Here is a 57,671-nt window from a genome sequence, read left to right as displayed (position 1 = left end):
CTCAACTTATTCTGCTGATTAAAAGCCACGATGATACAAGCTTGTTTCAGTCCCAACTGACAGCTTTTTTCCATTTGCTGTATCGACCCTGCCATGTCATGTAAATTTTTTAACACGACGCTTTTACCATAATAGGCACTGGCATTTTTCGGGTTGCCAGCAATCACTTTATCAAATTCTGCAAGCGCTTCCGGATACCGTCCTGAGTTTGAATATGCAGAGGCCAACGCAACATTCACCTCAGGATAGGTTGAGTTAATTGCCAGTGATTTTTGATAATCCGCAATGGCCGCATCCCAATTTTTAACCGCAGCCGAAGCTTGTGCGCGATTGAAATAGGTACGATGGGCACCGAGGCGATCTTCGCCATGTAGCAAGCGCACCGCGTCATCCCATAGACGGTACTTATCCGCAAACACCCATAATCGATTCCATGCCAGCGGCACTAATAGCAAAACCGCTAATGCACCAACCAACATGATTTTTCGACTGGGAAGTGAACTAAGCAGTAAAGGCAATAACAACATATAGCCGGGCAACCATAAATAACTGCGATACAGCACAAAAATTTCCTGAACGCGTATGCTTGAAAATTCTGCCATGAAGTAACACCACGGATACAGCATTGCCAACCCCAACAAAGCGACGCGACCACCGCGCAGCAAAAAAACCAACGCAAATGCGCCATAAGCAACAAAAGCAGCCAAGCCGATCCAACTTGTCCACTCTTTCCAAGTAAGGATAAAGGGCTCGCGCATATCCAGCGACATCCACGCGGGGTTGGGCACAAGCATTAACAAGCAGTACTTGAAAAAAAGACCCGCCTGCGTCAACACGCTCAGCAAGTGCAGCGATGAAGTTCCCAGGAGCAGCGCTTGTTCCCCAAACAATGCCGCCGCATCCTTCTCATAAGGCACACCAAATATACCTTTTATGCGAAGCACCACCAACAGCCCAACCAATGCAAACCCTAGCCAAGTCGCAAGCAAAGCACGGGACGAAAGTTTATTCTGGCCACGAATCGCCCAAGTCAAAGGTAACAATATGACGGGAGCCATCAAGCTATGTTCCTTGCTAAAAAGTGCCAGAAAATACGCCATGACGGCTAGCGCCATATAGCGTTTGTCGCCCTCCAGCAGGCCACGCAAATAGGCCAATTGCATTACTAATGTGAACATTGTCGCCATCAGAATGCTGCGTTGTATCAAATAGCCTACGCCATAAACCGCGAGAGGGTGGCATGCGAATACCAGCGCTCCCAACCACGCCCCCCAGTTCGCGATCTTTTCTTTGCTCAAATCAGTGATGAATAGCTCGATCCAGACCCGTAAGACCAGCAACAGCAACAGCACATTCACACCATGCAACAATAAATTCTGTATGCGGAAAACAGGCGGGTCCTCTCCAAAAAATACCCAGGTAACGCCAAACGTCGTATAGGGAAACCAGCGTAAATCAAAACGAAACAGTGTATTTGCGTAATGATCTATCGCTGCACCAAAAAATGGAACATCATCAAATATCAGGGGATTATTCAAAAAAGGGGCATACACCACAATAACCAGCAGCACCAAAATCAGCGCTTTGATTCGATCAATCGGGTAAACAAATTTAGAAAAGAAATTCATCGAGCACACCAATGTAATATCAGTCACATACGAAAAAACCCGCGATCCATTACAGAACGCGGGTCCTCAGAAAATCATCAATTCTACAATTTAAAAATATTGGTTCGAGTAAAGGCTTTTATTTCACACTATATCCACTTGGAAATGGCGTTTGTCAGAACTGTGTCTGAACTATTTGAAGTGACTCCCCAAGTGATAGCCGTGGCTCCCGGTGTTGGAGTCCACGTGATAGTTTTGCCATCGATTCCACTCTTCATACAAGCAGTGCAGAGAGTGGCTGTGATAGCGCCATTTGTAGCCGCCACGCTATAACTTGCAACCTCTGTGGTTGGTGTTGGAGCGGCGCTAAGTCCCAAAGAAGTCCAGTTATCAAGAGTAAGAGCCGTGGCAGTACCATTTTCCTGAATAAACATAGCAACCGCCATCTTAATTGGATCCACAGCGGTCGCGACTTTTGAAAGCTTGGCTTTAACTACATAGTCTTGATAAGCCGGAATCGCTACCGCAGCCAGAATACCGATAATTGCGACCACGATCATTAATTCGATCAGGGTAAAACCTTTTTGCATTTGTTTCATGATTGAGACTCCTTTAAGAGTTAAAAATTCTGTACACGAGGTGTGCGCTTTATTATAAGCATGATTCATGCCAACTCATCCTCACTTACAACTATCCGCGTCTGGATTGGGTTTACGGAGTAGTCTCAGGAGTAACTTTGATACTTTGCATTAAACGGGAAGCCGATTTATGTCAGGTAAGTGACAATTTTCGTCACTTTGATTTCCGCATAAGGACACAATGCAAGAAAAATAATGCCAATCGGCTCTATGTGATTCGTAGTGGGTAAACCTTCGTTAAGTGCACGATGAACAACAAGAAATAATCAGCTAAAAATCCGCTCATCCTTCGGCAGGCTCAGGACGTACGGATTTATTTTTTCTGCTTGTGCCGCAGTTACTTCATGCAAACGATACGCACCTGATGCATGTCGGTGATGCCGGATAAAACCTTTTCAATGCCATCTTGCTTCAGGGTGCGCATGCCTTCGTTGAGTGCGTTGGCAAACATTTCCGCGACACGGGCGTGCTCTTGAATATTCTTTTTTATCAGGTCGGTGCCCACCATCAATTCGTGCAAACCCACCCGTCCGCGATAGCCTGTGCCGGAGCAATCTTCACAGCCAACCGGTTCATATAACGTGAATCTCCCCATTTCATCGGCGAACAGCTTGACCCATTCGGCGTACAGAGCTTTGTAAGCAGCGTTGGCATCCTGCTTCCAGAGCGCGCAGTTCATAAGCTCTGTCGAGTATTCGGCAAGCAATGATTTGAGTTCATCTTGAGTGGCGGTATGTGGTTTCTTACATTTCTTGCACAAACGCTTGGCTAAACGTTGCGCTAGAACACCTAACAAGGCATCGGAAAAATTAAACGGATCCATACCCATATCCAATAATCGTACAACGGATTCAGGCGCACTGTTGGTATGCAGGGTGGCGAACACCAAATGGCCGGTAAGCGAGGCTTCTATGCCGATGGAAACTGTCTCTTTGTCGCGCATTTCACCCACCATGATCACGTCCGGGTCGGCGCGCAAAAAGGCTCTCATGATGGTGGCGAAATCCATGCCTGCCTTCTTGTTGATCTGTACCTGGCGCAAACCCTTCTGTGTAATTTCTACCGGGTCTTCTGCCGTCCAGATTTTTGTTTCAGGCTTGTTGATGTAGCCAAGCACGGAATGTAAAGTAGTGGTTTTACCAGACCCAGTAGGACCGCATACAAAAAACAGACCATAAGGTTTGCTGATTACCGTTTTCAGGGTTTCAAGATTACGCGCCGACAGGCCCAACTCATTGAGCTTTATCGGCTCGCCGGTGGCCAAAATACGCATCACGATGTCTTCCATGCCGCCCTGAGAGGGAATGGTGGCAACACGCAGTTCAATATCCAGAGGGCCATATTTATTGAACTTGATTTTGCCGTCCTGCGGTTTGCGCTTCTCCGAAATATCAAGATCGCACATAATTTTGATACGCGTAACCAGAGAGTTGCGGAATGATGATGGCACTTCGATGTAAGGTAGCAGCGAACCATCCTTGCGCAAACGAATCACGGTCTTGCCCTTGCCCGGTGCGGGTTCGACATGAATGTCGGAGGCGCCCATTTTGTGGGCATCCATGATGATCTTGTTAACCAGCTTGACTAGTTCATTGTCTGCCGCCGCACTTGCTTCCTCCTGGTTAATTTCATCGAACTCTTCTTCATCCCCTCCCATGGCGGTAAGCATCTCATCCATTGAGGTGCCGTCCATTTCCGAACCACCGGACATGCCACTGGCTCCACCTCCGCCAAAGAACAAGTTGAGGGTTGCATTGAATTCGCGTTGCGAACACACTCTGTAAACCAGTCGGTTCTTCGAAAAAACGTTGTTCACCACGCGTGAGGTTTGTATCCACTCTGGATCAGTGGTAAGTATTACCAAGCCTTCCTTAATCTCATCTATCGGCACCCATTGGCTGCTTTCCACATATTCCCGTTTTAGATTTTTGAGTAAATCGGACGGTTTGGTGCGATCAGGCTTGAACGGTTCATAGGGGACACCGAAGAAGAGCGCAAGCGCTTTACCAAGCGCGGCCGGTTTAACCTGAAATTCGTCGAGCAATACATCCTCAATGTCAGCATTTTTGCGCCGCGCTGTGGACACGGCCAGATCCAATTCGTCGGCAGATAATACCGCGTCATAAACCAAATGATCGTACTTGGTTTTAGCAGCAGGCTGCTGCTGACTCTGGCGCAGCGCCACGGCCAAGTTCTGCGCTAGCTCCAATATCCCATCTACTATCATCGCCGAAAAAGGTTGGTCGGACTTATTATTGAGAACCTGGATGACACCTGCCAAATCCTTGCTATCTGAATCGAGTATGGGCACCACAAGGGCTTGCTTGGTACGATAGCCAGTGCGTTGATCCACGTCTTGCAGGAAGCGTAGATTGATACTATGCGAAGCTAGCTCGTTCGCGTCGTATACATCCGTGATGTTAAGTATTTTTTTATTTAGCGCCACATACCCGGCGAGACTCTGCTCAGTAATGCGTAGTTTGAGATCCTTGAATGAGTTTGCCCCGGTCTTTATTTTTGAAATCAGCGTAACCTTGTCTTTATCCAGTGAATAAATAGTGAGGCGATCAGCATTGAATATCGTGCAGATATCCTTGCTAACTTCCAGCATAATTTCGTCGAAATTGTATGCAGTATTAATCTTGCTTATGACGTGATCATGAATATTGCTTATGACATGATTAAGATTCTTCGTGAATACCAGCTGCGCCTCAATCTGGCTAACATTGGCCCGTCGTTCAAGCCGTATTGTTGGTGCATTATCCATCTACTTCTCCCTGATAACTCCAAATGTGGCTTGCCGCATGGTGAGATTACGGAACATTGTTGCTTGCTATCAAGATAGCGGCATTTAGCGAAAATTCTCCATGCGATTTTGAAACAAAGACAGGACAAATGCGATATTCCGGATGGAAAACTGTGCAACTTTATTTATTATTTCTGCAGAGATAAAACTTGAACACTAGACCGTTGTGCAACATCACCGGTTTGAATCCATGCAGGCATTCGCTGATTTCCTGCGTGGTCATGTTTACCTCTCCCGATTGATGGGTGATGTAGAATTCTGGCCCATATCTCACTTGAATTTGAGCAATTCTCCCGCCAGCAGTCTGTAATACAAATGCTTGGCCAGTAGTGCCAATTCTTTTTTCTGAATTAGAGAAGGCGGTTTCGATGATGTGATAGCGCAGGTTAGCGGCTTGCGCCGCATAAAGCCCACACTGAAACATGCCCTCAGCTTTTGAGATAGAACTCCATTTTGATCCCCGCCAACTCAATAATGTCGTGCTCATTAAGCTGGCACGGTTGATCGTCCAGCGGCTTGCCATTAAGATTGGGGTAGCTTGCTCCTTCCACATAGGTGATGAAATAACCACGCGGACGACGTGTAAATACTACGACTTGCAAGCCAGCTTTTCCTACGGTAGTCAGATTCTTCACGAGTTCAAGCTCTTTACCGGCATTAGGTCCGTTAAGTATCTGTATTACACCCATTGCTTGCTGCGAGTCAGGCGCTTTCTCAGCGGAGGTTACAGGAGCAGGCTGTGATGGTGTGACAGCCTCAATCTGTCGCAACTCAGGTACTTTCTCGGCGGGTGCTAATAATTGTGGCTGCTCCGTAGGTTTTAACTTCCCTGTCATTTCATACGGATCAGCTTTCACAGGGGCGGCGGATGCGATACGGGCAGACGCACGAAATACCATTGTTTTCTCAAAATCTGCCGCAGTAGATTGATTTTTCTGATCGTTCAGATACTTGAGTTTATATTTGCCGATTTCAATTACGTCATTATTTTGCAAGAAATGCTTCTTAATTGTCGCGCCATTTACCATGGTTCCATTGGTGCTATCCAAATCTTCCAGAAAGGAATCGTTAAGTATGGTCACTACCGCAGCGTGCTCACCGCTAACAGCAAGATTATCAATAACAATCTCATTGTGCGGCTTGCGTCCTATCGTCATATGTTCCTTGTCCAGAACATATTCCTGCAACACCACACCATCCATGCTTAGTATCAGTTTCGCCGCCATATCATCAATCCCCGTATTTAATTCTTGAACCAGGACAGCATTTTTGCGAGCCAGCCCCGCGTTACGGCAAACTCACCGTTAATTTTAATAAGTATCACGGATACATTATCACGCCCGCCATTATCGTTTGCCATTTCAATCAACCGTCTCGCCACCAGCTGTAGATTGGCACGCAGCATTTGCATCGTGGTAGCGATCTCATCGTCTTCGACCATATCGTTCAAACCGTCCGAGCATAGTAGATAAATATCGCCCACTTGCACCGCATGAACTTGAATCTCCGCCTCGACCGCTGGATCAACTCCGACCGCGCGCGTAATCAGATTCTTGTTCTTGGATAGTCGCGCATCTTTTTGACTTAGCATGCCTCTGTCGATTTGCTCCTGCAACAGCGAATGATCACGAGTGATTGGCTCAAATATTTCACCGCGCAGTCGGTACATACGTGAATCGCCGACGTGGGCGACTGCTAAACGGTTATCGTAAAACAGCCCGGCCACCACCGTGGTACCCATTCCAGCATATTGCGGCTGGCTCTGCGACGCATGGTAGATAGAGGCATTCGCTTTTTGCACTTTTTCGCGTAACAGTATCACTCCAACATCTTCACCGCTTTCACTTCGATCTTCGGGGCGCATGCTTTCCAAGCTATGCTTTATTTCGGTCGTTATCAGTGAAACTGTAATGCCGCTAGCAATTTCACCCGCATTGTGCCCACCCATACCATCAGCCAGCACCACTAACCCACACGACGCGTCATAAGCCACGCTATCTTCGTTATGCGATCGCACAACACCCGGGTGAGTCTGACTAACGATTTCTAGCGCCTGTTCAATATCCATATTAGGGCATCTCTATACATTAAAAATTCTAAGCGTGACAGTATGTCAATACTTGAGTCGATTTAAGCGGGTAAGCTGATATTGCTATATGGATACCCGTAAAATAGTATTGCAACGAGGTCTGGTTTATAGGGGCAACACGTTTTATCCATGCAAACTTGCCGCATACAGGCGATTATCCCAGTCATTCTAGCGCCAGCATGATAACGCTCTCCCACTTGCTTAGCCAATGACTTATCGATGAGTACCGATGCAAAAATTTCTTAGTCAGCAAGCGAGGCCAACGACATACATCTTAATTTTTTAGATTACCACTTTTTTAGCGTAATATTTTTTATAGCTCTCCACGCGTACCAACGGTGAATTGGAATATGGACGAACACATCTGCGTAGAGTAAAAGTGGCACCATATTACTGCACACCAAACAAAAAAAACGGCTCTATGTGAAATAGAGTGGGTCATTGACTTTCAACCTCCTGCAGCAGAAACAAATCCGTATATCCTTCGACAAGCTTAGGATGGACGGATTTTTAGCTGACTATTTCTTCTTGTTCATCTTGCACTTATCGAAGGGTATTCCACTACAAGTCACAGAAAGCCTAAAAAACACAAAGTCGAGCTAAAGTTTTCCAAAATCCATCCGCTATTTTAAATAGCAGCGGTTAATTGTGCCTTGCAGCATAAGGCAAATCGAAGCGGCATTGTCATGATCATCCAAGCTTAAGAATGCAGGCCATGAATCCAGTTATCGAAAATTTTGAGCTTTTCTCATCTACCCACAAGAGCTTATATTTCGGTGTGGTCAAATGATTGCGTCATCAGAAATAAGCCATGCCGTATTGCCTGATGCTGTTTCCGGGCATCTGAAGCAGGCTGAAATCATGCGCAAGGTAATAGCTGGAGATATCACTGAATATGCTCCGACCCGCGATAATTCCTTGCTATATCAAACTAATGAGTGCACCAATACCAGATTGCGCCGCGGTGAGCTATCAAGCGGCGGCGTTGTCATTCCTGCGGCCCAGATCACAGTCCATGGTTCAGTGCTCTTCGTCGATATTCGTAACTTTACTATGTTCGCCGACCAACTTCACGGCGAGGAAGTTGTTGAATTTTTGAATGCATTCTTTGACCGAGCGTATGAGCCAGTCCGTCAGCAGTGTGGATGGGTGGTGAGATTCCTCGGCGATGGAATGGTAGCAATGTTTGAGCCGAGAGTGGAACAACCGGATGATCACGCCGAGCGTGCACTTAAAGTGGCACTCCTGATAGTGCTCGCCGCCGACTCCTTTCGTGATTGGATCGCGCAGCGCTTCCAGGGACGTAAATTTCCTCAGTTCGCAGTCGGTGTCGGCATACATTCGGGCGAAGTGATGATCTGCAATATGGGCAGTGGCACCGCAATCGAAACCACCGTAATCGGCGATACGGTAAATATCGCTGAACGCCTGCAAACAATGACCAAAGTGCTCGGCTGGAGCATCGCGACGAGCCACACCTGTGCAAATATAGCCGGAGACCGTTTTCAACTCGGCCGTGGCGGCATGGTGACCATGAAGAGAAAAACGCTTCAGATTCAGGCCATAGAGGTCATAGGACTCAACCCGCGCACCGCTAGCCCTCACACGGATAGCGCTTTCTATGAGAAGCTGGGTCAATCTGTAGCTGTAAATACAGCAATATTCGAATTGGCACGAGAGCAGGCAGACTCGATGCAAAACCATTATTCGAGTGTTAAAAACGCGCTCGAGACGGTTCCTCAAAATCAACCGATCGAAGTGGAAGGCTATCGCTTACTGCGCAAGCTGGGACAGGGTGGAATGTCTGAAGTTTTTCTCGCAGAGAATCTCGTCACTCATACCCAGCAAGTGCTAAAACTTGTTCCGACAATAGAAATCGACATTGACAACGACGATATATTGCAGCGTTTTTTGCATGAGTTCGCACTAATCTCGCAGATTGATCATCCCAACGTCGCACGCATCTATCATCAGGGTTTCACTTCAACCCACGCTTATATTTCAATGGAGTTTTTTCCCGGCGGGGATTTACGGTGTCTTATCTCAGAATATCCCACACCTCAAGTCGCAATCGCCTCGTTGCTGCAGATTCTGGGCGGACTCTCCGCGATTCACGCACTGGGTATCATTCATTGCGACATGAAACCAGACAATGTGATGATTCGCAGGGACGGCTCACTCGCACTCGCCGATTTCGGAATTGCCGAGCATTCCGATGCAGTCCGGTTACCTACCCGCCCCGGTGAAATCATGGGTTCACCGTCGTATCTCGCGCCTGAGCAGGCGTTGGACCTACCCGTCGACGAGCGGACGGACCTGTATAGCACGGGGGCCATGTTTTACGAAATGTTGACGGGACAGCCGCCATACAAGGGAAGTTCCGTGCAGGCGATTCTTTACCAACACGTAAATCTTCCGGTACCCATATTGCCCGTGGGTCTCGAGCGCTTTCAGCCCATCCTGAATCGCATGATGGCTAAATCGGCCGCAGCACGCTTTGAGAGCGCCGACGCGGTCATCGAGTACGTAATTTCCTCAGGCTTGATCGGAAATCTATGATGATGGAAGCATCCACAACCATGTCACCGGCGAAACCTCAATACACCGTCGATGTCCACGGCTTCAGCCAGACCGAACGGATTATCTTGAAAAGCATTTTCAGTCTGTCCGCGCGCCGCGCGCCTAAATTTGTCGAGTTTATGCCGACAATGGATTCGGCGCCGGACGTTTTTCTCGTTGATGCTGAAGACGCGAGTGCGATAGCGGATTTTCGTCAAAAAAATGCCACGAACACCCGGCCTGCGATTCTGATCGGCGACACCAATCACGGTATCTCGTGCACAACTCTGTCACGACCATTGCAATGGACAAAGCTGTTCAAAGCATTCGATCTCGCAGTGGGAATTAACGCACCAATCCAGACGCCCAGGCCAGAGCCTGCAGTTCGAATAGCAGCTCCTTACGAGAAAACCCAACCGATGATCGCAATGTCAGCCCTGCGATCATCGGTACCCTCGATAGCCCCACCAATAATATCAAATACAGCAGTTCCGAAGGCAGTCTCAGTAAATCACAGCCTGACAGGTAACCTGGCGCCCGTGTGCCCGTCTGATCGTCCATTTAACTGGGTTCTAGTCTGTGACGACAATATGACTGTGCGTGAATTCATGCGCGTAAAGCTCGCGCCATTTGGTTTCAATGTCGATTTCGCCGAGACAGGGGAACAGGCGGTTGGACTCACCGGCACCAAACACTACACCTGCGTTTTTCTCGATGTCGTGATGCCAGGAATCAATGGCTATCAGGTCTGCAAGCTCATCAAGTCCAAGAAAGGTGGCGCAAAAACTGCGGTCGTGATGCTCTCGAGCAAAGATTCAACTTTCGACAAGATCCGGGGCACCATGTCTGGCTGTGATACTTATCTCACAAAACCGGTCAACGAAAACCGCCTCTTCGAAGTAATCAGTAAATACCTGCCAACGAATGCCTGACCCCGACCGCATTATATTTTACTCAATTCAATTCAATTCAATTAAAGGAGAAGCAACCATGACAATCAAGAAAGTTCTTTGCGTCGACGATTCGTATACTGATCTTGTCAATATTCAGAAAATCGTAATCGGCACAGGCCGCTTTGTCGTCACCGCCGCCAACGGCAAGGAAGCGATCGAGATGACCAAATCCGAGAAACCGGATCTGATCTTCATGGACGTAAACATGCCGGACATGGATGGCTTTGCCGCGACCCGCGCTTTGAAAAAAGATCCCGCGACCAAGGACATCCCAGTCGTGTTCGTGACCAGCAAGGACCAGAAAGCAGACAAGATGTGGGGGCAAATGCAGGGGGGTAGCGGATATGTCGTTAAACCCTATACATCCGATGATATCGTCAGGCTCGTCAACACGTTATGACGATCCCGTTCCTACGTTTGAATGCCCTCTTGCTGATCCATTCTGTACGAGACAGCCATGCAAAACGAAATCAACTCTGCTGATTCGCTGCTAGCGCCGAGCGTGGCACTGCACCCGGCACGCTCGGCAGGGGCACTCATGACCATCGGACTCAATCGACGGTACGGAGCGCCCCTCGCCGCAGCTCAGGAATGGATAGGCTTTGAAGTCGCCAACATTAAGTTTCTGGTCCCACACGCGCAAGTAAGCGAAATTTCGGAAATGCCGCCTGTTTTTCGCCTTCCGAACACTGGCCGCTGGTTGCTCGGTCTGGTGAATCTTCACGGCAATCTTGTGCCGGTGTTTGACCTGGCGTCGCTCGTCGGTGGCACATGCGACACGAAATCGAAAACAATGCTCCTCGTGCTTGGTCGCGGTGATGCGATCGCAGCCATCGTGGTTAACGGTATTCCGAACCGCAAGCGTTTTGGTGCCTCGAATCGAACCCCGCTTCCAGCGTTCCCAGATGCAATCCGCGATTACATATCGAACGCTTATGCAGAAGAAGACCAGGTGTGGCTGGAGCTCGACCATGTCCGCTTCTTCGAAATGATGGCGCGCAGAATCTCAGGCTGACATACCCGCCCCCAACTTACGACCCGACTGGAGAAACAAAATGAAAAACAGGCTGAAAATTACCTTCCTTACCCGGATGAAGCTGTGGCAGAAGTTCCTGCTCCTGGGTGCCGTCGCGCTACCCGCTGCCGGAGTGCCTGCCTATCTGTTTCTGACGCAGACCACCGCCGCCATTCAGACCGCCAAGCTCGAGGCTAGCGGTATTGATCCCGCAGCAAAGCTGCTTAAGGTGATCCAGAATACCCAACAGCATCGCGGCTTGGCCGCCGCCTTCATCGGCGGAAATGCCTCCGTAGCTGCCGATCGCGCCGCTAAGGAAACGGAGGTTGCCCGGGCGATAAGCACCTTTGACCCATATATGAAAGATAGCAACAATGCCAAACAGGCCGAGACATGGGACAAGGTAAAGGCCGATTGGACACGAATCGCGGCCGAGACCGCGAGCCAGCGCGCAGACGCGCGCAAATCATTTGCTGACCACTCTGCACTGGTCGCTACCGAACTGACCCTGCTTGATCTTCTTATGGATCATTACAAGCTCTCGTTTGAATCAGATGCTGCGACGCACTTCCTGATCCAGGCCACACTAGCAGATCTACCTCAAGTAGCTGAGACACTGGGGCAGGTGAGGGCTTTTGGGGCCGCCCGGCTCGCGGAAGGCGAACGCTTAGCCATCGCTCAGAGATCCGGTACCGAACTAGACAAAGAAGCGCTCACCTTGACCGACCGCGCGACGATGGCAACTCTAATTTCGGCATTGACCGCCAAAACCAATCAAGCGACTAATCAGTTAGGTAAAGCACAGACCGAAGAGGCACGAATTAAGGACAAGATTGCAGGCAGAGATCGAGTCGCTGAAGAACAGATCAAGCACCTTGCCGATCTTGCCGCCGCAGAAATCAGCAATGCGCAGCGGCTTCAGTTCAGCTCCGCGGAATATATCAAGCAGTTCACTGCCAGCATCAACGATCAGTTCAAGTTAATTGATATCGCGATGGTGGCGCTGAACGACGAGTTGCAGCTCAAGGTTGCAAACCTGCTCAAACGTTCATTAACGCTGTCGGGCGTGGTACTCGCCTTCATCATATTTGCAGCACTTCTTGCCTTGCTGATCACACGAAATGTCACCGACACAGTGCGTTTATTGCAGCTATCAGTCGAAAAGGTGCGTGGCGGAGATAACACAGCTCTAGGCTCGATCGAGGCGAAGGACGAGGTCGGCGATTTGGGACGGACGGTCAATCAACTGCTAGAAGAACGCATGGCTGCGCAACGCAAAGCTGAGGCGGAAACTGAGGCGCTTAACGACTCGGTGATCTCGCTCCTGCAAACAATGCAAAAGCTCTCGGAGAAAAACCTCACGGCCAAGGCGCCTGTCACGCAAGACATCGTGGGTACAGTGTCTGATGCAGTAAATCAGCATACTGAAGAAACGAGCAAAGTGCTTTATCGGGTAATGCAAATCGCCGGCCAGGTGGAAAATTCCTCAGTCAAATTGAAAGGGCAGGCCGATCAAGTGCAAGCGACAGCTGCAGTGGAACGTAAAGGCGTCGAGGAAATGATCCGCGAGCTTGCCACTTCAACCGAAGCCATGAACAATGTGGCGCAGCTCACCGCGAAATCCCACATTGCGTCCGGCGATGCTACCCGTTCAACCCTCTCTGCGCTCAATGCCGTGACCGGAACAATGAAGGGCATGAACTCCATCCGTGAAATGATTGCCGAGACCGAGAAGCGAATTAAGCGCCTTGGCGAGCGTTCCCAGGAAATCAGCGGCATCGTGAATTTGATCAATACAATCGCGGAACGCACACACGTACTTGCGTTGAACGCGAGCGTACAGGCCGCAGTTGCAGGTGATGCGGGCCGCGGTTTCGCGGTGGTGGCTGAGGAAGTGCAACGCCTTGCCGAATCCTCACGCAATGCTACCGCGCAAATTGGTACATTGGTGAATAACATTCAAATCGAGACGAACGACACGATCAATACGGTGAACAAAACTATTTCTCAAGTTGTGCAAGGAACCGAGTTCGCTGAAAAAGCCGGTGTTCAAATGGCAGAAACACAGAAGGCAACCGACAATCTGGTGGAATTAGTGCTGCAGATCGCCGCCAGCCTGGAAGTACAGATAAAGAGCGCAGAAATTCTGCAAAACAGAGTCGAAGATATTGGCCGTAGTGCTGAGAAGACCGGAGAACAGATTACGACCCAGACGGCCGAAACTAACCTGCTCTCCAGATCCGCCGAGCAATTGGTGAAAGCGGTGGGCGTATTCAAGCTGCCTAGCGCACATGCTCTTGGATTGTCGATCATGCCAGAGCGTACGAGCGCCATGCCCAAACTCCAAGCGGTTGCTTAAGCCTGCAATGACGGCGGCACGCTTGTGCCGTCGTGCTCCGACCTGAGGACGATAGATAATGCAAATGAGCGATTTCATCGAAGCGCTACGAACCGAAATCGAAGAGGTGCGCACCGATCTTGCCGTTTGGATCGCAACGATCTGTTCGGTTGCCCCCGAGGATCCCGCATTTGGCGACGCACTCGATCAATATGTCGGCCAGGTTGAACGCACGGCATCAACCTGTGGAATGCTTGGACTGCGCGGCTTGGAGTCTTGTTGCGCTCAGGTACAGGAATGCCTGGTGGTCATTGTTGGGCTTAACGCGGAAGAGCGAGGCGCGGCGCAAGCCTTCTTCGATCTCTGGCCCGATCTTGTGCTCGCATATCTCGCTGACATCACGAGCTTCGAGTCCGCAGAGCACTTGGCAGAACACTTTTCCCAGCCCTCCTGTCCGGCACACGTGGATGCCGAGCGTAACCTCGAACTCATTATCGAGCTCACCGCCGAGCCGGTGCTAGCGGAGTATTTGCGCGCAGAAGCAGAGACCGAGGAGCTGGAACGTCCTCGCGTGGCGACTGATGAAGACGTCTCCCTTGCCCTACCAGCGGATGTGGATCGGGGCGTGTACGAGGCGCTGCTGCAAGAAGCGCCAACGCAGGCCGCCGAGCTTTCCAACTACATTCGTAACATTGTGGACGGCGAAGCCACGGATGAGGATATGGCCGCAGCGAAGCGCATTGCGCACTCATTAAAAGGTTCGGCGAACATCGTCGGCATCCGGGGCATAGCGACGCTCGGACACCACACAGAGGACATCCTCGAATGGTTCGAGCAGAACCAGACACACCCCCCGTTGGCGCTTACCAATGCATTGCTCGATGCATCAGCTTGCCTGGAACAAATGATAGGCTTCCTGCTCGGCATCGAGGATGCCCCCACACAGACTCAGGCGAAGGAAATACTGCAATCTGTTCTCGATTGGGCGAACCGGATTCGCTCAGGAAGTGTTGAGGACGAAATCGATGCCGCTGCGCTTGCCGATGTAGAGACGTCGCTCCCAGCACCAACTGAAATTACTAATCTCGATGCAACGTTTGCGATTCAAACAGAATCCACCGATCTCAACACGCCCTCTCCGATCCAGGCTGAAAATGCAGATCTCGATGCGTCGCTCCCAAAGCCAACTGAAATCACTGATCTCGAAGCAACGTTTGCGATTCAACCAGAAACCACCGATCTCGACACGCCCTCTCCGATCCAGGCTGAAAATGCAGATCTTGATACGACGCATCCGGTTTTGATTGAAGCTACCCATCTCAGCACAAAGCCCCGGGTACTGACTGAAACCTTCAGGGAAGAAGAAGTTTCTGTGCCCGAAGCTTCTCTGCCCAATAATGTGACCGGCCAGATTCCTGTCGCTCCAATAATACGCGTCCCGGTAGCAACCATGGACGAACTCTTCCGTCTCACGGGCGAGCTATCTGTAAAGATTGGGCAACTTACCGAGCAAGTGAAGCAGACTCAGCAACGCACTAACGGCTTATTACGTCAGAATCTCAAGGTACAGCAGCGCATTTTTGATCTGGAGAACCTGGTTGATATCCGCGGCCTCGCGAGTCTGCGCGACACGCATATCTCTCACAGTGACCAGATATTTGATGCATTGGAAATGGAACAGTACACCGAGCTTCAAAGCAACACCCGCGCGCTGACGGAAGAAGCCGCCGACACAAGGGAGTTCAGTCGGCGGATTGAGGAAGACGTGGCACAGATGGGCGCCGTACTTCAGCAAACGCAGCGAGTACAGCGCGAACTTCAGTACATGGCCATGACTACTCGCATGAGTCCAGTGGGGAGCCTAGCCCCTCGCCTGCACCGCAACATCCGCCAGACCTCGCAGCAAACTGGGAAGAAAGCAAAGCTGATAATCGAAGGGGAGGATATCCTGATCGACGGAGACATGTTGAACAACCTCGTCGACCCGCTGCTGCATATACTGCGAAACGCCATCGATCACGGTATTGAGACACCCGATGAACGTACGCGCGCCGGAAAACCGGAGATGTCCACCATCCATCTTGTGTTCTCGCGGCGCGGCCAGACGGTCACTGTGCGTTGCCGGGACGACGGGCACGGACTCGACTACAGTGCGATCCGAAATAAGGCGATAGAGCGCGGCCTGATGCAGGCCGGTCAGGATATCTCCGAGGAAGAACTGTCACGCTTGATTCTACTTCCTGGCTTTTCAACACGAGAACGCACAAATGAAATATCGGGGCGTGGCGTCGGGCTCGATGTAGTGCGCGACCGGCTTCTTGTTATGAAGGGAATGGTCGAAGTACGATCTGAGTTCGGCAAAGGTTGCGAGTTCCTGCTTCGCTTCCAGGCGTCGCTCGTCGCCCAGCATGCGTTACTTATAGAATCCTCCACCCAGATTTTTGCAGTACCAAGCTACGCGCTGGACCAAGCGTTACCACCCGCCGCAGGAGAGTTCGTATCAATCGGCAGCGAAATAAACCTGCGCTATCAAAAACGCACCTATCCGGTAAAGGCCTTGAGTGCGCTGATCGGCTATGACAGCGGCGGGATGACGTCAGAAATCATGAATTCGAAGTCCGTATTGCTTGTTCACGTCGACCTTGATATTCATGCGGTGCTGGTCGACCGCATCGTTGACGGTCGTGATCTGATCCTCAAGGATCCGGGCCGGTATGTTAAGAAGATTAATGGCGTTGGCGGCATCGCGATTCTGGGTGATGGCACTGTCGCGCCGCTGCTCGATTTAGCCGAATTGCTGCGTCTTCCCATGCCGCAATTGATCGAGGCCGCAGCCTCCATTACCTCAGGTGACCCGGTAGCGACGACTCGACGCGACATTCTCGTTGTGGACGATTCCCTTAGCGTGCGCAAATCGCTAGTGCAACTCGTAAGCGATGCAGGATACAACGTAAAAGCAGCAAAAGATGGTTTAGAAGCGATCGCGATTCTAAAGGATTTCATACCCGTAGTGATACTCACTGATCTTGAAATGCCGAACATGAACGGGCTCGAATTCACCTCGCACCTGCGCGCGCGCGCCGACACCCGAGAACTGCCGGTGATCATGATCACCTCTCGCTCCATGGACAAACATCGTAAACAGGCCGAGCTCGCAGGGGTTAGCGTATACATGACCAAACCCTATACCGACACCGACCTTCTCGGGCACATCCACAGCGCGATCGGCGGGGTGCAATGAACACCGCCGCAGCCGGGTACGCGTTGATCTGTTTTGACGGCCTGAATCTGCTCATCGACCAACACGCGATCGTCTCCCTCGAGAATATGATTATGTTAAAAGGCGGAGATGATGAAGTGAAGGCGAGTGAGGTCATTGAAGGGAATGCATGCGAAGTACATTCGCTTACCGCACATCTGGTCGTGGCGAACAAGATCGATGCACGGTGTCGCTACATTGTCGTACTACAGGCAGATGAGCACCGATTCGGCATTACTGTGGACTCGGTACAGTCGCTCCCCATTCAAGACCCAATACTGCATCTTTTACCCGCATGCATGAGCTTTTCCGAATCACCGGTAAAAGCTTACGTACAGGTCGAGGAGCGCGTCGCATTCTGTTGCGATGTCGGTACATTGTGGCGTCACATCAACTCTTCGGAGAGCAGGCATGAATGCGAGGCATAACGCCGTTTTGTTCGAGTTTACGAGTGGCCGCCACGCAGCAATCGGTCTGCACGAAGTCGCTGAACTCGTCATGTCGCCAAGGCTTGTACCTGTACCGCTGGCTCCAGATTACTGCCATTCGCTTTGTATTTGGCAGGATCGCGCCATTCCATTTGTTGAGCTGGCACCGCTCATCGGCCAACGCTCTCTGGAGAAAACTCGTCTTGCGCTGGTCGTCACGTACTTTGCCCGATCGAACGGCGAGCAACGATGGGGCGCCTTGGGGCTATCTACCTATTTTCGCATGGTGAGCGTCGGGGACGATGCAGCGTGTCTGTTACCCCAAGATTCGTCCGCATGGGCATCTATAGCCCACTCCTGTTTCCAGCTGGTAGACGAGAACGTTCCCATTCTGAATCTGGATGCCTTGTTTGAGCAGCGCTTGGAGTTGATCTCTTAAGCAACTTTTTTGTTACTCATATAAATCATCTTCGTACTGACATCCGAATGCCCAAGCAAGCTGCCGACCAGTAAGAGATGGGAATTATGTCAACCAGATTGATTAGCGTGCGTTAATACTTATGGTAAGACTAGGTCATATTTTTCACGCATCGTTTTCAGGGATATCTATCATGAGCAAATTGTTATCAGTACTAATCGCTTCATTTTTTGCAGCCTCAATGAGCTTCAACGCAACCGCAACAGACATCAGCAAGGCTGAAGTCAAAGCTGAGAAAGCCGAAGCGACAGAAATGAAGAAGGACGCCAAGGCCGAATCCAAGGAAACCAAGAAGACGGCTGACGCAACCGAGAAGAAGACGGACGCCAAGGCAGACTACAAGCACGCCAAAAAGAATGCCAAGGCAACCTACAAAGCAGCAAGCGCAGATTGCAAGAAGAAGCCATCTGCCGAACAGGAGACCTGCTTGAAGGATGCGAAGGCCGCCAGAGATACCGCAATCGCTGAGGCTAAAGCGACAATGGAAAAGGCTGTAGCCGAGGCCAAGGCAGCGAAGAAAGCGGCTGGGGTCGAAGCCAAAGCTACCAAAGCGAAGGCTGGCGCCGAAGCCACGACCACGAAAGAAAAAGCCAAGATTGAAGAAAAGGCCGCCAAGTAACATTTTGCAGGTCTGCGTCTGATAAGGCAGGGCTTTTCGCCCTGCCTTATCGTTTTCAGATTGTGCATTGTCTGGCTGGATATTGGAAAAAAACACATCCACATCCGGTGCTGCGCAGTCAGATCGAATGAAACGCTAATTCGTTTTGACACCATCACTTCAGGCGTTATATGTTGCAACTGTCTTGTTTTCAGATTCAGGATGCCATCACGCACCCCTGGCAGATCAGGAGCAGCAACGACGGACGCGCTACCATCCTCGGGCGGAGGTAATGACCGTCCCCAATAAATTTTTTGTAAATTTTCAGGAAACACTTAGACTATTTCAGCAATTAATTACTTATGAAGAACATTAATTAACTTGCCAAGCTGAGTTTCAAGGTCGACTTCATTTCCAGTGTCAATTTTAGTAATAACTCGTGCTCTTACCTGCGCTGCAACATCTGCTCTTGTAGGTGCCCAATCACCATAAACAAAATCATCTAAGGTTATAGGTATAAGAATATCGCTCCCACCTTCCTTAGCTTCTCTTTCTAAGACACGCTCGATTTCATTTAATACTCCAGAGCGTATAAGTGATTTCTCGGAACAAATTAACAGAACTCGTTCATATTCATTTACACCCTCATGCATTACTCGATGTAATTTTCCTCCAGGAGGTGCATCCTCTGGGAAAAACCAAGTTTTTATTCCCTTGGATTTAAGTTGTTTATTTATTTCCTTAACCGCCAATTCATCTGGTCCGCCATAGGATATGAATAACGTTTTGTGCATTTCACTCTCATTAACAACGTCGATCAATGTATCAATGCTGCTAAATTCTTGAAGGAGTTGTTCGATTGGAATATGCAATTTATTTGTATATAAAATAACTCGAGGAGCGAATGTCATTTGTGTTGTATCTATGTCGTGTCCTCGTTGATTTATTGAATTTCCCATTTTCATGTAAATCGAATTGTCCATCTCTAGGAAAATTTTTTCCAAATCTTTCATTAGGTATGGAATTTCATTCGCATTACCAAGATTTTCTATAGCTATAGTTCTTTGTTTGACTCCTGATTGCATGTCATGGGCAATCATAGGGAAAAACTTCTTTATTTCTTTAGTTATTTCACCCGCCAAACTAAGCATTGTGTGTTCCCTGTCTAATACTAAGGCTGCAGGAAATCTTTTTTGAAGAAATGCTATGGCATTTTTGCGCAGTTCAGTCATACGGTTATTATTTTCTTTAAATAATCAACATCCTCGTCAAAGTAACATGGGAGGCTATAAATACATCAACCTTCAATCTAACAGCAAAATATCCCTACTACCAGAACAAAAAGTAACAGCCAATATCAAGGCCGTCGAGCAGCCAGTGCGCGTGCTGCTCGACGGCCTAACTATTGCATCTGGAACCATGCCAACATGCAATGCTTTTCTATACCTGGACGTCCCAATCAGCAGCGGAGCCCGCTGGAATATTGGGTTGGGCCTGTCTATTCATCTTTGTTCGTTTTTGAGTCCTTTCCGAGTAGGTATCCGGCGATCGCACCGAACAGACCCACGATCGGGGTTAGCTGTTCATTGTTGTAGCCAACGACAAGCAATAATGCCGAGAAGCAGAGAATGGTAATTACGCCAAATACTCTGAGTACCTGATGTGATGGCGCGCCAGAACGCCAAAGCAGCGCTGTAGCCATGATCAATGCGACACAAGAAAATCCCAAGACACCAATGGCCAGAAACTGCACAAGTTCCGGCGACCATGGTTGAACCCACGTGGAGGGTGAAGCTTCGGTTTTATCTAAGGCTTTTTGCGCCATATCGAGCGCGGACATCGCCGCTTCGGTATCTGTTGCCATTAGCGCTGCCCCCTCTCTATCTTGCCAATGCGTCCTTCAAGCGAATCAAGCTTGCTTGACAGAGACTTTATTGCAGTGGTCTGCGCTCGAAGCAACTCTGTTAGCTCCGCGTTGCTAAGTTGCTGCGCTCGGGGAGGCGCCTTGGGCGGAGCAGCTGGTGGCGCCGGACGCGGGATTTCTATTGCGCGCGGTGCTTGCTGTGCGATTGCATTTGCAGAAGCAATAATGAAGACGAAGAAAAGGGAAAGCTTCATGAAGTTATCTCCTTTAAGATCTTAGAGGCCCAACATAATGGTATGGAAGCCCGCTTACTAAAACGGTATCTCGGAGTAGTGGTGGCTTTACTACCACTAGACAATAAAGGGACATCCGAAATGAAGATTACGACAATTGCCATTGATTTGGCAAAAAAAGTTTTGCAGATTCATAGTGTAGATGAGTGCGGCAATGTCCTCGCATAGGGGGTTGACCGACAACCAGGCTAACAAGCCCATCATGTCAGTCAAAATAAGCACTTTGCTTATTTTCTTTCTTTGGCGTGGCTCTATTATACGGACGAGCTTTTAAGGCTTCTGTCGCGGTAAAACTACGCAAGTCTGAAAGCCCGCGGCTGAGCTTGAATGCTAGGTCAACATTACTTCCGACAGACATTTAAAGGTGAAAAAAAATGGTTAATAATCCGGTGATTTGGTTTGAAATTTATGTGCAGGACATTTCTCGTGCAAAAGCTTTTTACGAATCTGTGTTTCAGATCAAGCTTGAACGACTGAACAATCCAGATATTGAGATGTTGGGTTTCCCAATGGCGATGGATCGAACAGGTGCCGGTGGAGCTTTAGTTAAGATGGAAGGAATGGCTTCAGGTGGAAATAGCACGATCGTCTATTTCAGTTGCGCTGACTGTGCTGTCGAGGCTGCTTTTGTTACTAAATATGGCGGGCATGTGCAGCGTGAAAAGATGTCTATAGGTGAATACGGCTTTATTGCTTTGGTTGTGGATACCGAGGGAAATATATTTGGTTTGCATTCAATGCAATGAGTGGCGCCTTGAGTGCGTTCGTAAATGCCGGACTAACCTATCACTTAATGGGACGTGCTATCGTTTTTATCGAGATGATCAATGACCCCAATTCTGAGAAATCACAAAGAGCTATGGGGGCTATGCGAAAAATGAAGAAGATTGACATAGATGAACTAAAGCGGGATAAGGAAATTGTTAAACAACAATAGCGAGATCGGGTAATCAAGCAGCTACATCGCAGAGCAGCGCAGTTTGGTTTCATCCTGCAATTGCAAAACCCGGTTGTTGAAGTTGTATTTCTCAGGAATAGGCAGCGTACAGTCCTGCGGTAATATTGGCGCGGATGTGAGGGGCGAAATTGTGCTGGCCAGTCATGTTATGGAAGCTTTTGAAAATGCGGATTCCATTCCAGGCATTGTCATAGCCAATAGTCATTGATGTACTTCTCGCCTTTGTCGCAGAAGAATGTGACGACATTTTCGACCTTGTGCCGCTCGCGTAATTCCCGCGCAGCGATCAGGTGCGCGCCGGATGATGGCCCGACGAAGATACCGTGTTCACGCGCTAGACGGCGCATCTCCTGCACAGCCTCTGTGGACTCGACGGTGATTACTTCATCCAGCAGCGCTATTTTGCAATGCGCGCTTTGATGGACCCAGACGGGTTAAGACAATCTGAATTAGTGGTGTTGAGCCGATCGCATCCAGAATAGTTTGCATGATGGAATTAACTCAAAAGGTTAGAAATACTAAAGGTGTGATCGGAACAAATTAAAATGCAGGCCGGTAAGAACTGTGGTAAGAACTTCTACGGCGACAATACATAAAAGCCTGTATATTCACAGGCTTAAATCATTTTCTTGGCGGAGAGGGCGGGATTCGAACCCGCGTTAAGATATTATCCTAAACACGCTTTCCAGGCGTGCGACTTAAACCGCTCATCCACCTCTCCGAAGGTCGCGCAGGATAAACCAGAAAGGGCTTTATCGCAATCTAAAATAGTTTCAGAAATTATTTTTCCAGGTGCGCAGAGCAGTAAAGACGCTGGTTTCGTCGGTCTCTTTTATTTGTGTCATGCGCAATGTAGTAGCGATTACGCCTTGCTCAGCGCAGCGTAAAAAAGGGTTGGTGGCTTTTTCCAAGGCAATAGTCGAGGGTAACGTTGGAAACCCGGCAGCGCGTAACGCCTGCACATCTGCTTGACGTTGTTTGAGCCGAGCATTGTCGGGTTCGCAGACTAGTGCGAAGCGGATGTTGGCCTCGGTATATTCATGTCCGCAATACACTTTTGTTTCATCGGGCAAATTTGCCAGCCGTTGCAGGGAATGGAACAATTGCGCGGCCGTTCCTTCAAACAATCTGCCACAGCCACAGCCGAACAGGGTGTCGCCGCAAAATACGCCGCCGGCGCCCAGATAAGCGATATGTCCGTGGGTATGACCAGGGATATCAATAACACTCAGTTTTATTTTTAATTCCGGGATTTCAATTACGTCTCCTTCGCTGAGCATATGACTGACGCAGGGAATATTCTCAAGCTGTGGGCCATACACTGGCACGTTGTATAATTCAACAAGTTTGCAGACGCCACCGACGTGATCGTTGTGATGGTGAGTACATAGAATGGCGGCGAGTTTGAGCTTATGTAAATTGAGATAAGCTAGCACCGGCGCGGCGTCACCCGGATCGACCACTACCACATGTTGGTGGTCGTGCAGCATCCAGATGTAGTTGTCCTTGAATGCAGGGATGGGAATAATATTTAACATGGAAATGTCCGTTTTTTATTTGGCTATACTCGAGTGAAAGAGTATTGCATGTCAACCACAAATACGCTGAATGATTGGTTTGCCACGCCGCCAGGAAAATATTTGCTGGAGTGCGAACAAACATTGTTTGATCACAGTGTGACTGATATTTTTGGTTTCAATGCCCTGCAACTCGGGCTGGCCGAGCATGATTTTTTGCGTGCCAGCCGTATGCCGCTGCGCGCCATTGTGGGGAACGAGGCTGGGGTGCAAGTACGGCTGGATATGGATGAATTGCCATTCGAATGCAGTAGCTTGGATTTGGTGCTTCTGCCGCATGTACTGGAATTCAATGCCCATCCTCATCAAATTTTACGTGAGGTTGAGCGTGTGTTAAGGCCGGAAGGAAATGTCATCATCAGCGGCTTCAATCCACGTAGTCTGTGGGGGGCTCGACGCGTTTTGGGTTCGCAGACGAATTTCCCCTGGCGTGGAGATTTTATTGCTTTGTCGCGATTGAAGGATTGGCTGGCATTGCTGGGATTTGAGGTGGTAACGGGGCGTTTTGCCTGTTACGCACCTCCGCTCACGAATCCAAATTGGCTTAACCGTTTTAATTTTATGGAGCCAGCGGGCGATCGCTGGTGGGCAGTGTGGGGCGGGGTATATTTTTTGCAGGCGATCAAGCATGTGCCCGGAATGAACCTGATCAAGCCAAAATGGAGCGAGGGACTAGTTGGTAAGCTGCTACCGGCAACGCCTAAGCTGAATAGGGAAATATCACAATGCACAAAAACGGAACCCGAATGAGCGAACTTGTGACAGTAAGTGAAGATATAGTAGAAATTTATACTGATGGGGCTTGCAAGGGGAATCCCGGCGTGGGCGGCTGGGGCGCGCTGTTACAAATTATGGGCAAGGAGCGCGAGCTATGCGGTGGCGAGGCGCATACAACCAACAATCGCATGGAACTGCTGGCCGCGATCCGCGCGTTGGAGGCATTGAAGCGGCCGTGCCGGGTGATCCTGCATACCGACTCAAAGTATGTGCAGCAAGGCATTAGTATCTGGGTGCATAACTGGAAGCAGCGTGGCTGGAAGACTGCCGACAAGAAGCCGGTCAAAAATGAGGATTTGTGGCGCAAGCTGGATGAGCTAGCGGGCAAGCATCATGTTCAGTGGGTGTGGATTAAAGGACATGCCGGGCATGATGGGAACGAGCGTGCCGATGAATTGGCCAATCGCGGTATTGAGCAACTGTTGAATGAAAGCATGAAATGAGACAAATCGTGTTGGATACCGAAACCACCGGCTTGGATCCAGGGAAAGGGCACCGCATCATTGAACTGGCGGCTATCGAATTATGCAACCGCAAAGTTTCCGATCGACGTTTTCACCGCTACCTCAACCCGGAACGCGAGATTGATGCGGGAGCGGCCGAGGTACATGGTCTGACACTGGAGCGTCTGCAGGACGAACCGAAATTTGCTGAGATTGCACCAGCGCTACTTGAGTTTATCCGCGGTGCGGAACTCATCATTCACAATGCGCCGTTCGATGTCGGGTTCCTCAATAAGGAGCTGGAACTAACTGGATTGCCTGGGTTAAATAACTATTGTGCGAGCGTCATTGACACACTGAAGTTGGCCAAGGAGTTGCATCCCGGCAAGAAAAACAATCTGAACGCCTTGTGTGACCGTTATCAGATCGACAATTCTCACCGCACCTTGCATGGCGCGCTATTGGATACTGAGCTGTTGGCGGAGGTTTATCTGTCCATGACGCGCGGACAGAAAAGTTTGCTTGATGATGGGAGCAATGAACAGGACGAAGAGCCGATCATTGTTTTTGCAGATTTGTCGCGTTTGAAACTGCGTGTGCTGCCTGCTAACGTTGACGAGTTGGCGCAACACGCGCAGCAGTTGGCCGATATAGATAAAGCCAGTAAGGGCGCATGTATGTGGAAACAATTAGAGCTTTTGGAGGTGCAGCCGTGATGCATAATATTAGAAGCATGGCTAAGCTGACAGGCTGTTGAAAGCGGCTAGTTGTCTGTTGTGATGAGTGTCAATGTGGATGTGTTGATCATCGGTGCCGGCGCGGCTGGCATGATGTGCGCCATCGAGGCTGCACGTCGAGGGCGCTCTGTACAGCTGCTTGATCATTCTAAAAAATTGGCGGAGAAAATCCGCATCTCCGGTGGAGGCCGCTGCAACTTCACCAATTTGTACGCCAAGCCGGAAAATTACCTATCTGGCAATCCGCATTTTTGCCGCTCCGCATTGGCGCGCTACACCCCCCAGCATTTCATCGCTTGGCTTAACCAGCAAGGCATCGGTTATCACGAAAAAAAACTCGGGCAACTATTTTGTGACGAAGGATCGGCAGCCATTATTGCGATGCTAAAAAACGAATGCGATGCAGCGGGAGTACGTTGGCTTATGTCTTGCGAAGTGCATAAGGTTGAGCGCCTCAATCCCCCTTTTCCGCAAGCAGGAGATGAGTCCGAAGTAAGAGGCAATACGCATCCGTCTGCCGCACGATTTAGCTGCAATACCAATCATGGCATATTTCGCGCGCAGTCCTTGGTGATTGCCAGCGGTGGCCTGTCTATTCCCAAGATTGGCGCAACACCGTTTGGTTACCAAGTCGCGCAGCAATTCGACATTCCCGTGACCAAACTCAAGCCGGGGTTGGTGCCATTGAGTTTTCATCCGGATGATTGGGCACCTTATGTTGATCTCGCCGGAATTTCCGTTGATGCGGAGGTAAGTTATGGTGAACAGGTTTTTCGCGAAAATCTCCTTTTTACCCATCGCGGCCTCAGTGGCCCTGCCATCTTGCAAATCTCCTCTTATTGGGAGCCGGGCCAGCCGCTGCACATTAATTTGCTGCCGGATCATGACACACTGAAATTGTTCGCGCAGCAGCGAGACAGCCGCATGTTGCTAAGCAACTTTTTTGCGCAATATTTGCCCAAGCGATTTATTGAAACATGGTGCGCCCAGTTGGCCGGAAATAATCTTTCCGGTAATAAGCCAATTAACCAATATTCGGATAAGGAGATCGCTGCGCTTGCCGCCAAACTGCATAATTGGCAAATTACGCCTAGCGGCACATTGGGCTATGCCAAGGCAGAAGTTACCTGCGGTGGTGTTGACACCCATGCCTTATCGTCTAAAACCATGGAAGCCAATGAGGTGAAGGGTCTGTATTTTATCGGTGAAGTGGTTGATGTTACAGGTCAGCTGGGCGGCTACAACTTTCAGTGGGCATGGTCATCTGGTTATGCTGCCGGGCAATATTGTTGAACTTTGCTTGGTTTGCGTTTGAGCTGCAACAGGTGGCTACAGCTGTAAATCAGGAAATGCGGTTAAGATGCGAAGACCGGGCTGCATTCATCGTTAGTTAGATACACCGTGCAACGCTCTACCAGATAGTGATAACATGCTGCGCGGGTTATAGTGAAATTTGTGCAGGCGCTTTTCCCAATTTTCAGAGGCGTCTACCAAGGGAAATTTTTTGAATCAGCCGCTTATTCTCGCTTCTACTTCGATTTACCGCAGTGAGCTTTTGGGACGCCTGAAAATCCCATTTGAAATTGCTGCTCCTGACGTAGACGAAGCTTCTCTACCTGGTGAAAGCGCTAAACAAGTCGCATGGCGGCTTTCCCGTGAAAAAGCGCGCGCAGTGGCGATCCATTATCCAGATGCTCTGATTATAGGCTCAGATCAGGTCGCATTATTAGGTGAGCAACAGCTAGGCAAACCTCTCACTCATGAAAATGCTGTACGCCAATTGCGTACTATGCGTGGACACAGCGTGAATTTTTATACTGCACTGACTTTGTTGAATGCGCGCAATGACGAAATTGAAACTGAAATGGCGAAAAATTGCGTCAGTTTTCGCAATTTCAGCGACGACGAAATCGAATCCTATTTACTAAAGGAGCAGCCTTATCACTGTGCAGGTAGCGCGAAATCAGAAGGTTTGGGCATCGCACTTATTAGTCGGATGGAGGGTGACGACCCTACCGCTCTAGTCGGACTGCCTCTTATTCTATTGGTGTCCATGCTTAAGAGGCAGGGGGTTTTTATCTTGTAGAAGTAGTTTTAGTAGGGGTATGCTTAGCAGTAACTCGCAAAACCTGACTTACTTTACAAGCTGTTATTGACTATTTAACTTGGCTTCCAGGCGCTTTTTCATGCAGGAAGAGTGGCGAATTTAGTTGCGGTGGCGCTGCATTTCTGGTATTAAAGCGCGGTTTTTAAATTTTGTTTGTATGTTTCTGGAGATATTTGATGTCGGTACAACCCACAAAACCCGTTACCCCTTACAAAACCAAGAAGGGGGAAGCTTATATGAACCCTAAGCAACTGGATCATTTCCGCAGTATTCTGAACAGCATCAAGCTTGGACTGGGTGAAGACATTGATCGTACGGTGCACTCCATGCAGGATGATGCCACTGTGTTTGCCGATCCGAATGATCGCGCAAGTCAAGAATCAGACATGACTTTAGAACTGCGTAATCGTGATCGCGAGAGCAAGCTGATCAAGAAGATCAACGAAATGTTGGCCAAAATAAATAGCGGTGATTATGGATATTGTGAAAATTGTGGCATAGAAATTGGACTGAACCGTTTGGAAGCGCGACCGACTGCTACGTTGTGCATAGACTGCAAAACGCTGGATGAGATCCGCGAAAAACAAGTCGCCAAGTAATCTCTGTTACCTAAACAACCCGCGATACTGATGTAAGCTGAAAAAATGGACACCAACGTTTTGTTAAACTTGAAACGGAGGTGTCCAATGCAGCAAAGAATACCGAAAACGATATGGTAAATTTAAATTTTATCGAGGTTCCCTAAAGACTGCCATCTCCAAGAGTCAGCACACATCTGCGCTATACTTCGCTCAGCTTTCCAACCCAGATCGCGTTCTGCCAGCGTAGTGTCTGCGTAACATGTCGCGATATCCCCTGGGCGGCGTCCCACTATTTTATAGGGTATGTTCCGCCCACTGGCTTGCTCGAAGGCGCGCACCATCTCCAAGACGCTATTACTCCGCCCCGTGCCTAAATTATAGGTGGCCACTCCAGTCTGATCAGCTAGCTTTTCAAGAGTCTTGACATGACCAATAGCAAGATCAACAACATGAATATAATCTCTCATGCCAGTGCCATCAATGGTTGGATAGTCATCACCATAAATCGACAGCACCTCACGCCGACCTTGTGCCACTTGAGCAATGTAAGGAAGCAGGTTATTCGGAATATCAGTGGGATCCTCGCCAATCAAACCGCTTTCATGCGCGCCTACAGGATTAAAATAACGAAGCAACGCAATTCGCCATGAAGGATCAGCTATCGCAAGATCACGGAGCACCTCCTCGACCATCAGCTTGCTTCTACCATATGGATTGGTCGCACCAAGCGGAAAATTCTCCAAAATTGGAACTGAAGCAGGGTCACCGTAAACTGTAGCAGAAGAAGAAAAAACGAGCGTTTTTACCCGCGCCTCGGCCATCATCTCAAATAACACCAAACTGCCATAGACGTTATTGTCGTAGTAGCGTAACGGTTGTGCCACGGATTCGCCTACCGCTTTCAAACCAGCAAAATGGATTACCGCATCAAAATGATGCCGTGCAAAAAGTGCCTGCATCGCGTGCCGATCACGAATATCAGCCTCAACAAATCCCGGTCGACGTCTGACAATACGCTCAATACGATCAAGAACCGTTGCCTTGCTGTTACAAAAATTGTCAACAATCAAAATCTCGAACCCAGCCAGCATCAACTCAACAACCGTATGCGAGCCGATGTAACCGGTTCCACCTGTTACTAAAATCATTCTTCTTCCTTTTTTGTCAGTATCAGATTCCAGCTTGAAGAGAAAATTTTGTAAGTTTGTTTGTGAGGAGAGCTACATGAGTATCGTAGCCTCTTAAACCACCAAGTAAAAGAATAACAAATCAGGAACGATGATTTTCATCTTGACACCAAAAATTACGAGATGGGTAACACTTCCAATCAGAGACTTATACTTTTAAAACATGTTTCATCATTTTGCCCATTTCAGCCGGGTTGCGCGTGATGTGTATGCCACATTCTTCCATCACTGCCAGTTTGTCCTCGGCACCGCCCTGACCCCCGGAAATAATTGCACCAGCATGCCCCATACGCTTACCAAGCGGCGCGGTAATCCCGGCAATGAAGCCGACCACGGGTTTTTGCATATTGCTCTTGATCCAGTGCGCGCATTCTTCTTCATCACTGCCACCAATTTCGCCCACCATCACCACAGCATCGGTCTCCGGGTCATCGTTGAATAATTTCATTACAGACAAATGCTTCATGCCATTGATCGGATCGCCGCCTATTCCGACGCAGGAAGATTGCCCGAAGCCCAGCTCTGACAGCTGCCAAACCGCCTCATATGTCAACGTTCCCGAACGCGACACCACGCCTATACGTCCCTTACGGTGGATGTGCCCGGGCATGATGCCAATTTTAATTTCGTCCGGTGTAATCAGTCCTGGACAATTCGGGCCAATCAGCAGCGTCTTCTTGCCCTGCATTTTGTAACGAGTGCGTAGCATGTCATGTACGGGTATGCCTTCGGTGATGCAAATCACCAACTCCAGCCCTGCTTCCACCGCCTCGTCAATCGCCGCAGCAGCATAGGGAGGTGGCACGTAAATTACTGAGACCGTTGCCCCGGTTTGCACACGAGCTTCCATTACACTGTTGAATATTGGAATACTTTCATAGCTTTGTCCGGCCTTGCCGGGAGTCACTCCAGCAACAAAACAATTCGCTCCATTTGCATAATTCTTGCAATGTAAAGTATGAAACTGACCGACTTTACCAGTCATGCCTTGCGTCATTACTTTAGTATTTTTGTTGATAAGAATGGACATTATGCCCCCTTTGCCGCAGTAACAACCTTCGCTGCCGCATCTGCCATATCGCCGGCAGAAATAATAGGCAAGCCAGATTCAGCGAGAATTTTTTTCCCAAGATCAACGTTAGTGCCTTCCAGACGCACCACTAATGGTACTTTCAAATGCACTTCGCGCGCCGCTGCAACCACTCCTTCGGCAATCACATCACACTTCATGATTCCGCCGAAGATATTTACCAAAATTGCGCGCAAATTCGGATTTCTTAACATCAATTTGAATGCTTCAGTTACTTTTTCCTTGCTGGCGCCACCACCTACATCCAGAAAATTCGCAGGCATGCCGCCATACAGCTTGATGATATCCATGGTCGCCATGGCTAGCCCAGCACCATTCACCAAGCAGCCGATATTGCCATCCAGTGAGATATAGCTAAGGTCGAATTTTGAAGCTTCAACTTCGGCTGGGTCTTCTTCATCCAGATCGCGTAGCGCCACAATCTCTGGATGACGAAATAGCGCATTACTATCGAAATTAAATTTCGCATCCAGCGCCAGTAAATTCTGATCCGCAGTTAGCACCAGCGGATTGATCTCCGCCAGCATCGCATCCTTTTCCACGAAGGCTCTGTACAAGCCTTGCAAACAGGCGCGCGCCTGAGCAAGTGCTGCATTTGGAATGCCAATCTGCCGTGCCACAGTGTCTGCCTCAGCATCTATCAACCCTGACGAAGGGTTTATCCATATCTTGTGAATTTTATCAGGCGAATGCGCAGCGACTGCCTCGATTTCCATTCCTCCCTCGCTACTGGCCATAAGCACGACACGCTGCTTGCTACGGTCGATTACCATCCCTACGTAATACTCTTTTGCAATCTGCACGCCCTCCTCAATTAGCAAGCGTCTGACCAATTGCCCGTCAGCATTAGTCTGGTGCGTAACCAACTGCATGCCAAGAATCTTTCCAGCATGCATGCCAACATCCTGCACCGAATTCGCCACCTTAACCCCGCCACCCTGGCCACGCCCACCGGCATGAATCTGCGCCTTCACCACCCACACCGATCCACCCAACTGCTGCGCGACAGCAATGGCCTCATCCACACTGAAGCATACCGATCCGCGTGGGGTCGGCACGCCATATTGGCGGAGGATTTCCTTGGCCTGATATTCGTGAATTTTCATGGTTGATTCAGTACCCTATTTCGTGCGCAATTAGGTGATGCGCTACAGACACAATATTAACTAATTAGCTCTCATTCAGAAACATAACATATTGATTTAATTTTAATAATCGTTGATATTTTAATATAAAATCCCAACTGAAATGTGTATTCTTAAACTCAATAGATTGATTACAAACAAAACAACCAGCTATTTGGGAATCCAAAATGCATGTGAAAAACACACACCAGATAAGTATATACGAGACATTTGCAGAACACGAAATCAGACAGGAACTTAAGACGGTTTACAAGTAATTAGATCGGCACTTCAAAAGTATTGGCATCAATCCAGCTCAGGACGTTGTGGGTGCTAACCGGATAAGCACGGAACGATTGATGATTGAAGCCTGCAAACACAACTCGCAGCTGCTGCGCACCAGTCATCGGCGGCCAGTGAAGAAACAGATCATGGCGATTTGCAATTGCAAGTGAGAAGATCAGCGGCGCGCGCTCACTACGGCAAACTCATTCGTAGCGTGCGGCATACGTTTAATGCCGTGCAAACCTTTAGGGCACCTCTAAAAATCCAATTTTCGTCACAATACGGCGTTACTCGAAAAAAATTATCGCTTACATATCAACTATATGCCACGCTCAAATTTTTTACTCGTGCCTTGTCTTGCCTAGAAACTTGAATTTTTAGAGGCGCCCTTTATTGAGATACACCAACAAGGCCAGGACTGGATAAATCGCCATCTCTCTCGCAGTTAGGGCTCGCAACTCGTCATGATGGTAGCAACAGGGGTCATCAGGGATAGAAAGGGCTGCAGGATGGCGGGCTAATTGCATCCTAACCCACTGCGCGCTTGATAAACCCACCCAAATCCGGCCCTACTCGGTTAGTGCGATAGAACCAGCATCAGCATGAATTTATTTGTGCAGGATTAAGAGTATACTGAAAACTAGTGCAATTTACATCTTCGGCCTCGCGATCCGCCAGACTAATTCGCACTTTAACAGAGGTAAGCTATGTCCAAAAAAATCCGCGATCCCGCCATTCTCAACCCCGCCGCTGGCACGGCTGAGGTTATCACCGAAGACCGACGTCAAGAGGCGCTGCTCAAGGCGGGAGCTTTACAAAGCGCGATTTTCAATAGCGCTAACTTCTCGAGTATCGCCACCGACGCCAAGGGCGTCATTCAGATCTTCAACGTCGGTGCGGAACGCATGCTGGGCTACGCGGCCGCCGACGTGATGAACAAGATCACCCCGGCCGATATTTCCGATCCGAAGGAAGTGATCGCGCGTGCCAAGGCATTGAGCGCCGAGCTCGGCACCCCGATTACGCCGGGCTTCGAAGCATTGGTGTTCAAGGCCTCGCGCGGCATCGAGGACATCTACGAACTGACCTACATCCGCAAGGATGGCAGCCGCTTCCCGGCGGTCGTGTCAGTCACCGCACTACGTGATGCTCAAAACACCATCATCGGCTACCTGCTGATCGGCACCGACAACACCGCGCGCAAGCAGATCGAAGCAGAGCGACAGCGTTTGCTTGATATTCAGGAGGAGACAAATAAACAACTGCAACGGACCAACGTCACCTTGCAGGTCAGCGAGGAAAAGCTCGCAGTTACGCTCAACTCCATCGGTGATGCAGTGATAGCCACCGATGCCGAAGCGCGTGTGACGCTCCTGAATCCTCTTGCCGTACAGCTCACCGGTTGGACGCAGGCGGAAGCCACCGGTCGTCCGGTGGACGAGATTTTTAACATCATCAACAAAGAAACCCGTCAACCCGCCGTTATCCCGGTGATGGAAACATTGGCGCATGGCACGGTACAAGGCTTGGCCAACCACACCGTACTGATAGCACGCGGTGGTAGCGAGTGCGATATCGCCGACAGTTGCGCACCAATTCGCGACCGCGATGCTCAGGTAATCGGTGCCGTTCTGGTATTCCGCGATGTCACCGGCGAATATGCAGTGCAGCAGGCCTTGCGCGACAGTGCTGCGCAGATCCAGACGATACTCAATACCGTGGTGGACGGCATAATCACCCTGCATGCCATCGACGGCACCGTCGAGACAGTTAACCCGGCCGCTGAGCGAATGTTTGGCTATACCGCCGCAGAACTCAGCGGACAAAAATTCAGCATGCTGATACCAGAGCTTGATCGAGACCAGCACAATGGTAATGGGTCTCTCGAGTATTACAGTGCGAGCGATGAGGCGCGTGCCATCGGTCTCGGACGCGAGGTTGTGGGCCGGCGCAAAGATGGCAGCATTTTCCCGATGGAGATAGCGGTAAGCGAGATGTGGCTGGGTGGCCAGCGTTACTTCACCGGCATTTTACGTGATAACACCGCGCGCAAGCAGGCGGAAGAGTCGCTGCTCAAAGCGGGAGCCCTGCAGAGCGCGATTTTCAACAGCGCCAATTTCTCGAGTATTGCCACTGATGCCAAGGGCGTCATTCAGATCTTCAACGTCGGTGCGGAACGCATGCTGGGCTACGCGGCCGCCGACGTGATGAACAAGATCACCCCGGCCGATATTTCCGATCCGAAGGAAGTGATCGCGCGTGCCAAGGCATTGAGCGCCGAGCTCGGCACCCCGATTACGCCGGGCTTCGAAGCATTGGTGTTCAAGGCCTCGCGCGGCATCGAGGACATCTACGAACTGACCTACATCCGCAAGGATGGCAGCCGCTTCCCGGCGGTCGTCTCAGTTACGGCGCTGCGCGACGATCAAGACGCCATCATCGGCTACCTGCTGATCGGCACGGACAACACCGCGCGCAAGCAGGCGGAAGAGGCGCTGCTCAAAGCGGGAGCCCTGCAGAGCGCGATTTTCAACAGCGCCAATTTCTCGAGTATTGCCACTGATGCCAAGGGCGTCATTCAGATCTTCAACGTCGGTGCGGAACGCATGCTGGGCTACGCGGCCGCCGACGTGATGAACAAGATCACCCCGGCCGATATTTCCGATCCGAAGGAAGTGATCGCGCGTGCCAAGGCATTGAGCGCCGAGCTCGGCACCCCGATTACGCCGGGCTTCGAAGCATTGGTGTTCAAGGCCTCGCGCGGCATCGAGGACATCTACGAACTGACCTACATCCGCAAGGATGGCAGCCGCTTCCCGGCGGTCGTGTCAGTCACCGCGCTACGCGACGATCAAGACGCCATCATCGGCTACCTGCTGATCGGCACGGACAACACCGCGCGCAAGCAGGCGGAAGAGGCGCTGCTCAAAGCGGGAGCCCTGCAGAGCGCGATTTTCAACAGCGCCAATTTCTCGAGTATTGCCACTGATGCCAAGGGCGTCATTCAGATCTTCAACGTCGGTGCGGAACGCATGCTGGGCTACGCGGCCGCCGACGTGATGAACAAGATCACCCCGGCCGATATTTCCGATCCGAAGGAAGTGATCGCGCGTGCCAAGGCATTGAGCGCCGAGCTCGGCACCCCGATTACGCCGGGCTTCGAAGCATTGGTGTTCAAGGCCTCGCGCGGCATCGAGGACATCTACGAACTGACCTACATCCGCAAGGATGGCAGCCGCTTCCCGGCGGTCGTCTCAGTTACGGCGCTGCGCGACGATCAAGACGCCATCATCGGCTACCTGCTGATCGGTACCGACAATTCCGCGCGCAAGCAGATCGAGGAAGAGCAGAAGAAGCTCGACCAGCGGCTGCGCGACCAGCAGTTTTACACGCGCTCTCTCATCGAATCCAACATCGACGCGCTGATGACTACCGATCCATCCGGCATCATTACAGACGTCAACAAGCAGATGGAGGCGCTCACCGGTTGCACGCGAGACGAGCTGATCGGTGCGCCGTTCAAGAATTACTTCACCGATCCGGAGCTGGCCGAGGCGGGCATTAAGCTGGTGCTGAACGAAAAGAAGGTCACCAACTACGAGCTCACCGCGCGTGCCAGGGACGGTAAGGAAACCGTGGTGTCCTTCAATGCAACCACTCTCTATGATCGGGACAGGAGGCTACAGGGCGTGTTCGCCGCGGCGCGCGACGTCACAGAACGTAATCGCCTGGATCAGGCGCTGCGAGAAAAGAATATTGAGCTGGAGAGCGCCAGAGCTGTGGCGGACAAGGCGAACCTCGCCAAATCAGATTTCCTCTCCAGCATGAGCCATGAGCTGCGCAGCCCGCTCAATGCCATTCTCGGGTTCGCCCAGCTGATGGAGTCCGACTCCCCGCCGGCAACGCCCTCACAACTGAAAAGCATAGTCCATATTCTTCAGGCGGGATGGCATCTGCTGAAGTTGATCAATGAGATCCTTGATCTCGCGGTGATCGAGTCCGGGCAGGTACCGATATCGCAGGAACCGGTGGCGCTGGCCGAAATCATGCTCGAATGCCAGGGCATGATCGAACCACAGGCGCAACAGCGTGGCATCAAACTGACCTTTCCCCAGTTCGACATCCCTCTCTATGTCCGTGCCGATCGAACCCGGTTGAAGCAGATTTTTATCAACCTGCTTTCCAACTCGATCAAATACAACATCAAGCAGGGAACGGTTGAGGTGAAATGCACCGAGAGCACGCCCGGACGCATTCGCATCAGCATCAAAGATAGCGGTGCGGGATTGCCTCCGGAACAGATGGAGCAGCTCTTTCAGCCGTTCAACCGTCTCGGACAGGAGGCTGGCAGCGAGGAGGGCACAGGCATCGGCCTCGTGGTGGCTAAGCGACTGGTCGAACTGATGGGGGGCGCAATCGGCGTGGAAAGCACCGTCGGTGTGGGAAGCGTGTTCTGGTTCGAACTCATCTCGGTCGCTGAGCCACACCTTTCCATGGAAGGGTGCGAAGCATCGGTATTGGCCCAACCGCTTGTGCGTCGCGGAGCGAAGCTGCACACCCTGCTCTATGTAGAGGATAATCCGGCGAACATGAAATTAGTCGAAAAAATCATCGCGCGCTATCCCGATATTCGGCTGCTGACGGCGGTGAGCGGGAATAGCGGCATCGAGATTGCGCGCGCATCCCACCCGGATGTAATCCTGATGGACATCAATCTGCCCGGCATCAGCGGCTTCGAAGCCCTGAAAATCCTGCGCGCCGACTCGGCCACGGCTCACATTCCGGTCGTTGCCCTGAGCGCCAATGCAATGCCACGCGACATCGAGAACGGCCTGGCGGCGGGATTCTTCCAATATCTCACTAAACCGATTAAGGTCAATGAGTTCCTGAATATATTGGACGAAGCACTGGTGTTTGCAGAAAAAAAGAGCCAGTCAGTGCAAATAATGCAGCTCGAATAATTATGCTCAGTGCGTCCGACATTTTTAACGCCAACATCTTAAGATAAGCTAAAAAAGGGACACCAACGTTTTTTAAACTTCAGGCGGAGGTGTCAAATGAAGCAAAGAATACCGAAAGCAAAATACAGCAAGGAATTTAGAGACCTTACGATATTGCCGCACCAATCGTGTCACCTGCTGTACTGATTGCGCTCTCCTTTGGAAATTCGGAATGCAACCCCGGTTGATCCGTCCGATAAAGTCTATATCTGCTCCAAGGTCTGTAACTTTGCTTCTTCCATATTAATCACCATGTTTCGCGGCGTAATGACCGATTCAGAAATGCAACTTTCTGCTGATTCATCGGTGGAAATACTTTAACCCTTCAGACTCCTTTCATATTGGAAAAGGCTGGATGTTGACAATGATGTGTAACAGGTGTTAATTTTGTTCAAGCGCCGATTTGAGGAACAGCTTGCGGGCGCTTTATAAATACAGCTAAAGCGGGAAAAGCCCGGTTTAGCTCAAGCTATCCGGGTTTTTTACTTTTGCACGAGGGAGTACGTTATGCCAGAACAACCCAATCAAGCAGAACATTCTTATCAGCTTGAAACACTCGCAGTACACGCTGGTACAAAGCGCAGCCAATTTAATGAACATAGCGAAGCTATGTTTCTCACTTCCAGTTTCGTGTTCGATAGCGCGGCCCAAGCCGCTGCACGCTTTATTGGCGCAGAGCCGGGCAACATTTATTCGCGCTTCACCAACCCTACAGTTACCATGTTCGAGGAACGTTTGGCCGCGCTAGAAGGCGCAGAGCAGTGTGTGGCGACGGCATCAGGTATGTCGGCGATTTTGGCGTGCTGCATGGGTTTGCTGAAAAGCGGGGATCACATTGTCGCTTCCCGCAGTATATTCGGTTCGACGGTAAATTTGTTCGGTACCATCTTCAAACGTTTTGGTGTGGACACTACCTTTGTTTCTGCCACCGATGTGAACGAGTGGGAAGTTGCGGTACGACCCAACACACGGCTATTCTTCCTGGAGACGCCGTCCAATCCGCTTACCGAAATATCCGACATTGCAGGCATTGCGGCAGTGGCGAAGCAGCATGGTGTGTTGCTGGCGGTAGATAATTGTTTTTGCACCCCCGTGCTGCAACGTCCGCTGGAATTGGGCGCGGACATTGTGATCCATTCCGCCACCAAATATCTTGATGGGCAAGGGCGTGTGCTGGGCGGTGCGGTGCTGGGCAGCAAGAAAGTGATGGAGCCCGTATATCAGTTTCTGCGTACGGCGGGACCGACCATGAGCGCATTCAACGCATGGGTATTCCTGAAAGGAATGGAGACGTTGAAAATTCGTATGGACGCGCACAGCGCTAATGCGCTGTCCGTGGCGCAATGGCTGGAGGCGCAGGCGAATGTGGCGCGCGTGTATTACCCAGGTTTGCCATCGCATCCACAACATCAACTGGCGATGAAGCAGCAGAAAACGGGTGGCGGTATCGTATCGTTCGAAGTGAAGGGTGGCAGAGAGGAGGCGTGGCGTCTTATCGACAGCACGCGCATTATTTCGATCACCGCTAACTTGGGCGATACCAAGACCACGTTAACTCATCCAGCCACCACCACGCATGCCCGTATAACGCAGGAGGCTAGAGATGCAGCTGGTATTACCGAGGGTTTGTTGCGCATTGCGGTCGGTTTGGAAGCTGTGGGCGATATTCAGACCGATCTGGCACGCGGGTTGTACAAATAAAAAGCTGCCATCTCTGGGTTTCTCCATCTGACCGATGGTCAATTTGTCGTGCGATTAGTCTATGTGTGGAAATGACGAGCCAATGAAATTATGCTTGTGAGCCGTGATATTGAAAATATGGCAATCCAAATTGGCAGTGCGCTAAAGTTGCATGGCCTCATGTTGGCCACAGCCGAGTCATGCACGGGCGGTGCGGTGGCCAGTGCTATTACTGATATTGCGGGCAGTTCCGAATGGTTTGAGCGCGGTTTTATCACTTATTCAAATGAGGCCAAACGCGAGATGCTGGGCGTGGCCCAAGACACTCTGACGCGTTACGGCGCGGTAAGCGAGGCCGTAGTGCGCGAAATGGTAGCGGGCGCGTTGTGCCATAGCCATGCGCAGGTAGCATTGGCGGTCAGCGGTATTGCCGGGCCAGCGGGCGGCATGCCGGGCAAGCCTGTTGGCACAGTGTGGTTCGCTTGGGGGATCAAGGGGGGGCAGTGTGTTGCGCGCCTGCATCATCTTTCGGGTAACCGTGCAGAAATTCGCATGCAGTCCGTATGCATAGCTTTTCAAGGAGTGTTGGATCTGCTGAATCGGGTAACGGAGGTAGCTTAAGATCGTGTCGGTTATGGTTGACATAATAAAATCCTGAGAATGTTTTTAAAATCAGGAAATTTGCGACAATTTTCATAACATCGCAAAAATCCATTGCTCATTCGCAACTAGTCCAACCGGAGTCTTTCTGGTTCAGACTCGGATGGCTTATGCCATAATCATGTATCATTTTTGAAGGGGAAAAATTGCATGGATGATAATAAAAATAAGGCGCTCGCGGCGGCACTGAGTCAGATTGAAAAGCAGTTTGGCAAGGGCTCCATTATGCGTTTGGGCGAGCATGATATTGCGCGCGATATTCAAGTAGTTTCTACTGGATCATTAGGGTTGGATATCGCGCTGGGTGTGGGTGGCCTGCCGCGTGGTCGTGTAATCGAAATCTACGGACCGGAATCGTCCGGCAAAACCACGCTCACGCTGCAAGTGATCGCTGAAATGCAAAAATTAGGCGGCACAGCTGCATTTATTGATGCAGAACATGCGCTCGATCCGCAATACGCGCAAAAGCTGGGCGTAAATGTCAGTGAGTTGCTTATTTCGCAACCCGATAACGGTGAGCAAGCGTTGGAGATTGCTGATATGTTGGTGCGTTCGGCTGCTGTGGATGTGGTGGTGGTTGATTCTGTGGCAGCACTGACTCCCAAGGCAGAAATTGAAGGAGAGATGGGCGAGCCGCAAATGGGCTTGCAGGCACGCTTGATGTCGCAGGCATTGCGTAAACTGACCGCTAACATCAAGCGTTCCAATACAACGGTGATTTTTATTAATCAGATACGTATGAAAATCGGTGTGATGTTTGGTAGCCCGGAAACCACGACCGGCGGCAATGCTCTAAAATTCTATGCTTCAGTTCGGCTGGACATTCGTCGTATCGGTGCGATCAAGAAGGGCGACGAGGTGATCGGTTCAGAAACCCGCGTGAAAGTGGTCAAGAACAAGGTGGCGCCGCCGTTCAAACAGGCGGAATTCGATATTTTGTATGGTGAAGGTATTTCACGTGAAGGCGAAGTCGTCGAGCTGGGTGTACTGCACAAGCTGGTCGAGAAAGCTGGCGCTTGGTACAGCTACAAAGGCGAGAAAATTGGTCAGGGAAAAGATAATGCGCGCGAATATCTGAAAGAGCATCCTGAAATGGCAATTGAAATTGAGAACAAAATCCGCGCTGCAGCTGGTGTAGCTGCGCTCAGTGATGGAACGGAAAGCGGTGTCAAAGAAGCCTGAGTTAAGTCTGCGCACCCGCGCCATGAAATATCTGGTGCGGCGTGAACACAGCCGTGCCGAACTTCACGCTAAGCTTCTGCTCCAGGCCACACCAGACGACAATGTGGAGAGGGTTTTGGATGAATTGGTGGCGCGCGGTTGGCTATCCGATTCCCGTGCAGTCGAGCAGGTGGTGCGCCTACGCCGCAATCGTTTCGGCATGCAGCGCATTGCATATGAGCTTCGCCAGAAAGGTATAGGCGAAGATCTGATTAACGATGCATTACCGCAAATGAGAGATACAGAATTGGAAGCGGCTCGCAGCATCTGGCAAAGAAAGTTCGGTATTGCCCCGGAGGATACTAAGGATAAAGCCAAGCAAGTACGCTTTATGCAATCGCGCGGCTTTATGCCGGATGTGATTTTTAAGGTATTACGGGGTACAGACGATAGTGGGTAGGTTGCTTGCGTACCAGTCAGACACAGTAGAAATAGATGGGTAGAGTAGGGAATTTTTCGGTGTGTGAATTGCTTTTATGATTGCTTGATCAGGGGACTTCCAGAACCCGGTTTAATGCGCCATCTGTAGTAGCAACTTTATATCCTGCACTAACAATGCGGTGCGCTGGTTATAGGGGGAAAGCAATACGGGCTTCCCGCGTGTGCCAATTAGGTAGGTACCATCGGAATGATCCAGTGTATAGCTGCCTTTTTCGCCCCGTTTTTCATAATTGACTCCAAATGTCTTGGCTACCTGTGCAGTAGTTTGGGCATCGCCGTACAAGCCCAGGAAAGACGAGTGGAAAGAGGGGACATATTCAGCCAATAGTTTTGGCGTGTCGCGTTCAGGATCCAGTGTGACGAATAGCACCTGTACCTTTTCTGCATCCTTATCTAGCAAGCGCATCACCTGCGCTAGGTCAGCCAGTGTAGTCGGACAAATTTCGGGACAGTGGGTATAACCAAAAAACAGCACCACCACCTTGCCTTTAAAATCCGATAGCCTGCGCATTTTGCCGTTGGGGTCGGTGAGATGGAAATCCACAGGTTCTTCTGCATACCGCCAACTGACATCAATGGCTTGGAATGGAGTAGGCGGCTTGGATTTCTCGCAACTGACTAGCAGCGTCATAAATAACAGTAAAAGCAGGTTACGCATTTATTTCTCCTTACAACAATCAGCAATTGGGGCGATGAATAATTGTAAAATTACGGAAATGCGCATATGCATGCGCGAACAGCTATTTGAATTTGACGAGCCATGAAGTTCCGTCGGCTGCGTCGTAAGCTTTGTTGCGAAAATGATATCAGCCTAAGCAGATGGAAGAGATGATGGGTGCACAACGATCAGTTGTGACAGGTTTTCATTGCAGTGACGCTAGTGTTACAAAGTCATATGGTTTATGTTCAGATTGAACAACAATATAGGGTGCGTCATCAAATAGTTGTCTGATATGTTAGCGCGCGCGCTTTCCCATGCAGGCTTGTAGCCCGGGCAGGCAAAGTATTTCCAATGACCTATTACGCACATTAATCAGTTTGCTTTCCTGTAGCTGCGACAGTGCGCGGCTGACGGTTTCCAGTTTTAATCCGAGATAGCTGCCGATTTCTTGACGCGTCATGCGCAATTGGAACGATGTGGGCGAATAACCTCGCACCGCAAAACGCTGCGATAGATTGAGCAGGAAAGCAGCCAAGCGTTCCTCCGCACGCATTGATCCGAGCAGCAGCATAATGTTTTGATCGCGCACGATCTCTCGGCTAAGGATGCGGTGCAGGTGCCTCTGCAGAGGAGGAAGTTCTCGGCTGAGATCCTCCAGACGATTAAATGGGATTTCACATACCTCACTGTCTTCAAGTGCTACGGCATCGCAAGTGTGTGCATCGCTACTAATGCCATCCATGCCGATGATCTCCCCAGCCATCTGAAAGCCGGTTGCTTGTTCGCGCCCGTCTTCATTAAGGATCTGGGTTTTGAAAAAACCAGTACGGATCGCATATAGCGCCTGGAATTTGTCTCCGCTCCGGTATAGGATGCTGCCATGACGGTAAACACCCTTGCGGGTAATTAAATCATCCAGACGTGCCATTTCGATATTACTCAGATTAACGGGCAGGCATAATTTGCGCAGATTACAAGTCGAACATGCAGTTTTCAGTGAATTGTTGGGAGCAGGTTTGTGCATGGTATGGATTTTTATAAGGTATTTTGGTATGCAGCATTTGGTTTGTGATACGGGCAAAAAATTAATATAGGCAAAAATTATATGTTAATTTTGACATATATCAAGCCGTAAGTGAAAAATTTCCAATTTATAATTATATTTGTTACGGGTGCCGCATCTGAGAAGGTTGCTGGCACACTGGCCACGTGATGCCACGTGGAGAGTGCGCACTTGGGAGATTGGCTGGTTGCGGTCTGGACATGCCGAACGCTGGAGATTGAAGAACGGCTGATCCCAGGCATTGAGAAGACGGTCTCATCAAGGGCACGAGGGCTGCGATTTGAGCGGCTTCTAACAAGAGCTGGATTTGACTGCGTAGAAACTAAGCGCTCCCATGACAATTACCCAGGTTTTCAAGTGAGTCGCATAGTGTTCATGCCAGATACTTTTGGCTTCAAGCAGCATCATGCCGTGCTTTTTTCACTTGGAACTTGAAACTGCTATTAGATAGATATACGGCAAATCAATCACAATTAAATTGAAGTACTTTATGGCATACTTCATTTTGGAGATTATTAAATTATCTTCGCATTTTTACCGAGCATCCGTAACTGGTCTTATGAATTTAGGTATGAGATGCCATTGAATATAATTGACATTTTTTATATATCGCAACTGCATGTATATTCGATTAGGTCGCTTAAATCTGATTGAGCTTGCTCCTGAAGTCAATATGATGCAGGCACACTTCAATAAAAATGAGGTAAGTTTTTGAACTTGGCTTTGTATTCTAGGAAACATCAATACACCAGTTTTATTGAAAAATGAAGTTATTATTTCATTCCGTTACGTAGGGAAATGTTAACCAATCGAAATTTATTTGATAATTAATATTTGGTTCGAATGTCGAAAATTCTTACACCTTTGAATAATATATTAAGCAGAACAAGGAATCGTTGAAGTATTAATAATGTAACATGCTAGTTATTAATATAATATGCCATGTACGTAATATTTGGCACGTATCTTGCTTGTATTATTCAGTGTGTTCTACCAGCTTCCTCATTTTTACCTGTCACTTAATAATTGAGTTGTGGCAGTGCATAGAATGCGGGATGCAACGTTATAAGGATGATTTGATGACTATCAATGTGGATCAAAATGATGAGCCGACAAAACAACAATTATCCCAGGATGCAGCTGATCAAATAAAGTTTTCAGGCGAATCTCGCAGACGGTTTGCTACGTCTGGTTTGGCTGCATCAGGGATAATTCTAACTCTTGCTAGTAGGCCCGTATTGGGTCAAACGTTTTGCTTGTCACCATCTGGATTCGTATCTGGCAATACCAGCCAGCATGGTGACTGTCCCCCTGCCATGCGAACCGCTACACTTCCCGCAGATCCAGACGAAACATTGATAGGCGCATTCCCGTTAAGTCTACCGAATGCTTCATATAACAGCCGACTTTTGTCGGCTATGCTGACAACTCCTTGGCCGGAGCCTCGACTTGCAAGTGTAAACGTTCCAGTGCAGGTGCAGAAGGGTAAATTGGGGGCTGCGAGCTACATGTTGGCGTTTCGCGCTTCATCTGGTTCCAATTCTCAGGCACAAAAGGGCAAGGGCACAAACAATATAACGCCGCCAACGTCTGCTTCTGTAAGTGCACCTCCGAACCCCCCTTTCCAAACACAAGAACTATTAAAACATCTTGTAATAGCATTACTTCGTGCGAGAAGTGGCGCTACTCCTTTTTTGACTGTATCAACTATTCAATCGATGTTCTATGAATGGCAAGCAAGTGGTACTTTTTCTCCAACTGCAGGTGTAACTTGGAATGCTTCACAAATTATTGAATATTTGAGTCTAACTCAGAGTTGAATTATCGTCATAACCAGATTCCGGCCTTATTCTCCCCTCAAAAATACTGATAAAATATGAAATGGCAAGTAATTTCCGATCAAGCAGTTAACTGCTGCTCATGGGATGATGAATTGGTGTTTTATAATAAACTTTCGGGAGATACACACCTGCTTGGTTCAGCCGCTGCTCAGGTGCTGTTGGAATTACGGCAATCGCCATTAAACGCGTTACTATTGACTGAAGCGCTTGCCCCACGGCTACAAGCCGACAATATAATGCATGAGGAATTTTCATTTCAAATTGAACATCTTCTCAATGAGCTTAATACGCTTGGACTGATAGAATTTAGCTGATTTTGAATGTTTCTGCATTAACTCCATCAGAACTTAAACTCCGTCTTAAAAAAACGGGGATATATCTGCAAACCGGCTCTTTTATTACGCACCTCAAAACTACGATTCCAAGTGTGGCTAAAGGTATCGGTTTGCTTTATGCCGATTATCCCTTAGTTGAACAAGATGGCTTTGCGGACTTTCACATTAGTCTTGTTCACCCACGTAACCTGCGGCGATGGTTCAAGCCACAGGTGTTGTTTTTATTTGATGGAAACACCATATTTAAACCTCTGCCGTTAGACCAGGCATTTCCCATGTTGGAGTGGGGGCTTAATTGGTGCGTATCAAATCACGTGAACCACTGTTTGATGATTCATGCGGCAGTAGTTGAAAAAGGTGGTTATGCCGCAATTATGCCCGCGCCTCCTGGCTCGGGTAAAAGTACCCTGTGCGCAGCCTTGGTAAACCGCGGGTGGAGATTGCTGTCTGATGAGCTTGCTTTGGTTCGTGTTGTTGATGGGAAACTCATCCCGCTTCCGCGCCCCGTCAGCTTAAAAAACGAATCTATCGAAATCATCAGACGTTATGAACAAAATGCGATTTTCAGCCGCAAGGTGGCAGATACGATAAAGGGCACGGTTGCCCATATGAAAGCACCAGCTGATAGCATAGCTCGAGCGACAGAGGTCGCACAGGTTGCATGGGTTATTTTTCCAAAATATCAGGCTGGTGCTACGACTTGTTTGGAGACATTGCCTCAATCCCGCGCTTTCATGCGGGTTGCGGATAACTCTTTTAATTATAGTCTTCTTGGACTCAATGGCTTTAAGACCATGGCGAGTTTAATTGATGCGTCTCTGTGCTATGATTTTACGTACAGCAAACTGGATGATGCCATTGAAATATTTGGCGCGTTAAAGCCGCAACCCTCCAGTAAGTAGTCGTATGAATGCTAATGAATTATAGGCTATTTGCAATCACGCTGCCCCAGCCTTCCCTCTAAAGGAAGTGATTCGAGTTCCTCGCCCTCTCTGGCGAAGATTGGATTAGGCGGTGGTAAAACGATTCATCACATTATATTTGACAGACATACCAAATGTGATCCCCAATTACTTAATATTACAAGCGCTCCGAGAGCCCGAAGCATTGATTTCCCTAAGTCTGCCAGACTGGGATTTACTCATACGCCAAGCACGACGCGCCAATCTATTGGCACGCATTTGCATTTTACTGGACGAACGCGGCTTACTCGAACAGGTGCCGCCAAAACCCCGCGAACATCTGGAATGGTCACGCGTAATCTCTGAAAGACATGTTCAAGCTGTTCATTGGGAAATAACCCTAATTCGAAAGGCATTGGCGAAAGTAGGGGTGCCAGTCATTCTCCTCAAGGGCGCTGCCTATGTCATGGCAAAATTGCCGCCCGCCAAAGGGCGACTATTCTCCGATATTGACATCATTGTACCTAAAGATAGTCTCAATGCTGTAGAAGCCGCCTTGATGCTTCATGGTTGGGCAGCGACGCATCACGATGCCTATGACCAGCGCTACTATCGCACATGGATGCACGAATTGCCGCCTATGCAGCATATTAAACGGATGACTGTCATTGACGTGCATCATGCGATTTTGCCGGAAACGGCAGCTCTTCACCCTGATTCGGCAAAGCTCCTGGCAGCGGCACAGCCACTTGATGGTTACGACGATTTAAAGGTATTCGCCCCAGCCGATATGGTGCTCCACAGTGCTGTCCACCTTTTCCATAATGATCAACTGGATCAGGGTCTGCGGGATTTGGTTGACATTGATAGTTTGTTACGTCATTTCAGTAAGTTGCCAGCGTTCTGGCCTAATCTAGCTGTGCGAGCACAGGAGCTTGAGTTGACGCGACCGCTTTTTTACGCCTTGCGATATGCGGTACATCTATTGAATACGCCCATTCCCTCAGGCATGATGGAAGCAGCCAAAAGTGGTCGCCCCAACCCGTTAACCTTGATATTTACAGATCAACTTTTTGAACGCGCGCTCATGCCAGTCCACAAGAGTTGCTCTGATTGGTTGACCGGTGCAGCGCGGCAGTTACTTTATGTACGCGCAACCTGGTTACGTATGCCACCCTTGCTTCTTGTGCGTCATCTTTTCCATAAGGCTTTCATTTCACCTAAGCCTGAATGATTGTTCCCGGACATGGCTGATCATTTTGCGGTATTAAATTGTTAGTTGTTTCTGTGCTTTGATCAGTAATAAACTTGGCTACTTGACTGCTTAATATAGTAAAGATAAGGATAATCTTACAATGGGTGATGTAGAAACTCCGTTGATCAAGCTTCAGGATTTGTCCAGTTTTTTAGAAAAGGGCAATCTTAATGACAATCTCGCGCAACTCGCGGAAATGACGGCAAAAATATTGAGCGCCATCAATTGTTCGATCATGCTGCTGAATGATGGCAAATCCGACAATTTGCTTATGAGTGTGTGCGCTAGCTACGGTCCAATGCCAGCTGCAGCTTATAAAGAATTGATAGGGAAGGGCGAGGGTATTGCTGGCTATGTAATTGCAACTGGGCAATCTTTGTTGATTGAAGATATTAACTACTCGGAGTTTGCAAAATTGGCTCGACGCGCAAGTGAACCAGGTAAGAGTCTGATTTCATCGCCTATTACCATCAGTGGGCAAATTGTAGGTGTAGTTAACATAAGTGATCACATGCACGGTTGCGCATTCAATCTGGTTGACTTGAATCTCCTTAATGTGGTTGCCTTATTCATCGGTAAATCGATCCAGACAATCCAATTGCAGAGCATTCTGAATTCACGCTTTGCCCAACTGGCGCTGGTCCAAGAAGCCCAAAATAATATGGGCGCATCTTTGGAAAGCGTTTTCCACAATCCTGATCAAGTGGCGAAAATATTTGCAAAATCCTTCTACAAAGAAATGGCCCGAGGAGGGTTCGGCTCAAATCAAATTATTAGTGCGGCTTCGGAAATTATTAGCCAGTTGAGTGATAATTTGCAACAACACAGTAAGCGAATGGAACGGAAGATGGCGAAACCGACAGACAATACACCCTCTTTGCAGAGAGCTGCTCTTAAACGAAAATAGTAGCAACTTAGGGTCTACATTCTGGATTGAAAGTAACTCTCTCCTTGTAGGCAATGTAATATTGATCCGGCACGAATTATTCATGAAGCCGCGTAGGCGACTTTTGGGTCGCCGAAATCGGCGCACGCGTTCGGGGTTTTGCTCAAGCATGGTCATGTGATCAGTCGCGGCAGCTCTGAGTTTTGCCTTGGTGCGTACTGGCACCTTTGAAGAGATGACGTGCTTGAGATCCGCATTCAGTCTTTCTTCGGGGTTGAGTTCAGGGCTGTAGCTGGGCAAGTAGAACAACTCGATTTTCTGTGCGTTCTCGGCAGCCCAAGCCTTTACAGGTTTGCTGTGATGAACTCTCAAGTTGTCCAGTATGAGAAACACTTTGCGGTCTGTATCCTTGATGAGCGCCTCCAGGAATTCAATGAGCTTGTCAGAGTTAAAGGCCTCATCAATAATCATCCAGCGCGTTTTACCCTGATTGGTTACCGTCGCAATCATCGATAGCTTGTGGCGCGTGCCGCCTACTGCGAACGTCACAGGTGTCTTGCCCACCGGCGCATAGCTCCTGCCTCTGACATCCGTGTTGACTAGCGCCGTCTCGTCGCCCCAGTGAATTTCCGCACCTTCGGTTTTTGCTCTGGCTTCAATGGCCGGATACTGTTCATCAAGCCAAGCCTGGACAGCTTCAGGGCGCTGCTCATATGCTTTTTTGATGGGTTTTTGTGGTGTAAACCCCAACGTGCCAAATAGTTGCCTACTGCCCGAATAGACAGCTTGATACCATGCGCCAGCTCAATGTGCTGGCGCACGGTGGGCCTGCTCCATAGCGCAAAATCCATCTTGAGTTGTTCCGGGCGTTTGTCGCAGATGGTTTGCTGAATCGTCAGCTCTTGGCTAACCATCAAGCGACGTCCACTGCCAGGTTTTTTGCCCCGAACGCAGGGCTTGAGTGCCCCCGAACCTTCAGCCTTATACAACCGCAGCGCCGTATTGACTGCCGTCCAGCTCAGTCCGGTTTGCGCCACGATCTCCATCACCGCCACGCCTTTGGGGTGCATACGAATGACTTGCTTGCGTCGTTCATGCAGTACTTCTCGCGACTGCTTGCGGGCATCTTCTTTTTCCATACCACAGAGACATCGAAAACCAATATAAATTCATTTATAAATCGTGCCGGGTCTATAGGTGACCCTAATTCCCGATCCTACTCTCCACAGCGTTCAACTCGTGCTCAGGATTGCCACGTATGCAGGTTGAGGCTTCAACGTATGAAGCATTGTACAGCGGAGTGAAGACATGTGACATACACATGTACTCGACCGTGACGACGGTTGAAGCGCTGGTATAGAAGCCGTTCAACTGCCGCATGCCCAGCGACAGGTTGCCCTCCGGTGTTGTTTCGATAAGCAGATGATAGTGATTGTCCATCAGGCAATACGCGTGACACAGCCAGCCAAAACGCACTACCACTTTGCCGAGGCAGACAAAAAACAACTCTTGATCTTCATCATCGAGAAATACCGAATTCCGCGCGTTGCCGCGGGAGGTAACGGTAGTACAGTGGACCCCTCCGTCAAGACAATAATGCACTGAGTTTAAGAGGGTAACCTTCTTCAAGCAGCGGAACGGCGCTGCCCCGGTTTTTGGTTTTTTTTGCTTCAATTTCTGGGTGAGCTTTTTCTTTCTCACAGTATTTGTCCACAATCCTTGCGCCGCCACCACTTCCTGTACGGTATACATGACCCGGTGTTTCGTAGCCCAGTGATTGGTGCGGTCTTTCTGTGTTGTAATGCACGAAGTATTCTGCCAAACCTATCAGCAATTCAGACATCGTGGCATAGCCTTTCAAATACACGTCTTCGTGTTTGACGCTACGCCAGAGCCGTTCCACAAAGATGTTATCCAGTGCCCTGCCACGCCCATCTATGCTGATGGCAATACCGTGACCCTTGAGCACGCCAGTAAACGCTTCGCTGGTGAACTGGCAGCCTTGATCGGTGTTGAATATCTCAGGTGTTCCATATGTCTGTAATGCCTGCTCCAGACAGTCCACACAGAACACACTATCCAGTGTATTCGATAACCGCCACGACAGCACTTTACGCGAGTACCAGTCAATCACGGCCACCAAGTACACGAATCCGCGCGCCAGGCGGATGTACGTGATATCCGTACTCCATACCTGATTGGGGCGGATTACATTCACGCCTCTGAGCGGTGATTGTCAAGCTAGTTGTCGCCTGAATGCTTTTGTTCATGCTGCAATTTTGTGCGCTAAATCTCCTTTTTTATGTTCGTCTTTAATGTGTTGATCCGGATTCAGGTGCACAACGAGAATCGGCTGCCAATTTCGTGTGGCCCCGCTCCAACGTTCAGGGCATCTGTTCTTTGCCGCCTCGTAGACGATGGCACGCTTCTCCAATAATGCCGTGTCGAGGCCAGCATGGCGCTCTGCCGGGGTCACAAAGTTGATGGCGCTGTGTCGGTGTTCTTCGTTGTACCATTGCACAAATAAGCCAACCCATTGCCTTGCAGCGAGCATACTTTCAAACGCCCGGCGCGGATAAGCAGGTCGGTATTTTAAGGTCTTGAACAGCGATTCTGAATAGGGATTATCGTTGCTAACCGCCGGACGACTAAACCACGGCGCGACGCCCAGTGCTTGCAAGGTAGCCAGCATCGTGGCGCCTTTCATCGGATTGCCATTGTCCGAATGTAGTACCACCTGATCCGGTTTGATGGCTTCCCGTGCGCAAATATCACGCATAACATCGCTCGCCAGCTCACTGCTTTCAGCATCATAAATCTGCCAGCCGACAACTTTCCGGCTAAAAATATCCATGAACAAATACAGGTAAAAATAGATGCCTTTCACCGGCGTCGGCAGGTAAGTGATGTCCCAACTGAACAACTGATTGGGCGCGGTTCCGCCGAGGCACGCGGTTTGTGACGGCGTTGTGCGGGTCGTTCGGCACCCCGATGCCGGAGAAAGTTCTCGGCTCTCAGGATGCGATAAGACGTTGATTCAGAATCGATGTACTCCCCTCGATCCGCCAATATCGGCACGATCTGACTGGGTGGCAGGCTACCGAATTCGTCCGAATTGGCAACCGTCAATATGTGTTTACGCTCCCACACACTGAGCTTGTTTGTTGGTGTTTGTGTCCGACAGGGGCGTTGATCGCCCAGCTACTGATCAACCTGCCAGCGCTGCAACGTGCGTGCGTTAAAGTTGATAACCGTACAGGCACGATCCTGGAGTGCGCCGGAATTCATGGCTTCCTGCACCAAGGTGATGATCTGACTGCGCTCTGCAAGAGAAGTCATTTGACCTCGTCCTCCCAGAGCGCGCGGAACTTTTTTTGTAGGATCAGCAATGCAGCTGCCTCCGCCAACGCACGCTCTTTGCGGATTAATTCACGCTTGAGTTGCTCATTTTCATCTTTCAATATCCGTATTTCACGCGTTCCCGATGCAACCTTTGTGTCCTCGCAAAAAGCTGTTTTCCAGCTGGATAAATGATGGGTAAATAAGCCGTTTTCACGACACCATGTCTGCAAGGCTTCACCCGTCAGACTATGCGTTTCATGCAACGCCACCAACTGCTGTTCGGTCGTCCAATCCTGCGGGCGACGCTCTTTGGTCACCAACAAGCCGACCGTGCTCGCTTTTTTTCTTTTCATCCAATTTTTTACCGTATGACAGTTCACATTCAGCTCTTCCGCGACCGACTGTATCGTCCGCTCTCCACGCGAATATACCTTGATTAACGCCTGCTCGATAAATGCTTGTGAATAACGTTTTCCCATTGTTGTCTCCTTCCCTCAAAGTTATATTTTTTGAGGCGACAACTAGCCTGACACAGGGGGCGGGGAGCGAAGGTCACGGTGCACGAACACTTTGACGGGAGAAAAGAGTTGCTATGGAAAAAGCGTCAACTGGCCTATACCGTGATGGACAAACCACGGCGTCAGACGCCCGTAGCAGACAGCAAATCAGTTAATGCGCGGGTGGATAAAGCGATGGTACGGCGTGATACGGGGCACAAACCCGCTCCGAGTCATCCTTGGAGAAACATACCTATCGGTAAGCTTGCCAACGATGGGCGGTGCGCAACTTTGTAGCAAAGGGAAAATAGGGTAAAGAGGACATTTCTACTTTGCAGAAAAGTGGACATTTCTATTTAGCGTTGACAGACTTGACCCAATACTGTTCGGATAGCGCGCTTGACGGAGTGATTTTGCTGTTCAGTACGTTGATTTTATTTAACTTAATTTTATTAACCGAACAGTATTGAGACTTGTCCCCTTTTTTTTAAAAAAAGGGGGGCGATAGCCCCCTTTCTCTGATAAGGGTTAAGCTTTCTTATTAAGAGCGTGACTTGCGACGACGCGCAAAGCCAAGACAGCTCAGACCGATACCCAAGAGAGCCAAGGAAGCCGGCTCAGGCACATTGAAGCTACTGGTACCGCGCACTTGGAACGCAATATTTTCACCATTAATTCCGTTGATGGAACCCAATGTGTTGGCGGCACACTGTTCGGCAGTTTGAGCAGCCGTGCCTGAAGTAATAGGGCCCGCACCGCAAAAGTAACTGGTACCGTCAAAGAAGTTGGAAGAAGGGTTTTGCTGGCTATAAGGCAAATTCTGAAATGTATCAAAATTTACAGAGAGTAAACTTAATCCTGCCTTGAAAAAGTCGGGGTGGGCGAATCCAACATCAATCTGTAATTGGCTAGAACCATTACCGGACACGGATTGAATATTCGGATAGTTATTAGTTAAGAAGCTATCCAGTTTTCCGCAAGATACGATCGCGCCAGTAATAGGATCTATTGTGCACCCACCAGTTGTGTTGAAAGAACTGGCGCCATAGCCTGTTGTAATATCGAATGGTAGAACCGTGCCGGAGAGGATCAGAGTCCCATTATTAAAGCCCTTACCGGTCAGATTATCCGCATTCCTTAATACATCGTAATAAATTTTGAAAAAGTTGTTTCCACCCGGTATCACCTTAAAAGTAGCGGTATCGTTTGGTATTGTACCAGAATGAGATGACACCACCTCTTGGAAACCAGTGACCATGGTCCACTCATACCCCCCCGCATTGTTTAGGTTCAAGCCCCCAATGGGGGTGCCATTTGGATCAATGAAGGCGTCCAAACCAACGTGGGCGTAGGTTTGAAAGGTGTCGTCTAAAGTATTAGTCCGCGGGACAGATATCGCATTTCCGTTTCCCCATCCTAGTGCACCAACGGCTAGAGATGGATCCCCGACAACTATACCATCAGGATCGATATTAACAACGCTTGTTGCATTAGCGGCAGTAACCCCTATCGACATGGCGATGGCAGAGGCAAGTATTAATCTCTTCATTTTCTTTCTCCTTAATATTTAAGATGAATCTTAGGGTGTTGCAGTAACGAGAAATAATTCCTCGTTTCACCTATACATAAGCAGATTTCGTGCCATAAAATATAATGTATTATTATACATAATGTTACTGATTTTCGTATTTGTTTTCTGCAAGGTAATGTAAAAAAACTCGACAATTAGGAACTGATTTAAATACCAGGCATTCATAACCTATTCGTCATCCAACGATGCAGAGGAACTGGGGGATACCCTATCAATTGGAATGAAAGCGCCCAAGGGCCGCGACCTCACCATCTGTCGTACCCGTAATGCTGGCGTTGCAGCCCTAGATCTAGAAACGAACATGGCCCATGGTCTGCTCAGCACTTTTCTCACGACTATGCGTAACAAGGTCAGACCAGGAATCCCTGTAAAAAAACCTTAATCGGACGATTTGGTATAGAGGAGTCGAGCAGGAATCCCTCCCCATACTTCGTTTGGTCCAATCTTGGTGCCTTTGCACACAACCGCCCCTATTGCGATAATCGCATTATCCTTAATAGAAACGTCAGCAAGCACAACTGCATGCGCCCCAATTGTCACGTTATCCCCGATGCTTATTTTGTAGTGTGCCAGGCGCTTGCCCTCGATGACATGTGGCACGAGTAAGGCGAATTGGCCGACAATCGAATTGGCGCCAATATCTACTAAGAGCGGATCAAAGATAATGCCCGAACTGTAAGTGTTTGCGCCGAGGCGAGCCCCCAAGGCCAAGTAGATCAGTCGCATAAGGGGTACGGGAATGGCACCGCTGCGCATCAGTGAATAGAACAAAATTAGATTGAACAGCAAGTGTATATGGTAGCCAAATTCGTCTCGCGACTTTTCCGCGATTTCACCCTCTCGCAGGGGTATGAAGAACATGAACAGGCGGTACGCAATCAGTGCATAAGCATATATCAGGACAATCACCCCAGCGATAAGTATTATGCCCCGAAATTCACCTAGCGGCATCCGGCCAAAAAGAAGATAGCTACTTGCTGTCGCCAATCCGATCACGGCCACGAACAGTATCGAAAATACCAGTATTTCCGCGATGCCTATTTTGCGCATAACTTTCCTTCCAATCAGGCTTGACTAACCCAAAACTTCCGAAATGAATGCTCGAAAACGTTGCCCGGCGTCAAATTGTCTGAAACGCTCACCCGCCTGCTCGGCTGCATGGGTGAAGGTGGGGATTTCAAGCAGGGTACGGACGGCCTCTTTCAGTTGGGCGGGTCGGACACGCGCTGCCCGCATGGATAAGCCCGCACCCAGACGTTCGATGGCGCTCATGTTTAGCAGTTGATCCATATTGGAGCAAATTCCTAGAATGGGCGTTCCGGATGCAAGTGCTTGATAGGTGGTCAGGCTGCCGCCATTGCAGATGACCAAGCTTGCGCGCCGAGTGGCGACATCCAGCGGCAGATAATCTGCCACGAAGGCATTGGCGGGCACGTCTGGCAGGTCAATTTTGCCAGCGGTGGCGGTTATCACGGTGATCGGCAGTTCAGACAGGGCGGATACGGCCATCGGCAATAGGTCAGCTGTGCCCGAGCTACCTAGAGTCAACAATGCCACGGGTTTGTCTTCAGGAAGGTGTCCCCACCAGTTCGGTAGGGGCGCGCGGGCAGACCAGAGCGGCGGGCCAAGATAACGGTGATTGGCTGGCACAGGCTGTGTTGGCACTAATTCAGGTACATCGGCATAGAGGGTGTAATCGCCCCAGGTGTAGGCGGTTCTCAAATCATGTCCCAGAGGGGGCAGGTTGTATCGACGGCGCACCTGATTAAGCGGGCGTGCGTGCAGGGCGAATGCGATGGGTCTTGCCGCATCGAATAGTCTTTGCGCGAAGCGCACACCCAAAAACCGGGTCATGGGTAAATCTGGGATAGGATAGGCAATGTCGGCATAGGGACTCCAGTAGGCATTGACTACGGCAGCGTAGGGAACCCCCGTTAGGGGTGCGCTGACCGCCAACGACAAGCGAAAGTCGCCGACAATGAGGTCAGGCTTGAAGTGCTTGATCAGCGCGAGATCTTCTTCGACATAGCGGGTGAGCTTTTCAACATCGTAAAGCGGCTTGCCTTGGGCGAGGGCTTGCGCGAATTCGGCGGAGGGGATAGAGCGCAGGGGATAGAACGCACAGCTAAGCGGTGCGTCCAGATCGGTGTAACGAGGATCGGAGGCAACAATGACTTCATATGCAGTCGGGTCGAGCGCCTTCGCCAGCGTTACAATACGCGCGAAATGTGCCAGTGTGACTGCTTCGGCAATAAAAAGAATGACCGGCTTGTCTCGGGCTTGCATTACGCTCGCTCACAGAAAATTGGAATCATAGCACGAGAACTATTTTGTATCATTCGAGAAATGGTAGTTGGACCGGGTGTAGTGTGCATCCCTTTGCGTTCCGCACAAAGCCGGCGCATACGCGCTTGTCATGGAGCGGTGTAAAATTTTCCGACAACCACTTGACGTGTGTGCCAGTGCGGATATAGTTCTCAGCTGCATGTAACGGCCTCGCGCTGTAAGAAATGCGCGTTTGGGTCATACATGGACGCGCACTATTGCCAAGCTTTCAATCAATAGATTTTATGCTTCTTAACAAAGCACCGCATGCCTTATGGGTGCGTGCTGCACACAGGCATTAAGCAAACGCAGGCTGCCATCTTAATTCACTGTCCGGAAAACGGGGTCCACTATAGAAATCAATTGAGCCCAAAAATCGACTCAAAAATCGCAAATTGCGTTCGAATTCAGAAAAACAGAAAACTGACCGAATCACAGCGAATCCGTTACTCTGACGACGGATTTATAGAAATGCCCTATAGTTGAATCGCAAAGACGAAAAAATCCAAGCCATCCACATAGATGTCAACGTCTGTAAAAAATTCCGACAAATTATTTTCGCTAATCCCTTGCGGGAAAATTTTGATATCGAGGGTCAGGATTGATGTCTTTGGCCAAGGCCGCCATGATATCGGCTTTGGGTTTTCCGAGGCTGGACATGCGCGAGAACGCTTCGTGATAGGGAAAACCGTCTACCATTAATATCAATCCGATGGTTGTGTAAAATGACTGCAGAATTGTAAGGCGCGCTGAGAAATGCTTGGCAACACAACGCGGCTACTTTAGAAATTTCAATTTCAAAATTCTAGAATTAATCGATCTAGGTTTTCGCTTGCCCATCTCTTATTTCTGTTTAGCTGTCAACGCCAAATAGAAATGTCCACCTTTCTGCAAAGTAGAAATGTCCGCTTTACCCTATTTTCCCTTTGCTACAAAGTTGCGCACCGCCCATCGTTGGCAAGCTTACCGATAGGTATGTTTCTCCAAGGATGACTCGGAGCGGGTTTGTGCCCCGTATCACGCCGTACCATCGCTTTATCCACCCGCGCATTAACTGATTTGCTGTCTGCTACGGGCGTCTGACGCCGTGGTTTGTCCATCACGGTATAGGCCAGTTGACGCTTTTTCCATAGCAACTCTTTTCTCCCGTCAAAGTGTTCGTGCACCGTGACCTTCGCTCCCCGCAGCCCCAGCCCTGTGCCCGTGGTTTTTATTTGCAGTAACTGGTTCTCATACTGACATGAGAGGTTCTTCGACAGCGTTCTCGTCATCTGAACTGACAAGGTGCGCACCAGTTCTGCCGAGGTGCCCGGGTAGGCCAGATGCGCATCAGACGGGTCTTTTGGCACCACCGCAAAGCGCCGGTTGTAGTCCGCAATGTAGCCCGGCAGCCATGCGTTGGCGCTGTCCATATCGTTTATGCCAGCCAGCCGCATTTCCTTGACCAACCGATCCTGCAAGGTCTGGTTGGCGCGCTCCACGCGACCCTTGGCCTGCGGGGTGTTGGCCGGGATACATTCAATACCCAGTTCACGTGCGGCGCGGGCGAACTGCGTTTCAGCCTCCGGGTCAGCATCTTTGGCATTGATGTGGAAGACGCTGTGCCTGTCGCTGTAGAGTGCCGCTGGCGCGCCATGTGTCCATATGTGATCGTGCAATACCCGCATGTAGCCCAGCGTGGTCTCGGTCGGGGTGAAGCGCAGTTGCGTCAGCCGCCCGGTGGCATCATCAATGAACACCAGCAGCGTGCAATATTCCCCGCGCCCTTCAAACCAGTCGTGGGGGCTGCCGTCTATCTGGATCAGTTCGCCAAACCGGGCGCGGCGCTCACGCATTGGATGCGTGCACACCGTACCGCCTCTTCTGGTGCGCCAGTAGCCCGCCCCAATCATCAACTAGCGGGTACTCTCGACGGACAGTTGAATGCCGTGCAGTTCGGCGAGTTTCTCGTTAGCCAGCGTCGGCCCGAAGTCCCGGTAGTGTGTGCCGATGAGTTCAATGGCCGTCGTACGTGCGGCTTCATCCAACCGCCGGTTTGAGGCTCTACCGCGCTTCTTGCTGACCAATCCACCCAGGCCTTCCGCCCGATATCGCTTGGACAACCGCCGCACCTGACGGGTGCCGACGCCTAGCAGCCTGTCGGGCTACCCGTTAATTCTGCCAGCCACCTGGTATTGCCG

At 49.7% G+C, this 57,671-nt stretch carries 47 protein-coding genes, 1 tRNA gene and 6 pseudogenes (1 of these 54 running past the window's edge); 28 read left to right on the top strand and 26 right to left on the bottom strand.

All coding sequences use genetic code 11. The features are described 5' to 3' along the window. The 6 genes from MJ768_RS10170 to MJ768_RS10140 form a co-directional block, all read right to left on the bottom strand. Positions 1 to 1,628, bottom strand: partial view of a tetratricopeptide repeat protein gene (locus MJ768_RS10170; protein WP_239291390.1) — the 5' portion only. It extends 31 nt beyond the left edge of the window; only the first 1,628 of its 1,659 coding nucleotides appear in the window; it begins with the start codon at positions 1,626 to 1,628; the stop codon falls past the left edge of the window. A gap of 128 nt (positions 1,629 to 1,756) precedes the next feature. After that, complete coding sequence (locus MJ768_RS10165; RefSeq protein WP_305855924.1) at positions 1,757 to 2,206, bottom strand: pilin; 450 nt, start codon at positions 2,204 to 2,206, stop codon at positions 1,757 to 1,759. A 376-nt stretch (positions 2,207 to 2,582) separates the two neighbouring features. Further along, a complete protein-coding gene (locus tag MJ768_RS10155; RefSeq protein WP_239291388.1) occupies positions 2,583 to 5,012 on the bottom strand; it encodes an ATPase, T2SS/T4P/T4SS family in 2,430 nt (809 codons plus the stop codon). 160 nt (positions 5,013 to 5,172) lie between these two features. Continuing rightward, the gene (locus MJ768_RS10150) at positions 5,173 to 5,475 is read right to left on the bottom strand and encodes a hypothetical protein (RefSeq protein WP_239291378.1); all 303 of its coding nucleotides are present in this window, start codon (positions 5,473 to 5,475) and stop codon (positions 5,173 to 5,175) included. 4 nt (positions 5,476 to 5,479) lie between these two features. Then, positions 5,480 to 6,277, bottom strand: a complete 798-nt coding sequence (locus MJ768_RS10145; RefSeq protein WP_239291376.1) for an FHA domain-containing protein — start codon at positions 6,275 to 6,277, stop codon at positions 5,480 to 5,482. Between the two features lie 17 nt (positions 6,278 to 6,294). After that, positions 6,295 to 7,119, bottom strand: a complete 825-nt coding sequence (locus MJ768_RS10140; protein ID WP_239291366.1) for a Stp1/IreP family PP2C-type Ser/Thr phosphatase — start codon at positions 7,117 to 7,119, stop codon at positions 6,295 to 6,297. Between the two features lie 807 nt (positions 7,120 to 7,926). On the opposite strand from MJ768_RS10140, the gene MJ768_RS10135 reads away from it, so the two are divergent. The 9 genes from MJ768_RS10135 to MJ768_RS10095 all read left to right on the top strand — a co-directional run bounded on the left by MJ768_RS10135 (position 7,927) and on the right by MJ768_RS10095 (position 18,789). Next, entirely contained in the window at positions 7,927 to 9,699 is a 1,773-nt protein-coding gene (locus MJ768_RS10135) for a protein kinase domain-containing protein (RefSeq protein WP_239291364.1), read from the top strand. Beyond that, positions 9,696 to 10,631: a response regulator gene (locus MJ768_RS10130; RefSeq protein WP_239291348.1), complete on the top strand. Its 936-nt coding sequence runs from the start codon at positions 9,696 to 9,698 to the stop codon at positions 10,629 to 10,631. Before MJ768_RS10135 ends, MJ768_RS10130 begins: the two co-directional genes overlap by 4 nt. Before the next feature lie 58 nt (positions 10,632 to 10,689). After that, positions 10,690 to 11,052 (top strand): response regulator, encoded by a 363-nt coding sequence (locus MJ768_RS10125; protein WP_239291346.1) that lies wholly within the window; start codon positions 10,690 to 10,692, stop codon positions 11,050 to 11,052. Between the two features lie 57 nt (positions 11,053 to 11,109). Then, positions 11,110 to 11,667 carry a chemotaxis protein CheW gene (locus tag MJ768_RS10120; protein ID WP_239291344.1) on the top strand — a complete coding sequence of 186 codons (558 nt, stop codon included), beginning with the start codon at positions 11,110 to 11,112 and terminating at the stop codon, positions 11,665 to 11,667. Positions 11,668 to 11,707: 40 nt separating this feature from the next. Further along, positions 11,708 to 14,026, top strand: coding sequence for a methyl-accepting chemotaxis protein (locus MJ768_RS10115; RefSeq protein WP_239291342.1), 2,319 nt, complete (start codon positions 11,708 to 11,710; stop codon positions 14,024 to 14,026). Positions 14,027 to 14,090: 64 nt separating this feature from the next. After that, positions 14,091 to 17,246 carry a hybrid sensor histidine kinase/response regulator gene (locus MJ768_RS10110; RefSeq protein WP_239291340.1) on the top strand — a complete coding sequence of 1,052 codons (3,156 nt, stop codon included), beginning with the start codon at positions 14,091 to 14,093 and terminating at the stop codon, positions 17,244 to 17,246. Continuing rightward, complete coding sequence (locus tag MJ768_RS10105) at positions 17,243 to 17,692, top strand: hypothetical protein (RefSeq protein ID WP_239291338.1); 450 nt, start codon at positions 17,243 to 17,245, stop codon at positions 17,690 to 17,692. The genes MJ768_RS10110 and MJ768_RS10105 overlap by 4 nt, the downstream gene beginning before the upstream one ends. After that, complete coding sequence (locus tag MJ768_RS10100) at positions 17,676 to 18,131, top strand: chemotaxis protein CheW (protein WP_239291336.1); 456 nt, start codon at positions 17,676 to 17,678, stop codon at positions 18,129 to 18,131. Before MJ768_RS10105 ends, MJ768_RS10100 begins: the two co-directional genes overlap by 17 nt. Before the next feature lie 172 nt (positions 18,132 to 18,303). Next, entirely contained in the window at positions 18,304 to 18,789 is a 486-nt protein-coding gene (locus tag MJ768_RS10095; RefSeq protein WP_239291334.1) for a hypothetical protein, read from the top strand. A gap of 335 nt (positions 18,790 to 19,124) precedes the next feature. Here MJ768_RS10095 and MJ768_RS10090 read toward each other — a convergent pair whose 3' ends face one another. The 3 genes from MJ768_RS10090 to MJ768_RS10080 all read right to left on the bottom strand — a co-directional run bounded on the left by MJ768_RS10090 (position 19,125) and on the right by MJ768_RS10080 (position 20,886). Continuing rightward, positions 19,125 to 20,000, bottom strand: a complete 876-nt coding sequence (locus MJ768_RS10090; protein ID WP_239291332.1) for a toll/interleukin-1 receptor domain-containing protein — start codon at positions 19,998 to 20,000, stop codon at positions 19,125 to 19,127. A gap of 266 nt (positions 20,001 to 20,266) precedes the next feature. Next, positions 20,267 to 20,632 carry a hypothetical protein gene (locus MJ768_RS10085; protein ID WP_239291330.1) on the bottom strand — a complete coding sequence of 122 codons (366 nt, stop codon included), beginning with the start codon at positions 20,630 to 20,632 and terminating at the stop codon, positions 20,267 to 20,269. After that, positions 20,632 to 20,886 carry a hypothetical protein gene (locus tag MJ768_RS10080; protein WP_239291328.1) on the bottom strand — a complete coding sequence of 85 codons (255 nt, stop codon included), beginning with the start codon at positions 20,884 to 20,886 and terminating at the stop codon, positions 20,632 to 20,634. The genes MJ768_RS10085 and MJ768_RS10080 overlap by 1 nt, the downstream gene beginning before the upstream one ends. A 413-nt stretch (positions 20,887 to 21,299) precedes the next feature. Between MJ768_RS10080 and MJ768_RS10075 the strand changes: the two genes are divergently transcribed. Both MJ768_RS10075 and MJ768_RS10070 read left to right on the top strand, forming a co-directional pair. Then, on the top strand, positions 21,300 to 21,671 hold the full coding sequence (locus MJ768_RS10075; RefSeq protein ID WP_239291326.1) for a VOC family protein: 372 nt from the start codon (positions 21,300 to 21,302) through the stop codon (positions 21,669 to 21,671). 8 nt (positions 21,672 to 21,679) lie between these two features. Continuing rightward, on the top strand, positions 21,680 to 21,862 hold the full coding sequence (locus tag MJ768_RS10070; RefSeq protein WP_239291324.1) for a hypothetical protein: 183 nt from the start codon (positions 21,680 to 21,682) through the stop codon (positions 21,860 to 21,862). 209 nt (positions 21,863 to 22,071) lie between these two features. On the opposite strand, the gene MJ768_RS10065 is transcribed toward MJ768_RS10070, so the two are convergent. The 3 genes from MJ768_RS10065 to gloB all read right to left on the bottom strand — a co-directional run bounded on the left by MJ768_RS10065 (position 22,072) and on the right by gloB (position 23,421). Further along, positions 22,072 to 22,275, bottom strand: coding sequence for a pyridoxal-phosphate dependent enzyme (locus MJ768_RS10065; RefSeq protein WP_256449852.1), 204 nt, complete (start codon positions 22,273 to 22,275; stop codon positions 22,072 to 22,074). Between the two features lie 238 nt (positions 22,276 to 22,513). Then, positions 22,514 to 22,604: transfer RNA gene (locus MJ768_RS10060), tRNA-Ser, on the bottom strand. Between the two features lie 52 nt (positions 22,605 to 22,656). Then, on the bottom strand, positions 22,657 to 23,421 hold the full coding sequence (gene gloB / locus MJ768_RS10055; RefSeq protein WP_239291320.1) for a hydroxyacylglutathione hydrolase: 765 nt from the start codon (positions 23,419 to 23,421) through the stop codon (positions 22,657 to 22,659). A gap of 48 nt (positions 23,422 to 23,469) precedes the next feature. Between gloB and MJ768_RS10050 the strand changes: the two genes are divergently transcribed. From MJ768_RS10050 to dksA, 6 genes are all read left to right on the top strand, one after another. After that, positions 23,470 to 24,210 (top strand): class I SAM-dependent methyltransferase, encoded by a 741-nt coding sequence (locus tag MJ768_RS10050; RefSeq protein WP_239291310.1) that lies wholly within the window; start codon positions 23,470 to 23,472, stop codon positions 24,208 to 24,210. After that, complete coding sequence (gene rnhA / locus MJ768_RS10045) at positions 24,207 to 24,680, top strand: ribonuclease HI (protein WP_239291308.1); 474 nt, start codon at positions 24,207 to 24,209, stop codon at positions 24,678 to 24,680. Before MJ768_RS10050 ends, rnhA begins: the two co-directional genes overlap by 4 nt. Further along, the gene (gene dnaQ / locus MJ768_RS10040; protein ID WP_239291298.1) at positions 24,677 to 25,396 is read left to right on the top strand and encodes a DNA polymerase III subunit epsilon; all 720 of its coding nucleotides are present in this window, start codon (positions 24,677 to 24,679) and stop codon (positions 25,394 to 25,396) included. The genes rnhA and dnaQ overlap by 4 nt, the downstream gene beginning before the upstream one ends. Positions 25,397 to 25,459: 63 nt before the next feature. After that, entirely contained in the window at positions 25,460 to 26,710 is a 1,251-nt protein-coding gene (locus MJ768_RS10035; protein ID WP_239291443.1) for an NAD(P)/FAD-dependent oxidoreductase, read from the top strand. Positions 26,711 to 26,921: 211 nt separating this feature from the next. Beyond that, positions 26,922 to 27,503 (top strand): Maf family protein, encoded by a 582-nt coding sequence (locus MJ768_RS10030; RefSeq protein ID WP_239291296.1) that lies wholly within the window; start codon positions 26,922 to 26,924, stop codon positions 27,501 to 27,503. A gap of 197 nt (positions 27,504 to 27,700) precedes the next feature. Continuing rightward, on the top strand, positions 27,701 to 28,123 hold the full coding sequence (dksA, locus tag MJ768_RS10025; protein WP_239291286.1) for an RNA polymerase-binding protein DksA: 423 nt from the start codon (positions 27,701 to 27,703) through the stop codon (positions 28,121 to 28,123). A gap of 122 nt (positions 28,124 to 28,245) precedes the next feature. On the opposite strand, the gene galE is transcribed toward dksA, so the two are convergent. From galE to sucC, 3 genes are all read right to left on the bottom strand, one after another. Continuing rightward, positions 28,246 to 29,253 (bottom strand): UDP-glucose 4-epimerase GalE, encoded by a 1,008-nt coding sequence (gene galE / locus MJ768_RS10020; RefSeq protein WP_239291276.1) that lies wholly within the window; start codon positions 29,251 to 29,253, stop codon positions 28,246 to 28,248. A 187-nt stretch (positions 29,254 to 29,440) separates the two neighbouring features. Then, positions 29,441 to 30,322, bottom strand: coding sequence for a succinate--CoA ligase subunit alpha (gene sucD / locus MJ768_RS10015; protein ID WP_239291274.1), 882 nt, complete (start codon positions 30,320 to 30,322; stop codon positions 29,441 to 29,443). Beyond that, positions 30,322 to 31,488 carry an ADP-forming succinate--CoA ligase subunit beta gene (gene sucC, locus MJ768_RS10010; protein WP_239291272.1) on the bottom strand — a complete coding sequence of 389 codons (1,167 nt, stop codon included), beginning with the start codon at positions 31,486 to 31,488 and terminating at the stop codon, positions 30,322 to 30,324. Before sucC ends, sucD begins: the two co-directional genes overlap by 1 nt. Before the next feature lie 1,010 nt (positions 31,489 to 32,498). On the opposite strand from sucC, the gene MJ768_RS10005 reads away from it, so the two are divergent. From MJ768_RS10005 to recX, 5 genes are all read left to right on the top strand, one after another. Then, positions 32,499 to 36,752 carry a PAS domain S-box protein gene (locus MJ768_RS10005; protein WP_239291262.1) on the top strand — a complete coding sequence of 1,418 codons (4,254 nt, stop codon included), beginning with the start codon at positions 32,499 to 32,501 and terminating at the stop codon, positions 36,750 to 36,752. 546 nt (positions 36,753 to 37,298) lie between these two features. Continuing rightward, entirely contained in the window at positions 37,299 to 38,492 is a 1,194-nt protein-coding gene (locus MJ768_RS10000) for an O-succinylhomoserine sulfhydrylase (protein ID WP_239291260.1), read from the top strand. Positions 38,493 to 38,609: 117 nt separating this feature from the next. Continuing rightward, positions 38,610 to 39,092 carry a CinA family protein gene (locus MJ768_RS09995; protein WP_239291243.1) on the top strand — a complete coding sequence of 161 codons (483 nt, stop codon included), beginning with the start codon at positions 38,610 to 38,612 and terminating at the stop codon, positions 39,090 to 39,092. 189 nt (positions 39,093 to 39,281) lie between these two features. Further along, positions 39,282 to 40,313, top strand: coding sequence for a recombinase RecA (recA, locus tag MJ768_RS09990; protein ID WP_239291233.1), 1,032 nt, complete (start codon positions 39,282 to 39,284; stop codon positions 40,311 to 40,313). Beyond that, a complete protein-coding gene (gene recX / locus MJ768_RS09985; protein ID WP_239291231.1) occupies positions 40,297 to 40,752 on the top strand; it encodes a recombination regulator RecX in 456 nt (151 codons plus the stop codon). Before recA ends, recX begins: the two co-directional genes overlap by 17 nt. Before the next feature lie 111 nt (positions 40,753 to 40,863). Here recX and MJ768_RS09980 read toward each other — a convergent pair whose 3' ends face one another. Both MJ768_RS09980 and fnr read right to left on the bottom strand, forming a co-directional pair. Then, entirely contained in the window at positions 40,864 to 41,451 is a 588-nt protein-coding gene (locus MJ768_RS09980; RefSeq protein WP_239291221.1) for an SCO family protein, read from the bottom strand. Positions 41,452 to 41,749: 298 nt separating this feature from the next. Next, entirely contained in the window at positions 41,750 to 42,478 is a 729-nt protein-coding gene (gene fnr / locus MJ768_RS09975; protein ID WP_239291219.1) for a fumarate/nitrate reduction transcriptional regulator Fnr, read from the bottom strand. Positions 42,479 to 43,572: 1,094 nt separating this feature from the next. Here fnr and MJ768_RS09970 point away from each other — a divergent pair. The 5 genes from MJ768_RS09970 to MJ768_RS09950 all read left to right on the top strand — a co-directional run bounded on the left by MJ768_RS09970 (position 43,573) and on the right by MJ768_RS09950 (position 47,757). Beyond that, positions 43,573 to 44,337: a hypothetical protein gene (locus tag MJ768_RS09970; protein WP_239291217.1), complete on the top strand. Its 765-nt coding sequence runs from the start codon at positions 43,573 to 43,575 to the stop codon at positions 44,335 to 44,337. A gap of 56 nt (positions 44,338 to 44,393) precedes the next feature. Next, positions 44,394 to 44,672: an HPr-rel-A system PqqD family peptide chaperone gene (locus tag MJ768_RS09965; protein WP_239291215.1), complete on the top strand. Its 279-nt coding sequence runs from the start codon at positions 44,394 to 44,396 to the stop codon at positions 44,670 to 44,672. 2 nt (positions 44,673 to 44,674) lie between these two features. Beyond that, on the top strand, positions 44,675 to 45,595 hold the full coding sequence (locus MJ768_RS09960) for an HprK-related kinase A (RefSeq protein WP_239291213.1): 921 nt from the start codon (positions 44,675 to 44,677) through the stop codon (positions 45,593 to 45,595). 205 nt (positions 45,596 to 45,800) lie between these two features. Then, positions 45,801 to 46,829, top strand: a complete 1,029-nt coding sequence (locus MJ768_RS09955; protein ID WP_239291211.1) for a nucleotidyltransferase domain-containing protein — start codon at positions 45,801 to 45,803, stop codon at positions 46,827 to 46,829. A gap of 121 nt (positions 46,830 to 46,950) precedes the next feature. Further along, a complete protein-coding gene (locus MJ768_RS09950) occupies positions 46,951 to 47,757 on the top strand; it encodes a GAF domain-containing protein (protein WP_239291209.1) in 807 nt (268 codons plus the stop codon). Positions 47,758 to 47,964: 207 nt separating this feature from the next. On the opposite strand, the pseudogene MJ768_RS09945 reads toward MJ768_RS09950, so the two are convergent. The 5 genes and pseudogenes from MJ768_RS09945 to MJ768_RS09930 all read right to left on the bottom strand — a co-directional run. Beyond that, positions 47,965 to 48,725 (bottom strand): annotated as a pseudogene (locus MJ768_RS09945) (IS630 family transposase); the annotation flags it as partial. Beyond that, positions 48,720 to 48,782 (bottom strand): annotated as a pseudogene (locus MJ768_RS15445) (hypothetical protein); the annotation flags it as partial. The pseudogenes MJ768_RS15445 and MJ768_RS09945, both read right to left, overlap by 6 nt. A 157-nt stretch (positions 48,783 to 48,939) precedes the next feature. Continuing rightward, positions 48,940 to 49,242 carry a transposase gene (locus tag MJ768_RS09940; protein ID WP_239291207.1) on the bottom strand — a complete coding sequence of 101 codons (303 nt, stop codon included), beginning with the start codon at positions 49,240 to 49,242 and terminating at the stop codon, positions 48,940 to 48,942. 79 nt (positions 49,243 to 49,321) lie between these two features. Next, positions 49,322 to 49,963, bottom strand: a pseudogene (locus MJ768_RS09935) (IS3 family transposase); the annotation flags it as partial. Positions 49,964 to 50,002: 39 nt separating this feature from the next. Next, positions 50,003 to 51,557 (bottom strand): annotated as a pseudogene (locus MJ768_RS09930) (IS3 family transposase). Between the two features lie 60 nt (positions 51,558 to 51,617). Here MJ768_RS09930 and MJ768_RS09925 point away from each other — a divergent pair. Next, a pseudogene (locus MJ768_RS09925) lies at positions 51,618 to 51,872 on the top strand (ISNCY-like element ISCARN112 family transposase); the annotation flags it as partial. 244 nt (positions 51,873 to 52,116) lie between these two features. Here MJ768_RS09925 and MJ768_RS09920 read toward each other — a convergent pair. The 4 genes and pseudogenes from MJ768_RS09920 to MJ768_RS09905 all read right to left on the bottom strand — a co-directional run. Continuing rightward, positions 52,117 to 53,124, bottom strand: coding sequence for a PEP-CTERM sorting domain-containing protein (locus tag MJ768_RS09920; protein ID WP_239291205.1), 1,008 nt, complete (start codon positions 53,122 to 53,124; stop codon positions 52,117 to 52,119). 420 nt (positions 53,125 to 53,544) lie between these two features. Beyond that, complete coding sequence (locus MJ768_RS09915; RefSeq protein ID WP_239291203.1) at positions 53,545 to 54,216, bottom strand: acyltransferase; 672 nt, start codon at positions 54,214 to 54,216, stop codon at positions 53,545 to 53,547. A gap of 24 nt (positions 54,217 to 54,240) precedes the next feature. Beyond that, positions 54,241 to 55,452 carry a glycosyltransferase gene (locus tag MJ768_RS09910; RefSeq protein ID WP_239291201.1) on the bottom strand — a complete coding sequence of 404 codons (1,212 nt, stop codon included), beginning with the start codon at positions 55,450 to 55,452 and terminating at the stop codon, positions 54,241 to 54,243. A 968-nt stretch (positions 55,453 to 56,420) separates the two neighbouring features. Then, a pseudogene (locus MJ768_RS09905) lies at positions 56,421 to 57,629 on the bottom strand (ISNCY family transposase); the annotation flags it as partial. Positions 57,630 to 57,671: the final 42 nt, after the last annotated feature.

It is taken from the genome of Candidatus Nitrotoga sp. 1052 (assembly GCF_927312905.1).
In the GTDB taxonomy this organism is placed as follows: Bacteria; Pseudomonadota; Gammaproteobacteria; order Burkholderiales; family Gallionellaceae; genus Nitrotoga.
The sequence above is the reverse complement of the archived record's forward strand: the minus strand, read 5'-3'. Positions and strand labels throughout refer to the sequence as shown.

What these genes read in the sequence shown, in the direction of transcription:
- MJ768_RS10165 (WP_305855924.1), bottom strand. Translation starts at nt 2,206, where the DNA reads ATGAAACAAATGCAAAAAGGTTTTACCCTGATCGAATTAATGATCGTG.
- MJ768_RS10155 (WP_239291388.1), bottom strand. Translation starts at nt 5,012, where the DNA reads ATGGATAATGCACCAACAATACGGCTTGAACGACGGGCCAATGTTAGC.
- MJ768_RS10150 (WP_239291378.1), bottom strand. Translation starts at nt 5,475, where the DNA reads ATGTTTCAGTGTGGGCTTTATGCGGCGCAAGCCGCTAACCTGCGCTAT.
- MJ768_RS10145 (WP_239291376.1), bottom strand. Translation starts at nt 6,277, where the DNA reads ATGGCGGCGAAACTGATACTAAGCATGGATGGTGTGGTGTTGCAGGAA.
- MJ768_RS10140 (WP_239291366.1), bottom strand. Translation starts at nt 7,119, where the DNA reads ATGGATATTGAACAGGCGCTAGAAATCGTTAGTCAGACTCACCCGGGT.
- MJ768_RS10135 (WP_239291364.1), top strand. Translation starts at nt 7,927, where the DNA reads ATGATTGCGTCATCAGAAATAAGCCATGCCGTATTGCCTGATGCTGTT.
- MJ768_RS10130 (WP_239291348.1), top strand. Translation starts at nt 9,696, where the DNA reads ATGATGATGGAAGCATCCACAACCATGTCACCGGCGAAACCTCAATAC.
- MJ768_RS10125 (WP_239291346.1), top strand. Translation starts at nt 10,690, where the DNA reads ATGACAATCAAGAAAGTTCTTTGCGTCGACGATTCGTATACTGATCTT.
- MJ768_RS10120 (WP_239291344.1), top strand. Translation starts at nt 11,110, where the DNA reads ATGCAAAACGAAATCAACTCTGCTGATTCGCTGCTAGCGCCGAGCGTG.
- MJ768_RS10115 (WP_239291342.1), top strand. Translation starts at nt 11,708, where the DNA reads ATGAAAAACAGGCTGAAAATTACCTTCCTTACCCGGATGAAGCTGTGG.
- MJ768_RS10110 (WP_239291340.1), top strand. Translation starts at nt 14,091, where the DNA reads ATGAGCGATTTCATCGAAGCGCTACGAACCGAAATCGAAGAGGTGCGC.
- MJ768_RS10105 (WP_239291338.1), top strand. Translation starts at nt 17,243, where the DNA reads ATGAACACCGCCGCAGCCGGGTACGCGTTGATCTGTTTTGACGGCCTG.
- MJ768_RS10100 (WP_239291336.1), top strand. Translation starts at nt 17,676, where the DNA reads ATGAATGCGAGGCATAACGCCGTTTTGTTCGAGTTTACGAGTGGCCGC.
- MJ768_RS10095 (WP_239291334.1), top strand. Translation starts at nt 18,304, where the DNA reads ATGAGCAAATTGTTATCAGTACTAATCGCTTCATTTTTTGCAGCCTCA.
- MJ768_RS10090 (WP_239291332.1), bottom strand. Translation starts at nt 20,000, where the DNA reads ATGACTGAACTGCGCAAAAATGCCATAGCATTTCTTCAAAAAAGATTT.
- MJ768_RS10085 (WP_239291330.1), bottom strand. Translation starts at nt 20,632, where the DNA reads ATGGCAACAGATACCGAAGCGGCGATGTCCGCGCTCGATATGGCGCAA.
- MJ768_RS10080 (WP_239291328.1), bottom strand. Translation starts at nt 20,886, where the DNA reads ATGAAGCTTTCCCTTTTCTTCGTCTTCATTATTGCTTCTGCAAATGCA.
- MJ768_RS10075 (WP_239291326.1), top strand. Translation starts at nt 21,300, where the DNA reads ATGGTTAATAATCCGGTGATTTGGTTTGAAATTTATGTGCAGGACATT.
- gloB (WP_239291320.1), bottom strand. Translation starts at nt 23,421, where the DNA reads ATGTTAAATATTATTCCCATCCCTGCATTCAAGGACAACTACATCTGG.
- MJ768_RS10050 (WP_239291310.1), top strand. Translation starts at nt 23,470, where the DNA reads ATGTCAACCACAAATACGCTGAATGATTGGTTTGCCACGCCGCCAGGA.
- rnhA (WP_239291308.1), top strand. Translation starts at nt 24,207, where the DNA reads ATGAGCGAACTTGTGACAGTAAGTGAAGATATAGTAGAAATTTATACT.
- dnaQ (WP_239291298.1), top strand. Translation starts at nt 24,677, where the DNA reads ATGAGACAAATCGTGTTGGATACCGAAACCACCGGCTTGGATCCAGGG.
- MJ768_RS10035 (WP_239291443.1), top strand. Translation starts at nt 25,460, where the DNA reads ATGAGTGTCAATGTGGATGTGTTGATCATCGGTGCCGGCGCGGCTGGC.
- dksA (WP_239291286.1), top strand. Translation starts at nt 27,701, where the DNA reads ATGTCGGTACAACCCACAAAACCCGTTACCCCTTACAAAACCAAGAAG.
- galE (WP_239291276.1), bottom strand. Translation starts at nt 29,253, where the DNA reads ATGATTTTAGTAACAGGTGGAACCGGTTACATCGGCTCGCATACGGTT.
- sucD (WP_239291274.1), bottom strand. Translation starts at nt 30,322, where the DNA reads ATGTCCATTCTTATCAACAAAAATACTAAAGTAATGACGCAAGGCATG.
- sucC (WP_239291272.1), bottom strand. Translation starts at nt 31,488, where the DNA reads ATGAAAATTCACGAATATCAGGCCAAGGAAATCCTCCGCCAATATGGC.
- MJ768_RS10005 (WP_239291262.1), top strand. Translation starts at nt 32,499, where the DNA reads ATGTCCAAAAAAATCCGCGATCCCGCCATTCTCAACCCCGCCGCTGGC.
- MJ768_RS10000 (WP_239291260.1), top strand. Translation starts at nt 37,299, where the DNA reads ATGCCAGAACAACCCAATCAAGCAGAACATTCTTATCAGCTTGAAACA.
- MJ768_RS09995 (WP_239291243.1), top strand. Translation starts at nt 38,610, where the DNA reads ATGGCAATCCAAATTGGCAGTGCGCTAAAGTTGCATGGCCTCATGTTG.
- recA (WP_239291233.1), top strand. Translation starts at nt 39,282, where the DNA reads ATGGATGATAATAAAAATAAGGCGCTCGCGGCGGCACTGAGTCAGATT.
- MJ768_RS09980 (WP_239291221.1), bottom strand. Translation starts at nt 41,451, where the DNA reads ATGCGTAACCTGCTTTTACTGTTATTTATGACGCTGCTAGTCAGTTGC.
- fnr (WP_239291219.1), bottom strand. Translation starts at nt 42,478, where the DNA reads ATGCACAAACCTGCTCCCAACAATTCACTGAAAACTGCATGTTCGACT.
- MJ768_RS09970 (WP_239291217.1), top strand. Translation starts at nt 43,573, where the DNA reads ATGCAACGTTATAAGGATGATTTGATGACTATCAATGTGGATCAAAAT.
- MJ768_RS09965 (WP_239291215.1), top strand. Translation starts at nt 44,394, where the DNA reads ATGAAATGGCAAGTAATTTCCGATCAAGCAGTTAACTGCTGCTCATGG.
- MJ768_RS09950 (WP_239291209.1), top strand. Translation starts at nt 46,951, where the DNA reads ATGGGTGATGTAGAAACTCCGTTGATCAAGCTTCAGGATTTGTCCAGT.
- MJ768_RS09920 (WP_239291205.1), bottom strand. Translation starts at nt 53,124, where the DNA reads ATGAAGAGATTAATACTTGCCTCTGCCATCGCCATGTCGATAGGGGTT.
- MJ768_RS09915 (WP_239291203.1), bottom strand. Translation starts at nt 54,216, where the DNA reads ATGCGCAAAATAGGCATCGCGGAAATACTGGTATTTTCGATACTGTTC.
- MJ768_RS09910 (WP_239291201.1), bottom strand. Translation starts at nt 55,452, where the DNA reads ATGCAAGCCCGAGACAAGCCGGTCATTCTTTTTATTGCCGAAGCAGTC.